Annotated in this window: 53 protein-coding genes and 1 tRNA gene (2 of these 54 cut by a window edge); 24 read left to right on the top strand and 30 right to left on the bottom strand. The window is 51.3% G+C overall.

Going from position 1 to position 57,671, the window contains the following annotated elements:
- A protein-coding gene (gene fabF / locus BUB94_RS10065; protein ID WP_073236675.1) for a beta-ketoacyl-ACP synthase II crosses the window boundary here: on the bottom strand, positions 1-792 show its 5' portion. The gene continues 438 nt to the left of window position 1, outside the view; the window shows 792 of its 1,230 coding nt (coding positions 1-792); the start codon lies at positions 790-792; its stop codon lies off the left edge, out of view.
- A gap of 243 nt (positions 793-1,035) precedes the next feature.
- Here fabF and orn point away from each other — a divergent pair, with 243 nt between their 5' ends.
- From orn to lgt, 3 genes are read left to right on the top strand one after another with little or no spacing between them, the layout of a single operon-like run.
- Positions 1,036-1,581: an oligoribonuclease gene (orn, locus tag BUB94_RS10060; RefSeq protein WP_073160531.1), complete on the top strand. Its 546-nt coding sequence runs from the start codon at positions 1,036-1,038 to the stop codon at positions 1,579-1,581.
- Positions 1,582-2,973, top strand: a complete 1,392-nt coding sequence (locus BUB94_RS10055) for a penicillin-binding transpeptidase domain-containing protein (RefSeq protein ID WP_073236672.1) — start codon at positions 1,582-1,584, stop codon at positions 2,971-2,973. It begins immediately after the preceding gene.
- A gap of 9 nt (positions 2,974-2,982) precedes the next feature.
- The gene (gene lgt / locus BUB94_RS10050) at positions 2,983-3,849 is read left to right on the top strand and encodes a prolipoprotein diacylglyceryl transferase (protein WP_073160499.1); all 867 of its coding nucleotides are present in this window, start codon (positions 2,983-2,985) and stop codon (positions 3,847-3,849) included.
- Positions 3,850-4,042: 193 nt separating this feature from the next.
- Here lgt and BUB94_RS10045 read toward each other — a convergent pair whose 3' ends face one another.
- From BUB94_RS10045 to BUB94_RS10035, 3 genes are all read right to left on the bottom strand, one after another.
- Positions 4,043-5,371: a TldD/PmbA family protein gene (locus tag BUB94_RS10045; protein ID WP_073236669.1), complete on the bottom strand. Its 1,329-nt coding sequence runs from the start codon at positions 5,369-5,371 to the stop codon at positions 4,043-4,045.
- A 173-nt stretch (positions 5,372-5,544) separates the two neighbouring features.
- On the bottom strand, positions 5,545-5,787 hold the full coding sequence (locus tag BUB94_RS10040; RefSeq protein WP_073160495.1) for a helix-turn-helix transcriptional regulator: 243 nt from the start codon (positions 5,785-5,787) through the stop codon (positions 5,545-5,547).
- Between the two features lie 15 nt (positions 5,788-5,802).
- Positions 5,803-7,365 (bottom strand): alginate O-acetyltransferase AlgX-related protein, encoded by a 1,563-nt coding sequence (locus tag BUB94_RS10035; protein WP_073236701.1) that lies wholly within the window; start codon positions 7,363-7,365, stop codon positions 5,803-5,805.
- Positions 7,366-7,460: 95 nt separating this feature from the next.
- Here BUB94_RS10035 and BUB94_RS10030 point away from each other — a divergent pair.
- Both BUB94_RS10030 and BUB94_RS10025 read left to right on the top strand, forming a co-directional pair.
- Positions 7,461-7,533: transfer RNA gene (locus BUB94_RS10030), tRNA-Arg, on the top strand.
- Between the two features lie 192 nt (positions 7,534-7,725).
- Positions 7,726-9,495 (top strand): S8/S53 family peptidase, encoded by a 1,770-nt coding sequence (locus BUB94_RS10025; RefSeq protein ID WP_139260197.1) that lies wholly within the window; start codon positions 7,726-7,728, stop codon positions 9,493-9,495.
- A 13-nt stretch (positions 9,496-9,508) separates the two neighbouring features.
- Here BUB94_RS10025 and BUB94_RS10020 read toward each other — a convergent pair whose 3' ends face one another.
- Positions 9,509-10,306, bottom strand: coding sequence for a mechanosensitive ion channel family protein (locus BUB94_RS10020; RefSeq protein ID WP_139260196.1), 798 nt, complete (start codon positions 10,304-10,306; stop codon positions 9,509-9,511).
- 241 nt (positions 10,307-10,547) lie between these two features.
- Here BUB94_RS10020 and BUB94_RS10015 point away from each other — a divergent pair, with 241 nt between their 5' ends.
- From BUB94_RS10015 to BUB94_RS09990, 6 genes are all read left to right on the top strand, one after another.
- Positions 10,548-11,849, top strand: a complete 1,302-nt coding sequence (locus BUB94_RS10015) for an OmpP1/FadL family transporter (RefSeq protein WP_139260195.1) — start codon at positions 10,548-10,550, stop codon at positions 11,847-11,849.
- Between the two features lie 80 nt (positions 11,850-11,929).
- Complete coding sequence (metG, locus tag BUB94_RS10010; protein ID WP_073236657.1) at positions 11,930-14,023, top strand: methionine--tRNA ligase; 2,094 nt, start codon at positions 11,930-11,932, stop codon at positions 14,021-14,023.
- Between the two features lie 158 nt (positions 14,024-14,181).
- Positions 14,182-15,255 (top strand): GGDEF domain-containing protein, encoded by a 1,074-nt coding sequence (locus BUB94_RS10005; RefSeq protein ID WP_073236654.1) that lies wholly within the window; start codon positions 14,182-14,184, stop codon positions 15,253-15,255.
- Positions 15,255-16,280: a GGDEF domain-containing protein gene (locus tag BUB94_RS10000; protein ID WP_073236651.1), complete on the top strand. Its 1,026-nt coding sequence runs from the start codon at positions 15,255-15,257 to the stop codon at positions 16,278-16,280. The genes BUB94_RS10005 and BUB94_RS10000 overlap by 1 nt, the downstream gene beginning before the upstream one ends.
- Before the next feature lie 121 nt (positions 16,281-16,401).
- A complete protein-coding gene (locus BUB94_RS09995) occupies positions 16,402-18,096 on the top strand; it encodes an HD domain-containing phosphohydrolase (RefSeq protein ID WP_073236648.1) in 1,695 nt (564 codons plus the stop codon).
- 15 nt (positions 18,097-18,111) lie between these two features.
- A complete protein-coding gene (locus BUB94_RS09990; RefSeq protein ID WP_073160479.1) occupies positions 18,112-18,597 on the top strand; it encodes an NUDIX hydrolase in 486 nt (161 codons plus the stop codon).
- A gap of 114 nt (positions 18,598-18,711) precedes the next feature.
- Here BUB94_RS09990 and BUB94_RS09985 read toward each other — a convergent pair whose 3' ends face one another.
- Together BUB94_RS09985 and BUB94_RS09980 are read right to left on the bottom strand one after the other, a co-directional pair.
- A complete protein-coding gene (locus BUB94_RS09985; protein ID WP_073160477.1) occupies positions 18,712-19,218 on the bottom strand; it encodes an LptE family protein in 507 nt (168 codons plus the stop codon).
- 25 nt (positions 19,219-19,243) lie between these two features.
- Positions 19,244-20,701 carry a carbohydrate binding domain-containing protein gene (locus BUB94_RS09980; RefSeq protein ID WP_083538221.1) on the bottom strand — a complete coding sequence of 486 codons (1,458 nt, stop codon included), beginning with the start codon at positions 20,699-20,701 and terminating at the stop codon, positions 19,244-19,246.
- Between the two features lie 143 nt (positions 20,702-20,844).
- On the opposite strand from BUB94_RS09980, the gene BUB94_RS09975 reads away from it, so the two are divergent.
- The 5 genes from BUB94_RS09975 to BUB94_RS09955 all read left to right on the top strand — a co-directional run bounded on the left by BUB94_RS09975 (position 20,845) and on the right by BUB94_RS09955 (position 26,405).
- The gene (locus tag BUB94_RS09975; RefSeq protein WP_175549718.1) at positions 20,845-21,813 is read left to right on the top strand and encodes a GDSL-type esterase/lipase family protein; all 969 of its coding nucleotides are present in this window, start codon (positions 20,845-20,847) and stop codon (positions 21,811-21,813) included.
- Between the two features lie 45 nt (positions 21,814-21,858).
- Positions 21,859-23,145, top strand: a complete 1,287-nt coding sequence (gene serS / locus BUB94_RS09970; RefSeq protein WP_073160471.1) for a serine--tRNA ligase — start codon at positions 21,859-21,861, stop codon at positions 23,143-23,145.
- 197 nt (positions 23,146-23,342) lie between these two features.
- Positions 23,343-24,617 (top strand): hypothetical protein, encoded by a 1,275-nt coding sequence (locus tag BUB94_RS17045; protein WP_073236639.1) that lies wholly within the window; start codon positions 23,343-23,345, stop codon positions 24,615-24,617.
- 12 nt (positions 24,618-24,629) lie between these two features.
- Positions 24,630-25,058, top strand: a complete 429-nt coding sequence (locus tag BUB94_RS09960; protein WP_073236635.1) for a hypothetical protein — start codon at positions 24,630-24,632, stop codon at positions 25,056-25,058.
- Between the two features lie 102 nt (positions 25,059-25,160).
- Complete coding sequence (locus BUB94_RS09955; protein WP_073160463.1) at positions 25,161-26,405, top strand: nucleoside recognition domain-containing protein; 1,245 nt, start codon at positions 25,161-25,163, stop codon at positions 26,403-26,405.
- Between the two features lie 148 nt (positions 26,406-26,553).
- Here the strand turns inward: BUB94_RS09955 and BUB94_RS09950 are convergent, their stop codons facing one another.
- Both BUB94_RS09950 and BUB94_RS09945 read right to left on the bottom strand, forming a co-directional pair.
- Positions 26,554-27,543, bottom strand: coding sequence for a calcium/sodium antiporter (locus BUB94_RS09950; protein ID WP_073236632.1), 990 nt, complete (start codon positions 27,541-27,543; stop codon positions 26,554-26,556).
- 28 nt (positions 27,544-27,571) lie between these two features.
- Positions 27,572-28,705, bottom strand: a complete 1,134-nt coding sequence (locus BUB94_RS09945) for a porin family protein (RefSeq protein ID WP_073236629.1) — start codon at positions 28,703-28,705, stop codon at positions 27,572-27,574.
- A gap of 59 nt (positions 28,706-28,764) precedes the next feature.
- On the opposite strand from BUB94_RS09945, the gene BUB94_RS09940 reads away from it, so the two are divergent.
- Together BUB94_RS09940 and BUB94_RS09935 are read left to right on the top strand one after the other, a co-directional pair.
- Entirely contained in the window at positions 28,765-30,273 is a 1,509-nt protein-coding gene (locus BUB94_RS09940) for a leucyl aminopeptidase family protein (protein ID WP_073236624.1), read from the top strand.
- A 2-nt stretch (positions 30,274-30,275) separates the two neighbouring features.
- Positions 30,276-31,451 (top strand): FprA family A-type flavoprotein, encoded by a 1,176-nt coding sequence (locus BUB94_RS09935; protein WP_217653124.1) that lies wholly within the window; start codon positions 30,276-30,278, stop codon positions 31,449-31,451.
- A 497-nt stretch (positions 31,452-31,948) separates the two neighbouring features.
- Here the strand turns inward: BUB94_RS09935 and BUB94_RS09925 are convergent, their stop codons facing one another.
- From BUB94_RS09925 to BUB94_RS16480, 5 genes are all read right to left on the bottom strand, one after another.
- Positions 31,949-33,304, bottom strand: a complete 1,356-nt coding sequence (locus BUB94_RS09925; RefSeq protein ID WP_139259219.1) for a hypothetical protein — start codon at positions 33,302-33,304, stop codon at positions 31,949-31,951.
- Positions 33,305-33,312: 8 nt separating this feature from the next.
- Positions 33,313-34,611 (bottom strand): fibrobacter succinogenes major paralogous domain-containing protein, encoded by a 1,299-nt coding sequence (locus BUB94_RS09920; protein WP_083538220.1) that lies wholly within the window; start codon positions 34,609-34,611, stop codon positions 33,313-33,315.
- A gap of 29 nt (positions 34,612-34,640) precedes the next feature.
- On the bottom strand, positions 34,641-36,134 hold the full coding sequence (locus BUB94_RS09915; protein WP_083538219.1) for an FISUMP domain-containing protein: 1,494 nt from the start codon (positions 36,132-36,134) through the stop codon (positions 34,641-34,643).
- A 177-nt stretch (positions 36,135-36,311) separates the two neighbouring features.
- Complete coding sequence (gene guaA, locus BUB94_RS09910; protein ID WP_073236608.1) at positions 36,312-38,135, bottom strand: glutamine-hydrolyzing GMP synthase; 1,824 nt, start codon at positions 38,133-38,135, stop codon at positions 36,312-36,314.
- 85 nt (positions 38,136-38,220) lie between these two features.
- Positions 38,221-38,460 (bottom strand): hypothetical protein, encoded by a 240-nt coding sequence (locus BUB94_RS16480; RefSeq protein WP_139260194.1) that lies wholly within the window; start codon positions 38,458-38,460, stop codon positions 38,221-38,223.
- On the opposite strand from BUB94_RS16480, the gene BUB94_RS09905 reads away from it, so the two are divergent.
- Both BUB94_RS09905 and BUB94_RS09900 read left to right on the top strand, forming a co-directional pair.
- Complete coding sequence (locus BUB94_RS09905) at positions 38,449-39,369, top strand: FISUMP domain-containing protein (protein ID WP_083538218.1); 921 nt, start codon at positions 38,449-38,451, stop codon at positions 39,367-39,369. The two genes, BUB94_RS16480 and BUB94_RS09905, sit on opposite strands and share 12 nt — an antisense overlap.
- Before the next feature lie 22 nt (positions 39,370-39,391).
- Positions 39,392-40,072 (top strand): hypothetical protein, encoded by a 681-nt coding sequence (locus BUB94_RS09900; protein WP_073160453.1) that lies wholly within the window; start codon positions 39,392-39,394, stop codon positions 40,070-40,072.
- A 2-nt stretch (positions 40,073-40,074) separates the two neighbouring features.
- Here the strand turns inward: BUB94_RS09900 and lspA are convergent, their stop codons facing one another.
- Genes lspA through BUB94_RS09885 form a run of 3 tightly spaced genes read right to left on the bottom strand, consistent with a single transcriptional unit; the run spans position 40,075 to position 42,348 of the window.
- A complete protein-coding gene (gene lspA, locus BUB94_RS09895) occupies positions 40,075-40,653 on the bottom strand; it encodes a signal peptidase II (protein ID WP_073236605.1) in 579 nt (192 codons plus the stop codon).
- Positions 40,653-41,795 carry a squalene/phytoene synthase family protein gene (locus tag BUB94_RS09890; protein ID WP_073236602.1) on the bottom strand — a complete coding sequence of 381 codons (1,143 nt, stop codon included), beginning with the start codon at positions 41,793-41,795 and terminating at the stop codon, positions 40,653-40,655. Before BUB94_RS09890 ends, lspA begins: the two co-directional genes overlap by 1 nt.
- The gene (locus BUB94_RS09885) at positions 41,788-42,348 is read right to left on the bottom strand and encodes a hypothetical protein (RefSeq protein ID WP_073160447.1); all 561 of its coding nucleotides are present in this window, start codon (positions 42,346-42,348) and stop codon (positions 41,788-41,790) included. Before BUB94_RS09885 ends, BUB94_RS09890 begins: the two co-directional genes overlap by 8 nt.
- 255 nt (positions 42,349-42,603) lie before the next feature.
- Here BUB94_RS09885 and dnaA point away from each other — a divergent pair, with 255 nt between their 5' ends.
- Positions 42,604-43,932, top strand: coding sequence for a chromosomal replication initiator protein DnaA (gene dnaA / locus BUB94_RS09880; protein ID WP_073236598.1), 1,329 nt, complete (start codon positions 42,604-42,606; stop codon positions 43,930-43,932).
- Positions 43,933-44,102: 170 nt separating this feature from the next.
- On the opposite strand, the gene BUB94_RS09875 is transcribed toward dnaA, so the two are convergent.
- The 6 genes from BUB94_RS09875 to BUB94_RS09850 all read right to left on the bottom strand — a co-directional run bounded on the left by BUB94_RS09875 (position 44,103) and on the right by BUB94_RS09850 (position 50,435).
- A complete protein-coding gene (locus tag BUB94_RS09875) occupies positions 44,103-45,827 on the bottom strand; it encodes a toxin-antitoxin system YwqK family antitoxin (RefSeq protein WP_073236594.1) in 1,725 nt (574 codons plus the stop codon).
- Positions 45,828-45,926: 99 nt separating this feature from the next.
- Complete coding sequence (locus tag BUB94_RS09870) at positions 45,927-46,967, bottom strand: DHH family phosphoesterase (protein ID WP_073236591.1); 1,041 nt, start codon at positions 46,965-46,967, stop codon at positions 45,927-45,929.
- Between the two features lie 11 nt (positions 46,968-46,978).
- Positions 46,979-47,578: an ABC-type transport auxiliary lipoprotein family protein gene (locus BUB94_RS09865; protein ID WP_073236587.1), complete on the bottom strand. Its 600-nt coding sequence runs from the start codon at positions 47,576-47,578 to the stop codon at positions 46,979-46,981.
- A 54-nt stretch (positions 47,579-47,632) separates the two neighbouring features.
- Complete coding sequence (locus tag BUB94_RS09860) at positions 47,633-48,580, bottom strand: MlaD family protein (RefSeq protein ID WP_073160437.1); 948 nt, start codon at positions 48,578-48,580, stop codon at positions 47,633-47,635.
- A gap of 13 nt (positions 48,581-48,593) precedes the next feature.
- Positions 48,594-49,376 (bottom strand): ABC transporter ATP-binding protein, encoded by a 783-nt coding sequence (locus BUB94_RS09855; RefSeq protein ID WP_073160435.1) that lies wholly within the window; start codon positions 49,374-49,376, stop codon positions 48,594-48,596.
- A 9-nt stretch (positions 49,377-49,385) separates the two neighbouring features.
- Complete coding sequence (locus tag BUB94_RS09850; protein ID WP_254793715.1) at positions 49,386-50,435, bottom strand: ABC transporter permease; 1,050 nt, start codon at positions 50,433-50,435, stop codon at positions 49,386-49,388.
- A 76-nt stretch (positions 50,436-50,511) separates the two neighbouring features.
- On the opposite strand from BUB94_RS09850, the gene BUB94_RS09845 reads away from it, so the two are divergent.
- The 3 genes from BUB94_RS09845 to BUB94_RS09835 all read left to right on the top strand — a co-directional run bounded on the left by BUB94_RS09845 (position 50,512) and on the right by BUB94_RS09835 (position 53,255).
- On the top strand, positions 50,512-51,576 hold the full coding sequence (locus BUB94_RS09845) for a BamA/TamA family outer membrane protein (RefSeq protein ID WP_073236696.1): 1,065 nt from the start codon (positions 50,512-50,514) through the stop codon (positions 51,574-51,576).
- 30 nt (positions 51,577-51,606) lie between these two features.
- Positions 51,607-52,014: an acyl-CoA thioesterase gene (locus BUB94_RS09840; RefSeq protein WP_073160431.1), complete on the top strand. Its 408-nt coding sequence runs from the start codon at positions 51,607-51,609 to the stop codon at positions 52,012-52,014.
- Between the two features lie 95 nt (positions 52,015-52,109).
- Positions 52,110-53,255 carry a histidine phosphatase family protein gene (locus BUB94_RS09835; protein ID WP_139260192.1) on the top strand — a complete coding sequence of 382 codons (1,146 nt, stop codon included), beginning with the start codon at positions 52,110-52,112 and terminating at the stop codon, positions 53,253-53,255.
- Between the two features lie 163 nt (positions 53,256-53,418).
- On the opposite strand, the gene BUB94_RS09830 is transcribed toward BUB94_RS09835, so the two are convergent.
- The 7 genes from BUB94_RS09830 to BUB94_RS09800 form a co-directional block, all read right to left on the bottom strand.
- A complete protein-coding gene (locus BUB94_RS09830; RefSeq protein WP_073236579.1) occupies positions 53,419-54,402 on the bottom strand; it encodes a diaminopimelate dehydrogenase in 984 nt (327 codons plus the stop codon).
- A 257-nt stretch (positions 54,403-54,659) separates the two neighbouring features.
- Positions 54,660-54,929: a CopG family antitoxin gene (locus BUB94_RS09825; RefSeq protein ID WP_101478955.1), complete on the bottom strand. Its 270-nt coding sequence runs from the start codon at positions 54,927-54,929 to the stop codon at positions 54,660-54,662.
- A 7-nt stretch (positions 54,930-54,936) separates the two neighbouring features.
- Positions 54,937-55,164, bottom strand: a complete 228-nt coding sequence (locus BUB94_RS09820) for a DUF4258 domain-containing protein (protein WP_139260191.1) — start codon at positions 55,162-55,164, stop codon at positions 54,937-54,939.
- 173 nt (positions 55,165-55,337) lie between these two features.
- Positions 55,338-55,961 carry a hypothetical protein gene (locus BUB94_RS09815; RefSeq protein ID WP_139260190.1) on the bottom strand — a complete coding sequence of 208 codons (624 nt, stop codon included), beginning with the start codon at positions 55,959-55,961 and terminating at the stop codon, positions 55,338-55,340.
- A 57-nt stretch (positions 55,962-56,018) separates the two neighbouring features.
- Entirely contained in the window at positions 56,019-56,447 is a 429-nt protein-coding gene (locus BUB94_RS09810) for a dUTP diphosphatase (protein WP_073236692.1), read from the bottom strand.
- 276 nt (positions 56,448-56,723) lie between these two features.
- On the bottom strand, positions 56,724-57,539 hold the full coding sequence (locus BUB94_RS09805; RefSeq protein ID WP_073236572.1) for an RNA methyltransferase: 816 nt from the start codon (positions 57,537-57,539) through the stop codon (positions 56,724-56,726).
- An 87-nt stretch (positions 57,540-57,626) separates the two neighbouring features.
- Positions 57,627-57,671: the end of a nucleotidyltransferase family protein gene (locus BUB94_RS09800; RefSeq protein ID WP_249269339.1), read on the bottom strand. The gene runs 804 nt beyond the window's last position; the window shows 45 of its 849 coding nt (coding positions 805-849); the start codon falls outside the window, past its right edge; it ends in the stop codon at positions 57,627-57,629.

Genomic DNA, 57,671 nt, shown 5'->3' with positions numbered 1-57,671 from the left:
GTCGGCGCTCATGCCAACACCGGCAACGCGGGCGAGGATCTTTGCGCCACGCTTCTGAGCGTGAGAAAGGCTTTCGAGAACGAGCACGCCAGCACCTTCACCGATAACGAAACCGTCGCGGTCAACGTCGAACGGGCGGGAAGCGGTGGTCGGATCGTCGTTACGCTTGGACAGAGCCTTCATGGAGCAGAAACCGGCAACAGCAACTTCGTTCACGGTTTCGTCGGCACCGCCAGCCAGCATGATGTCGGCACGGCCCAGACGGATAGCGTCGTAGGCGGCAGCGATAGCGTGGTTGGAAGTAGCGCAAGCGGAGGTCACTGCGAAGCAGGGGCCCATCCAGCCAATGCGGTTAGAAACTTCACCGGCAGGCATATTGGTGATAGCCATGGGAATGAAGAACGGAGACACACGGCTAGGACCGCGAGTTGCATAGGCAACGCAAGTGTCGGTGTAAATCTTCATGCCACCGATACCGGAACCGATGATCACACCGGCGCGGCTGGGATCTTCTGCAGCAGGATCGACACCTGCATCGGCCAGGGCCTTGTATGCAGAGTAAACGGCATACTGGATGCTACGGGAGTAGCGGGACTGGTCGCGAGAGCTGAAGTATTCGTCAGCAACGAATTCGTTCACGCTAGCGGAGAACTTGGTGGTAAAGTTGGTTGCATCAAAGCGAGTGATCGGGGTGATGCCGGACTTACCTGCGAGGAGGCTGTCCCAAAGAACGTCGGGAGAGTTACCAAGGGCAGAAACGCAGCCCATACCAGTGATTACAACTTCTTCCATATATTCCCAAAGGTTAAGATTTGAGTCAGTTAACTATTACCAAATGTAGAAATTTCATTTTGTTGATTAAAGTCACACCATTGGCGAGACCGCGAAAAAATTATAATAAAAAACTTACAGAAATCTTACATCAGGATTGAAGCAGCCCCATTTTCGGTCACCACGCCAAAACCACGCCACCTTTAAAAACGTTTCCAAAGCATTGACAAACAATAATCTACATTTGCCCCCGCTATGGTAAGAATTAAAAGTGCGCCGAACCTCGTGTGGATGGACCTGGAAATGTCCGGGCTGGACCCAGAAAAGGATGTAATCCTTGAAGTGGCAACCATCGTGACCGACGGAAACCTGAAGATCCTGGCCGAAGGCCCCGTCATCGCAATTCATCAGACCGAAAACATCTTCGAAGGCATGGACGCCTGGAACACCCGCCACCACACCCAGAGTGGCCTGGTGGACCGCTGCCGCAAATCGAAAATCACCGTAGCCGACGCCGAAAAAATGACACTGGACTTCATCAAGCCCTTTACCCAGGAACGGGGCAACGTACTCTGCGGCAACTCCATCACCCAGGACCGCCGATTCCTCTACAAGTACATGCCCAAGCTCTCCGGATGGCTCAACTACCGAAACGTCGACGTCAGCTCCATCAAGGAACTGACCTTCCGCTGGTACCCCAACCTCCCCGAATTCGAGAAGATGGAAAAGCACCAGGCCCTGGACGACATCCGCGAAAGCATCGCCGAACTGGAATACTACCGAAAAACGATATTTGTAAAGAACGTTTAAATGACCATCAAACCTTACGAAGAACCTAACCGACTCCCCTATGCAGTCCGCATGAGGAACCGCGCCATCGCCATCTTCGTTTTCATTGGAATTTGCGCAGGCATCGGTTCGTGTATCTATAAAGACAAGATTTCCGGGGCGGAAGCCGCCGAGTTAAAGGTGGAAACTCAGGCAGAGCCCGCTAACGATTATAACAAGGAAGAAGTTGCCGCAGGCAATCAGGCGCAAGAGATAAAAGCAGCCGGTCCGTCTGAATCCGCAAAGATGTTCGAAGGGCCCACCGCCGAAGACATCGAAAATACACAGATGGCGGTAACTGCAGAAATCGCCCCATCCAACCCGCCTGCCGTAGAAATCATCGACAGCGCCCACATCAAGAGCCAGAAAGACGTGTTCATGGCCGAAAAGATCGACAACCTGCTCCGTCGATTCAAGCCCGAAAACGCCATCATCCTGATCGTAGACGCCAAGAGCAACGAAATCATGGCCTGGGGCGAACGCAAGAACAACGCTGTCCAGAACCAGCCGGACTACCTGCCCCGCAACACCTTCCCCGCCGCCTCCCTGGCAAAGACAATCACCATCGCCGCCGCCATGGAAAGCAACCGCTACGCCCTGAACACCTCGATCCCGCTCATCGGCCGCGCCCACCATCTTTACAAGAACCAGCTCAGGGTTCCCCAGAATTATCATGGCCCCACCGTAGAAATGCAGGACGCCTACGCCCATTCCTACAACCCGCCCCTGGCCCTCATCGGCATGAACGTGGGAGCAAGCAAGCTTAAGGCCGCCGCCCGCAACCTGGGTTACAACATGAACTACGCCGCAGGACTTCCGGGCAGGTCCAGCTTTACGCCGCCGGACACTGGCTACGGGCTAGCCGAAGCCAGCTGTGGCTTCACCGAAGCCACCACGCTGTCGCCCCTACAGGCCGCCGCGCAGGTCCGCGCCATCCTCATGAAGAAGCCACTTGAAATCCCCTGGTCCACCACCCCGGACCTCGACGGCTACGCCCCCAAGACCCGCCTGGCCCTGGACGTGAACAAGTTCAGCGAAAACACCTACTACGGACTCCGTCAGGCCATGATCCGCTCCGTGACCCACGGCACCGCCCGCAAGAACATCTCCACCAGGCACATGGCCCGCAAGAACTATAACGCCCTGAACATCGGCGGCAAGACAGGCTCCCTGGACGGTTCCGACCCCAAGGGCCGCTACGACTGGTTCATGGGATTCGCCGAAAGCAAGGAAGACCCCAGCAAGGCGATCATCATCGTAGTTTTGCAGATTTACGACAACCAGGGCTTGCGCCCCCAGCCCACCACCCAGGTGGCCGGCATGCTAATCAATTATTGGGCCCACCAGTACGTCACTGGCGGAAAGAAGAAATAGGAGAACAACATGGATTTATCTTGGTGGAACTTGATTCCCACTTACTTTGACGGTACCGCCATTGAACTTGGCAACTTCCCGGTGCGCTGGTACGGCATCATGTACATCTTCGCCTTCGTCACAGCCTACCTTACGCTGTGGCACATCAACAAGAAGGACAAGCTGGGCTACACCAAGGACCAGTTCGACAGCCTGTTCACCTGGATTATCGCCGGTATCATCCTGGGCGCACGACTGGGCTATGTGATCTTCTACAAGCCTGGCTACTACCTGGCCAACCCCACCGAAATCCTGCTGCCCATGACCCACGACGCCCTGGGATACCACTTTAGCGGTATCGCCGGCATGAGCTACCACGGCGGACTCATCCTGGGCATCGTCTTTACCATTATCGGTCTCAAGCGAAACAAGATGGATGTCTGGCAGGGCCTGAACCTGTGCTTCCTGGCAGCTCCCCTGGCCTATACCTGGGGCCGTTGGGGCAACTTCATCAACGGGGAACTTTACGGTGAAGTGACGACAAGCGCCATCGGCATGTACTTCCCCCTGGCCCACGACAGCTCACTGGCCAACCCTATCCTCCACCACCCCAGCCAGCTTTATGAAATGTGCTTCGAGGGTGTTATCTTGTTCGTGCTCCTGTACAACCTGAGGCGCATCCCGCTGCTCAAAGACAAGATGCCCTGCCTCTACCTGATGGGCTACGGCCTCTTCCGCTTCTTCATCGAGTTCTTCAGAAAGTCTGACGCACACCTTGGACGTAACGACCTCTTCGGCATGAGCCGAGGCCAGACGCTTTGCAGCGTCATGGTCCTTAGCGGCCTCATCTGGCTGATCGTAATGATCTACCGTCAGAAGAAGCAAGCAAAGGTGTGAGGTACGAGGGATGGGGGCGGAGCCTGCGGCTCCTTTGAGCTAGATAATCGTGCCGGAAGCGCCCTACTCAGCCATCAGTTTTCAGCATTGAGCAAAGAGTCATTATAATAGCGCCGAAGGCGCCTTACTTTAGCTAACTGCACACAGCTCATAACTCATAACTAAAAAAAAACGAGCCCGCAGGCTCGTTTTTTTAAACGCTAACGCTGAGTTCGCTTACGGCTAATGCCGGCACCATGTAGGTTCCGAAGGGGTCCCGGTATTCGCTACCCACATCCACCACGTTCTTCATGATGTCAAAGAAGTTGCCGCTGAGGGTCACGCCATCTACTGGATGCTGGATGACGCCATTTTCGCACCAGAAACCGTGAGCGCCCATAGACAGTTCACCGCTAATGGCGTTACAGCCGGAGCCACCTTCCAGGCGAACAACCAGCAGACACTTGGGGAACAGCTTCAGCAAACCGGCCGTAGTCAGTTCACCTGCGGGAACCAGCAAGTTGTTAAAGGAAGTCCCCATCTTGCTGCCGAAATCGCGGGCGCCGTTGCCGGTGGTCTCGCGGCCAGCCTTGGCCGCCGTCTCAAGATTGTAGAGGGCTTCGTTGAACACGCCGTTCTTTACCACTTCCACACGCTTGGCCACACAGCCTTCGGAGTCGCAGCGGTACTTGTGCTGGAACAATTCGCCCTGAGGGTCGTTAACGATGGAGAACTTTTCGCCAGCCACCATCTGACCTTCCATGCCGGCCAGGCGGGACTGTCCCTTCTGCATGGCTTCGGCTTCGAAAGCGGAGCAATACATTCCCACAATGCGGGCAGAAACTCTTTCCGAGAACACCACGGGAATCTTGCCGCCCTCGATTTTCTTGGCACCAAAAAGTTCCGTGGCATAGTCAGCAGTCTTCGTCGCGATTTCATCGATACTGAACTGCTTCCAGTCGCGACCGGACTTCACGAAGTTTCCAAGTTTCTTGACGCCATCGCGGACAGCTACGGCACCAGCCCCCGCAGAAGCGGAGTTGGACTTACCCTTGTAGAATACGCCTTCGCTATTGGCAATCACAGAAGAGGCGCTGGTCATATCCGCACCCAGGTACGGAATATTTTCAATTTCCTTGGACTTCGCGAAGGTCTCTTTTTCTAGTTCGATACAGAAGTCCTTCATCTGCTGCAAGTTCAGGGATTCCAGGGCCGGGTTGTAGTTGGGATATTCATCCGGCATTTCCACAGGCTTGGGCAGTTGGATATCGATGGACTCCGTCCACTGAGTATGACAGAGAGCATCCTTCAAAGTCTGCGCCACCGCTTCCTTGGTCAGACGTTCCGTATAGGCATAACCCGGATGGCCATCCTTGATCACGCGGACACCGAGACCGACGGAGTCAGAAATTTCTGTATTCTGTACCTGTCCCTGAAAAACGGACAGACCTTCAGAATGGGAAGTAGAAGCAATTACATCAAACTGCTGAGCCTGGCCCTTGGCCAAATCGCACATATAAGAAACAGCATCAACAATATTCATAAGACAGGTACGAGGTTTGAGGTTTGAGGTACGAGGAGTCATCCTGAGCGAAGGCCAGTAAGGCCGTAGTCGAAGGATCCAGTCGTTTAGAAATAAGATATGAGTTATCAGCATCGAGCTTTGAGCTAAATATTCGCGCCGGAGGCGCCTTACTTAAACTCACCGCTCATTACTCATGGCTCACCACTGCTCTTTGATTTTCTTTCCAGCATTTTCCAGTAGGCGGCGGGGCTGCCGGTTACAGATTCCAGTGCAGAAGCCAGGTCCGCAGTAATGGGCTGGGTTCCAGCAATCAGGGCTTCCAACATTTCCATAGACACGCCGATGCGACGGGCGAATTCAGCCTTGTCCATCTTAAGCCATTCGATGCCTTCCAAAATTGCCTGTCCCGGAGTGGGAGTTCCACGTCTTGCCATACACAACTTCCTTGATTAAAAGTCTACCGTCTTCCAGCCTTCTGCGCCAAAGCGCAGATCGCGTTCCACAAATTCCCAGATCAAGAGCTTCTTGCCCTTCAGCACACCAGCTCGACGAGCCAGCTTTTCGCGGACCAAGGTACTTGCACCGCCATCGCTTACAATGCTTGCCACCGGACGCTTCATGTCCTTGGCGAAATGTGCGATCCAGCCGGCATTCACCGGGGAATCCGTCTGGTAAATTCGGCTGAAACTGTCCCCGAGAATCAGGATCTTCGCATTGCGGAAATCATCCTTGAATGGGACAACCACATGGCCCATCACCTTCTGGGACTTAAACACATTGAACTTGTTCAGGCCGCTCATTTCTCCGATGTCACCCATACGGTCTGCGGCACTATCCTGAACATCATACTCTATAGATTCCGGTCCCACATCAACCAGACTATCTTCCACCATCTTCTGAACCTTGGTGTGGATTTCCCAGGCAGCCAGTTCCGCGCCTCGAGGAGTCCAGTGGGTATCGTCATTCAAGTACAGGGCACCCAGTTCACCATCGTTGGCCTTGGCCGCCCACAAGGGAGTGTAAAGGTCTACCGTATTGAAGCCCAGGGCAGTAAGGCTGTCCAGAACGGTCTTGCCATGACCTCTATAGTCGCCGCCACCCATCACAGGCTTAATATCATTATCTCCGGTCAGTCGTTCCGGGTAGATGCTAGGTTTACCAGGAACCACCACCACCAGAAGTTCCACACCCTTGGCCTTCAGTTGGTCCCTAAATTTTTGGATTGCCTTAATGGGATCGTCTAACTTGGCTGCGCGTTCATCAAACGGAGACGGCTGAACCAGAAATTCCACATCCTGGCGGTAATAAAGCCACGGGTCAGAAGAAAGATCTGCTGGATTATTCCCCAGGACCACCTTCTCGCCCGGCTCACTGAACAGTTTCCACACCGTCAGCTGGTACTTGGGACGAATGGCCAGAACCAAGGCATTTTCATTTTCCACAGTTTTTTCGAAAGCCCTGAGATAGCTTCCCTTCCAGACACCATAACGTCTAATACCATCCAAGGCGCGCAATACAGAAAAATCACTAAAGCGTTCCGTAATCACGCGCAAACAGGAATCCAGTTCCGGGAAATGTTCCGGTTCATCTTCCAGAACATACAACAGAGTGTCAGCACGGCGGAGCAATTTGTAGTCATCGTCAGCCGTGTCCAGCTGCGCATAAGTATTTACCGCAAAAGTCGCAGATTCAAGATCCGAAAGGGCATTTACCACAGGTTCCAGATTCTGGGACAGTTCCCCCTCATTGGAGCCGGCAGCAACGTTCTCACGGGCGTCATGCCAGGCAGCCTTCAACTTGCGGGCGTTATCCACCATGGAAGCCTCACGCCTGAAAGGCCCGTAAAAAGTATCCTTGAAAATGTCAAAGGACAAGAGCCGCGGACCGCCAGAAACAGAAGAATCAGCCTCTTCATCGGAGGTACCACAAAAATCAACCACCGTCTGCACAGTAAAGGGTAGCAGGAGCAATACGCCAAAAATCGCGATAAGAACAACAAAGGATTTCTTCACGTTCAAAAAGATAGTATTTTCTCCCGCCCACAAAAAAATTATACTATATTTGGTTGCGCTTATGGCAGTAGGCCTAAGGCCCCGCCGTAGTTGTTGCCTGGATAGTTCAGTTGGATAGAACGGGTCCCTCCTAAGGATCAGACTCGCGTTCGAATCGCGATCCGGGTATTTTCAAAGGTTTCTGGTTCACTCCAGAAGCCTTTTTCTTTTTCCCCCAAAAAATCCTGCGCCCATCCAGAAGTTCTATTTCTTTGTTGTAAACAAAAACAACGTATAGTTTAGTACAAGTTAAGAAACAACTGTATAATTTATTAGTTTTTACACATCTTTTTGTGTAGGGTAACAAACAAAGGAACAAAGATGAAAAAACTTACAACAATGGTAGTCGTAGGTTCGTTGGCCCTGTGCGCCTCCGCCTCCGAAAATACAGTACGGCTCAAAAGGGACGTCCTAGGACGAGCCCTGGGTTCAAACCAGAAGCAGCCCGTCCTCCTGAAAAAGGCAAAAGTCCAGGAAGCTACGCCACTGGCCACCAGATACAGCGGCCTGTACAACAGCATGGCAGACCTTTACAACCCCAATGAACAGGAGCCCAGCCTGGGCAGATATGTCGTCGCCACCTTCATCAACGACAACAGTACCGGTTACGCGGATCGTTTCGATTTCAACGAACGCTCCAACATTCCCCTTAGCGAATTCAAGACCAGGGTCCAGGACTTCGAAGACCACTACACTTCCGTAGTCGGTGACTACGATACGCCCCAGATCAAGGTCCGTTACAGGGGTATATATCCCTACGAGACCACACCCTACTCCGTCATATTCGGTGCCGACATGTACAATTACCAGGGCAGTTTCTACAGGGTCAACAACGAAATGTACATGACCAAGAACGGGCTGAACTCCGTCTACGGCATTCGAAACTACGCCCATGACAACGGCTATGTCGGTGTCGCCACAAAAATGTTCTTCATGAGCCAAGGTACGGCATTCCCCGGTTACGTCAACTTTACGCAAAAGACAGGATGTAACCTCAGCATGAGCCGCGGCTACAACAGGACCGAGGAACTAACCTACAACGTAACTCTGGCCATGGACATCGCCCCCTTTGCCAACGTGTACCTTTTTGACGCCGCATGCGCCAACAGCGTGGACTTCTACACCTATCTTCCCGATAGCCCCAGAAACGAAGACCTTGCCGTCGGCGTCCACGACTATTCCTACTTCGGCTACATCTTCAAGGATAACGAAGCCTACAAGCTGACCTATGACGAAGAAGCCGCCATCCTGGACGACTTCATCTACCATAACAGAACCATCGACTTCGCAACCATGTCCGAAAGGAACAACTTCGCCCTGGCCAACAACGCCATTTCCGTAGCCCCCTACCAATACTACAATGGCGAAATGCTCCCCCACGACGATGTAAACCCGTACTTCAAGAACGGATACAGCTATGTCAAGCCCGAAATCTCCGCCATGACCTACCTGTACCTGAACGGTCATAAGAAGGTGACCCAGATTATGACAGGCCAGTTCGTAGACCACGATGCCGTTACCGCCAACCCCAGCGCCGCCCCCACCCTGGCCGCAGCCATGGTGACCGACCTGATTTCCAAGAATCCGTTCTACAAGTGGCATCCCGAAGTTGTCAAGGCCTTGCTGCTCACATCCGGCCTTAGCGACATCCTCAGGAACCGCTACACCAAGGACAACTATAACGGAGGCGGGTCTGAAGTAGGCATGTTCCGTCCCAATTTCAGCGGTATGATCAAGGGCAACCGTTCCCGCTATTGGATCGGCGACAACAACGACTTCTTCAAAAATGGACCCATCAAGTTCGTCGAGAAGAACCTGGTCAAGGGTAAAAAATACAAGCTCGCCATTTCCTGGCTGAACTCCGGCATTTACCAGATTGCAAACGGTCGAATTCAGCAAGATCTGGACCTGAGTGTTGCTGTCCCCCAGGCAAACGGTTCCAAGAAATATTACCGTTCCATGTCCTACGGCAACACCTTCGAAATGGTGGAATTCGAGACCGTCACAAACGATCCCATCACCATCGAGATTTCCCGATTTGCCAACAACGGCGGCCGAGTCATGCTAGGCTACAACCTCCACGAAATGTAGTCTAGAGTAAAAGTCAATCCTGTTTCAGGTAAACCACTTGCTGGGGGAAGGGAATTTCAATCTTGCCTTCGTCCAGCAATTTCTTTATCTTCTCGAGATATTCCCGTTTAAGGCTCGGGAAATCACTGGCACGAACCCACACGCGTACCGAAACGTTCACGCTGCTGTCGGCCAAATTCTCAACGAAGATCGCGGAGGCAGGATCCTTCAGGAAACGATCTTCTGCGGCGACCATCTTGCGGAAAATATCAAACACCTCGTCCAAGGAAGCGCCGTAGGCGACCCCAACGGACAAATCCAGTCGGCGAACCTTATTGCGGCTGAAATTCACAATGGGAGCGCCCCACAGGGAACTGTTCGGGGCAGAGACATACAGGCCATCCGTCGTCTTGAGGGTCGTATTAAACAACCCGATACCACCGATTTTACCCTTGACGTTTCCGCATTCGATGTAATCCCCAGCCTTGAAAGGGTTAAGGAACAAAAGCAAAATACCCGAAGCCACATTTGACAGGGTATCCTTAAGGGCAAGGCCAATGGCAAGGCTTGCGGCACCGATCATGGCCAAAATTCCATTGGTATTCACGCCAAAAATATTCAGCCCTACAAGAAGGCCTATTACATACAGGGAATACCTGAACAAGTCCGTTATCAGGGGCACCGCCGCCGGGTCCAGCCCACGCTTGGTCATACGACCGATCACCTTATTGAAAGACCAAACCAGAATGATAATGGCCACAATCACCAAGAACAGCGTAACCAGCTGCCCCATCAAAGTATTTTCAGAAATAATATCTCTAATCTTATCCACGAAAGGACAAGTTAGAAAAACAATTAGAGCGAAAAATTTAGCAACTAGATTTTCAAGATACTGATGGGAAATGAACCAAAGCCGGTTAAAAGAACTTTTGGGGCACTTTGTATCGAATTTACACCCTGACGCCAGTTTCTTACTTTTTTCACGGAAACTGTGTTTTGTTTCTTACGTAATATTTATATAAGCATTCTATATTATTAATATCAGCTGTTTCTTCTATCTTTGGCGAGAGTTTTTGACCATCAAAAACGACTTTTCAACCATAGGAAACATCCTTATGAACCGCACCTCCAAGCTATTTGCGGCAGTCCTCGTGGCCATTCCTTGCGCCATTACCCCCAGTTTTGCAGGCGGCCTCACCCATAACACCAACCAGACCGCCCATTTCGTACGTGGTATCGCCCGCGATGCCTCCACCGATGTGGACGCCGTCTACACCAACCCGGCAGGAACCACCGAATTCCAGAAGACCTGGAACATCTCCTTGAACAGCCAGACCGTCTGGCAGAAGCGAATCATCAACACCACCTTCGCCACCGGCGCCGAAAAGGAATATGTAGGCGAAGCCTTCGTGCCCAGCATGCCCAGTTTCCTGGCCGCATGGCACCACAACAACGTGACCGTTTCTGGCGCATTCACCATCGCCGGTGGTGGCGGCACCGTCACTTACGATGACGGACTCCCCATGTTTGACGCATTCACCCTCAGTAATCCCCTTACCAAGGGCATGCTGCTAAGCGACATCGGCGGCAGCGCCGAACTTGAAGGTTCCAGCTACATCTTCGGATGGACCCTGGGTTCCGCCTACCGTTTTAACGACTACATTTCAGGTTACGTAGGCGCCCGCTTCAACTACGCCACCAACAACTACAAGGTCAAGGCAGACCTTTCCAAACTCGGCATGGGCGAAGCCGAAATGGACGTGGACCAGACCGGCTACGGCGTCACCCCGATCCTCAGCATGGACGTACGCTACAAGCGCCTGACTGTCGCCGCCAAGTTCGAATACCGCACCCGCATGGAACTTGAAAACGACACCAAGAAGATGCCCAAGCAGCTGGCCGCCTCCTTCCCCAACTATGCAGACGGCGTAAAGACCGATGCCGACATGCCTAGCTACCTTTCCCTGGGCGCCCAGTTCGAATTCGTGCAGGGCGTTCGCGGCGCACTTGGCTACCACAGGTTCTTTGATGCCGCCGCCAACTACGCAAACGGTGGTGACAAGTACCTGGAAAGCACCAACGAAATGCTGGTGGGCTTCGAATGGGATATCATCTCCCGCTTGACTCTTAGCGCAGGCGCCCAGTTCTCACGCATTGGAGTCAGCGACAAGTACCTGACCGAAATGAACATGAACGTCGATGCCAACAGCTACGGCGGCGGTATCGCCTTCAAGGCCACCGACTGGATGAAGATCAACCTGGGCTACTTCCACAGTTTCTACTACGAATGGAAGGGCGACAAGGAAGCCTACGGCAAGAACAACTACGATCGTGAAAACCAGATGGTGGGTATTGGCGTAGACTTGACTTTCTAATGGGTTAAGCAACTATAAAAAGCTAATTTTATAGTAGGACCGAGGCCACGCCCCCGGTCTTTTTTTAAATTTGGGCGCATATGAAGAACTTTTACGTTACTACCCCGATTTACTATGTGAATGATGCCCCCCATATCGGGCACTCCTACACCACCGTCCTTGCAGACATTCTTACTCGTTTCCACAAGATTCTTGGCTACCAGACCTTCTTCCTGACCGGTACCGATGAACACGGCCAGAAGGTGCAGCGTGCTGCCGCCAAGCGCGAAGTGGACCCCCAGGCCCATGTGGATGAATACTACCATCACTTCGAAGATCTCTGGAAGAAGATGGGCATCTGCAACGACTTCTTTATCCGTACCACCTACCCCGAACATAAGGCTTACGTTCAGGAATGCCTCCAGAAGCTCTGGGACAAGGGCGAAATCTATTCCAAGGAATACGAAGGTTGGTACTCTGTCGGTGAAGAACGTTTCTTCGGCGAAGACGAACTGGACGAAAACAAGTGCGACCCCATTAGCCACCGCCCGGTGGAATGGTTGAAGGAAAAGAACTACTTCTTCAAGATGAGCAAGTACCAGCAGCAGCTCATCGACCACTTGAACCAGAATCCGGACTGGATCGTTCCCGACTACCGTCGTAACGAAATCCTGGGCTTCCTCCGTCAGCCGCTGAACGACCTTTGCATCAGCCGCCCGAAGGCTCGCCTTAGCTGGGGCATTCCTCTGCCTTTCGATGGCGACTACGTGACCTACGTGTGGTTCGACGCTCTCCTGAACTATGTGAGCGCCTCCACCGCCTTCCACAAGACTTTTGCCGATGGCACTCCCATTTGGCCCGCTACCTACCACCTGATCGGTAAGGACATCCTCACCACTCATAGCGTGTACTGGCCCACTATGCTCATGGCTCTGGACATTCCTCTGCCCAAGCATATTCTGGCTCACGGCTGGTGGCTGGTGAACGGCGGCGAAAAGATGAGTAAGTCTGCCGGTAACGTGGTGAAGCCCATGGACTACATGGAAAAGTACGGCGACGACGCCTTCCGCTACTACCTGGCCCGCGAAATGGTGGTGGGTCAGGACGCCAACTTCACCCACGATTCCTTTGTCCGTCGCATTAACGCCGACTTGGCAAACGACCTGGGTAACGTTCTGAACCGCGTCCACAAGCTGGTGCTCACCAACTTCGAAGGCAAGCTCCCCGCAGCCGTGGTCATGGATGACGCCGCCAACGACGTAATGAACTTGGCCAAGAAGGTCATCGAAGACATTAAGCAGGACCTGCCCCAGGCACGTCTTTCCCAGTCTATCGAAAATATCATGAGTCTGGTCCGTAGCATCAACCGCTACTTTGAAATCAAGGCTCCCTGGAAGCTGGCCAAGGACCCGGCCCTCAAGGATGAACTGGCTACCGTTCTCTATGTGGCAGCCGAAGCCGTGCGCCTCAGCCTCTGCATGCTGTGGCCGGTGATCCCCACCAAGGCTGAAGAAGGCCTCAAGATGCTGGGCACCAAGTTCGAAAGCGCTGAAGACCTGGTCTGGGGCCTGATGAAGGGTGGCGAAGCTTTCGGTGAAGGCAAGCCCCTGTTCCCCCGCATCGAAGAAGAAGTGAAGCCCCAGCAGCAGCAACAGCAGCAGAAGCCCAAGCAGAACAAGCCCCTGACCGCAGCCGACGTTCCTGCCGCCATGGACCTCCGCGCCGCAAAGATCGTTGAAGTGGCCGACCATCCGGATGCAACATCCCTCTACGTGCTGAAGGTGGACGCAGGCGAAGGCGAACTCCGCACCGTTTGCTCCGGCCTCAAGGCTAGCTACGAAGCATCCGAACTTAAGGATCGTATGATTCTCTTGTTCGCAAACCTGAAGCCGGCCCCCCTCCGCGGAATCATGAGCGCAGGCATGCTCTTCGCAGGCGACCTGGAAGCAGAATCCCACAAATGCCGCCTGGTAGCCGTACCCGAAGGCGCAAAGCCCGGTGACCGCGCACTGTTCAAGGGTGTTCAGCCCAGCGAACCTCGCGAACTGAAGCTGAAGGATTTCGACAAGATCGCTCTCTCCGTCAAGAACGGCGAAGTGTTCTGCACCGCAGGCGAAGGTGCTGCTCCCATCGCACTGGAAATCGATGGCAAGGCTGTCACCTGCGACGTCCCCGAAGGCAACGGCGTGCATTAACAAAAACGCAGAAAACCATTCGCGTTTGATAAACATCACATATTAACAGTTAGACTGTTAAAAAGACCCGTCTTTGGCGGGTCTTTTTTTTATGCAGGCCCCCAAAAATCTCCATTTTCCGTCATTTTTATTTACTTTTCTTTACAAGAAGAAAGGAGATGCATATCGTGTCCGACACCAACCAGAAAGGGTTGCAAGAAAACCAGACAATCGCCAACCGAATGAACGTCCTCATGATCGCCCTGACGCTAATCATGATGGTCATTTACTACGCCATCGGCGCCCATATCCTGGTCACCTTTTCCATCTTCATCGCCCTGGGATACGCCTTCAACTTCTTGCTGATCCGGAATCGCAGGATGGTGGAATCCACCTGGAGCACCTACGCCCTACTCACCTTGTACATGGTCGTTTGCACCATATGCCTGGGCTACGATTACGGGTTCCAGCTGTACACCATGTCCACCATTCCCCTGATTTTCCAGCTGAAGTACATTTCCAAGAAATTCAACCAGCGGGACCCCAAGGCCGCCGGATTTTCCATCATCATCCTCCTTTCTAGCCTAATTTCTTCGCTGTACACAGTGAAGGTGGGGCCCATCTACCATATCGGCGGCCTACCGCCCCTGATTTTTTTGGGGATGAACATCTGCATTGTGTGCTACTTCCTGATTTTCTTTTCTAGCAACACCATCAACCAGATTATCGATTTTGAGATAATGCTGGGAAGGCAAGCTAACTTTGACGCCCTGACCGGGCTTGCCAACCGTTACAGGATGCAGAACTACCTGAAGGAAATCTTTGAATCCCAGGAACAGTCCGACGGACAGGCTAGCAAATCCACCGACAGTTCCGAGAACATCTGGGTGGCCATGCTGGACATCGACTTCTTCAAGAAAATCAACGACAAGTACGGCCACGCCACCGGCGACCGGGTTCTTGAAAAGTTGGCGGAAACATTGCGCAAGGTTTGCCAGGACTGCGAAGTCAGCCGCTGGGGCGGCGAGGAATTCTTGATTTGCGGCAAGGGAGATCCGCAGACCCTTCTAGAAAATCTGGTAAAAAAAGTCGAGAGCGTTTCTGTACAGAGCCCTCACGGTAACATCCATTTTACCATCTCGGTCGGCGTTACCCATAAGACACCCAACGACACCTTGGATACCTGGGTTACCAGGGCCGACAAGCTTTTGTACAAGGCCAAGGAAAACGGCAAGAACCAGGTGGTCGTCTAATGCTTTCCAATCTAAACGATCTTAAGAAGGCAGCCTTTGTCGTGAACACCGTGCTTACGGTGCTGGTCATCGTGATGATGGCCTTTTACTACTTCATGGGCGCCACGTTCCTCGCCTACTATTCCATCCCGGTAGCCTGCTTCTACTTTTTCCATTATTACTGGATCCACAAAAAACAGTTTACCAAGGTCACATGGACCACCTACACCATGCTTACCTTGTACATGTTCATTTGTACCATATGTCTCGGCTATGATTACGGATTCCAGCTGTACGCCATGTCCACCATCCCCCTGATTTACCACATCCGGTACATGGCCAAGAAGTTTAAGCAGCCCGATCCGAAGCCCAATCTCTTTTCGGTTTTCATCGTCATTTCCTGCATGGTTTCCTCCCTCTATTCCGTTTATGCAGGGCCAATCTACCAGATCGGCGGGGCAGTCAAGCTGGCGTTTCTGTGCATGAATCTGGGAGCGGTGTGTTTCTTTTTGGTCAGCTTCTCACAGGTAACGTCTAAACTGATTATCAAGACCGAAGAAAAGCTGATCAAGCAGGCTGATTTTGACGCCCTGACCGGGCTTGCCAACAGATACTACATGATGTCAAGACTGGATCCGATTTTAGCCGATAAGAATGCGGCATCCAATCAGTGGCTGGCCATGATCGATGTAGACAACTTCAAGAAAATCAACGACACCTACGGTCACGACGTTGGCGACCAGGTTCTGATGATTCTCGCCAACCAGATGAAAAAGATTTGCAAGGATTGCGTTATCAGCCGCTGGGGTGGCGAGGAATTTTTGGTCAGCGGCAATAATTCCAAGGTATCTCCACGAATCATGCAGACCTTGCTTGAAGAAATCAGGAAGCGAGAAGTCCATTCCGACACGGAAAATTTTCACTTTTCCATTTCTGTGGGTGTTTCGATGCACATAGCCAACGAGTCATTGGGACCGTGGATTAGAAGGACTGACCGGTTGCTCTATCAAGCCAAGAAAAACGGCAAGAACCAAGTGGTTTGCTAGTCAATCGTTTGTGCGGCCAAGTGTTGTAAACTTCTCAACACATAATATTAGCAACATATTTCTGTAAGCAGGCGGACTTTCGTTTTTGAATTTTTACATTTGATTTCAGGAAGTTTTGTGTATGATTATTGGGTATTTAATAACAATGTGCGTTCTGGCAGCCATCAACAACGTGCTGCATTTCCGTAACTACGGAAGAAACACGCATCTTTATTCGCTGTTATTCTTCGCTCTATTCATCTGCTGCGCGGGACATTTGCTCCTGGCTTTGTCTCAGACGGCCGACGGCGCCATTATGGCCGTCAAGATGAGCTATGCAGGTTCTGCATTCCTCCCCTTCTTCTTGTTCTGCGCCATCTTGCAGGTGTGCCATGTCCGTTTCCAGCAGGCTTATCAGCTGGTACTGTTCCTGCTCAGCTTTGCCATCTTCGGCATGGTCTGCACCATCGGCTACAGCGACCTCTATTATAAGGATTTTGCCTATGCAGTCGCCAGCGGTGTGGGTAACTATGTAGTACAGAACTACGGCTGGGGTCATGACCTGTTCAACGTCATGCTCCTTGTCTACCTGGTCGCAAACGTAAGCATTATCGTCCACACCTTCTTCAAGAAGAAGAACGTCTCTTACAAGAGCCTGTTCGCCCTGGCCCTGATCGAAACTTCCACTATCGCTTCTTTCCTGTTGGCCCGCTTCATGGAAAACGATATGCTGATCATGCCGGCGGTCTATGTATTCGACCAGTTCCTGTTACTGTATATCTGCGAACGTGTCAAACACTATGACATCAGCGAAAGCGTACTCCGTTCCCTGGAAGCAGGTAACGCCAACGGCTACGCTTCCATTTCTACCAGCGAAAAATTCCTGGGCGGAAACGAGATCGCCTACAACCATTTCCCCGAATTGCTGGAATGCCGTGTAGACCATACCTTGCCTAACAAACCCGGTGTCGTGCAGTTCTTTAAGGAATGGGCAAACGAAATTCGCCAGGGTAACGTCATCCACGAAAAGGAATTCGAGACCGGCGACCGGCACTTCAAGTGCACCGTCAAGAAGTCCGGCAATTCCGACAGGGATTACGCAACTTTATTCAAAATCGAAGAAGATACGGAATACCACCGCTACGTGCAGATGCTGGGTAGCGACAACAACCGTCTGCAGCAGTTGGCCAAGAGCAACGCCTCCCAGATTCACGCCATCCAGGAACAGATGATCGTGAACATGGCCAGCATGGTCGAAAGCCGCGACTCCAATACCGGCGGCCATATCAAGCGTACCAGCAAGGTTGTGGCCATCCTGACCGAAGAGATGCAGCGAGACCCCAGTTTCAACTTGCCCAAGAAATTCTATGAGGCTCTGATCGTTGCCGCCCCTATGCATGACATCGGTAAGATCGCCATCGACGACATGATCTTGCGCAAGCCGGGCAAGTTCACCGACGAAGAATACAACATCATGAAGTCTCATGCCGCCAAGGGCGCCGTCATCGTAGAGAACCTGCTTTCTTCTATCGAAGACCCGTACCTGGTGCAGATTGCCCGTAACGTGGCCCACTACCACCATGAACGTTTCGACGGAAGTGGCTACCCCCATGGACTGGCCGGGGAACTGATTCCCTTCGAAGCCCGCATCATGGCCGTGGCCGACGTTTACGACGCCCTGGTCAGTCGCCGTTGCTACAAGGAACGCATGTCTTTCTCCAATGCAAACGAGATTATCATGGGCTCCATGGGTACGCATTTTGACCCCCGCCTCAAGCAAAGCTTCGTGAACTGCCGCGAAAAGCTGGAAGCTTATTACCGCCAGGTGACCCACTAAGCTAAATTTGGGTCCATGATAAACACCACTCTCTGCTATATCGAACAGGACGACAAGTACCTGCTGCTCCACCGCGTCAAGAAGAAGAACGACATCAATAAGGACAAGTGGATCGGCATCGGCGGGAAGTTCGAGGAGTGGGAATCCCCCGAAGACTGCATCAAGCGCGAAGCCCTGGAAGAAACCGGGCTTACCCTGGTGCGCCCCAAGTATCGCGGTATCGTAACCTTCATTAGCGATGGCATGGACCAGACGGAATTCATGCACCTTTTTACCGCCACCCAATGGACTGGCGAAATCAAGGAATGCGACGAAGGTAATCTGGAATGGGTTCCCAAGGCCGACGTGGCGAAACTCCCCCACTGGGACGGCGACCTGATATTCCTGGCCCTTCTAGAAAGAGGTGAACCCTTCTTCAGCTTAAAGCTGACCTACAAAGGCAGCACCCTGACCGAAGCCCTCCTAAACGAAGCCCCCGTAAAAGTCGAAGACTTTATTTAAAAAATCGTCGCGGAGCGACTACCACTTTGCCAGGGCAGCCCTCATTTAAAAAATCGTCGCGGAGCGACTACCACTTTGCCAGGGCAGCCCTCATTTAAAATCGTCGCGGAGCGACTACCACTTTGCCAGGGCGTTGGTGATGATCAGGTCTTGGAGTTTTTCGATGGCTCTTGTCTGACCGTGGCGGTCTTCGGTTTCGTTGGCCTGAACGTCGTAGGTTCCTTCGGCAGACAGAGACTTGTTTTCGTAGATGATTCGTTCCTTGACGTTGTCGTAGAACTTGACCCCGACGCGGATCGTTACGCGGTAAGATTCCACATCGCTGTTGCTGTTATAGTCCATGGGCTTGTTGGTATAAGACAGCAGGGTCACCTCGAAGTCGGCATTGGCCTCGGACTTGATAACGCGAACGCCACCGGCATTCTTCTTGAACATATCTACGACAGCGGTATAGATGTCGTTTGCCAGCACCGGATCCAGAGTCTTATCGTCAACTTCATGGATGTTCACCGTCTTGATATGACTGGGAAGCGTACTCGCAGTAAAGCTATAACACCCCGACAGAACCGTCAGGGTGCATAGCCACAAAAAAGCTAGAGCGACTTTCAGGCAATACTTCATCGCTCTTAAATTTAGTTAAAACAACCTACTTTACAGAGAATATCCTGTTTAGAGCGCCGTTTTTCACAATGTACAAGCCCTTGTTAAGGTTCATGGAATTCAGTCGAGTCTGAATTTCACCGGGGCGAGAATTGAGCTTACATACAAAAGCCCCTTTCAAGTTGTACACGCGGAACGAGGTTTCGCTAGACAGCATAAGACGGTTCTTGGCCAAGCCCACCTCGTCAGAAGTAACTTCGGTCAGCTTGACATTATCGATGAACACAGATCCTGTGGCAAGACCAGCATTAATGGAAATACGGCCATTTTCATCGGTAGGTTCGTTCATGGTGAACATGATTTCATAAGTCTTGGATGTTGTGCCAAGGTCGAAGGTGGCGGCTTCGCCCAGGTAGCTGGTCCACGGGTCCGTATCCTTTTCCAGGTTCACTTCGAGAGTCCTTGCGACGGAAGCATAGGCATCAAAGGTCAGCTTGTAGCTCTTGCCCTTTTCGTAATGCATGCCGTTCTGAATCACCTGTACGTCGTAGGCGTTGGTACCCACCTTGGTCACATTGATTTCGCCCTTGCCTTCGTTAAACTTGAAAGTACCGGCACCGCTATGAACGGTCAGAGACCAACCAGCCAACTTCAGGGAATCAGAGAAAGTACCGTTGAAAACGGTATCCCTATTGGTGGGAACCACGATCGGTTCAGCCACGCCATCCAGGGAGTATTGCTTCACGAAATTCCAGATGTCGGAAACATCGGCCTTGGACGGGCTATGACCACGGCCCTGAAGTTTCAGGTGCTTGATATAGACGCCATCATCGCAGGGGCCCCAGCTGTAAAGGGTTGCCCGGTTTTCGCTATTGGGATAGTTTTCCGTGACTTCGGCCTGAGCCGGGCAGTTAAACTGGTCACGATAATTCTTCAGGAAACTTTCCAGCGAGCTATACTGCAACACATCGTCATTGGTTCCGTGAGGGTGGAAAATGGGAACCGGGCGCATGGCCTTGGACGCACCATACACATTGGGGCCGGAACAGGGAGCGAAAGCGGCGATCTTGTCGGCAATCTTGCTCATGGCGTGGTAAGTAAACATACCTCCCATAGAGAAACCGGAAAGGTAGACGCGCTTGGTATCGATATCGTAATCCTTGACCATCTGGTTAATAATTTCGGTCACCCACTTGGTATCCTTATCGCCCTGGATATCCCAGGTAGACATTCCCGTACCGCCTCTAGGGTACACCACCACGAAACCAGCCGTATCGGCCACAGTTTCCCAGTGGGTCATATCCTGCTGGTAATTGGGATCCTGGTCCATGCCGTGCAGCGAAAGAAGCAGCGGGCTCTTCGGCGCCAGATTCGACGGGGCGTACACATGGATGTCGCGCCCGGAAACAGACACCTTCTTATAGTCATTCAGGGATTTTCCGCCTCCACCCCACTGGGCGAAAGAAACGGTTGCGGCAATCATTAGCAGGGGAAGAATTCTCATTTTTTGCACTCCTTTTAAATTCCCATTCCAATTTGGAATATATATGTGGGCATTCAAATTATTACTGCTACCTATAAAAAAATGATGTAAACCTCAACAACACCGCAGCCATTTTTTATTTTCTGTTTCGTATGAGGATTTCTATGGATTTAAGACAACTTACCACCATCGCCGCCATCTCGATTTTCACGGCATCAGGAGCCTTCGCCACAAAGGTGGCCTGCGTCGGCAACAGCATCACATTCGGATACGGCTTAAACTGGGACGAAAAAACATATCCGCAAAACCTGCAGATTATGCTAGGCGATGACTTCGAAGTGGGAAACTTCGGGCATTCCGGTATGATGTTCCATAAAAAATCTAACGAATCCTACTGGACGTCCCCCAAATTCAAGGAAGCCTACGAATTCCAGCCCGACATCGTGGTCATTGAACTGGGAACCAACGACAGCAAGTATTTCCACGACGGTGCAGGAAGTTCCACGGGGTACAACTACTACGCCTACGATTCCAAGGGCTATTCCCGGGAAGACCTCCTGGACGAAATGAAGAAGGACTACGAGGCCCTTATCGACACCTTCGCCCACCAGCCCCAGGCCCCCACCATTTACGCCACCCTGCAGCCCTACGCCAACAACTGGGACTGGTTCATTACAGACACCGTTATCGTGAACGTCATCAACCCCCTGATCAAGGAAGTGGCCACCAACAAGGGCGTACAACTCATCGCCCTCCACGAATCCTTCAATAAGCCGGAATGGCTGCTGGATGACAACGTCCACCCCAATGCCAATGGGGCATACGAACTGGCAGCCATTATTGCGAAATCAATCAGACCGGCCAGCGGCAACGAAACACCCGCCAACAGTTCCAATTCGGCAGACATTTCCAGCAGTTCCTCTGCAAATAACGTATCGGACAACGAAGAAACAGGAATTTTGCACGAGACCACGGCCTTAAAAACCTACACCGGAGACGTCTCTATTTTTGATTTAAATGGGAATTACATCAAAAAGGTATACGCAAACGGTTCTTTAGACATAAAGATTGGCCATAAAGGAACGTTTATTGTGAAAGCGGGACGGAATACGCAGAAAATTATCCTAAAATAATTGCTATTATTACATCCGAAAATTTTTATCTAACCGAGGCATAAAATGCTTGACATTAAGAAGATCCGCGAAAATCCGGAATATTATATTGCTGAAACCGAAAAGAAGTATACTACCGTGAGCCTGCGCGATGTTCTCGCCATCGACGAAGAACGCCGCCCCCTCCTCACCGAAGTGGAACGCCTCAAGAGCGAACGCAACGCTCAGTCCAAGCTCATCGGCGAACTGAAGAAGAAGGGCGAAAACGCAGACGCCGCACAGGCCGCCACCCGCGAACTGGGCAACAAGATCGACGAAATGGACAAGAAGCTGAAGGATCTGGAATACAAGCAGACCGAAATGCTCATGCACGTCCCCAACATCGCTCCCCGCTCCATCGAAGGTAAGGACTCCAGCGACAATAAGGTTGAAAAGGACGGCCCGATTCCTTTCGACTACTACACCAAGAACGATGACTTCGCCCGCGTCGACCACAAGACCCTCGGCGAACGCCTTGGCATTTTCGACTTTGAACGTGGCGCAAAGATTTCCGGTTCCGGCTTCCCGGTCTACCGCGGTCTCGGCTCTCGCCTGGAACGCGCCCTCATCCAGTTCTTCCTGGACGAACACCAGAAGGCTGGCTTCGAAGAATTCACTCCTCCGTACCTGGTAACCCGTAACACCATGCGTGGTACCGGTCAGCTCCCCAAGTTCGAAGAAGACATGTACCGCTGCGACAAGGATGACGACCTGTTCCTCATTCCGACCGCAGAAGTTCCTCTGACCAACCTGTACTCCGGCGAAGTGATTCCCGAATCTGAACTCCCCAAGCGTATTTGCGCCTACTCCGCTTGCTTCCGTCGTGAAGCAGGTTCCTACGGTAAGGACACCCGCGGCCTCCTGCGCCTCCACCAGTTCAACAAGGTTGAAATGGTGTACTTCGCTCATCCGGAACACTCCTACGAAGATCACGAAGAACTGACCCGCTTCGGCGAAATGCTTTTGGAAAAGCTGGGCCTCCCCTACCACCGTCTGGCTCTCTGCAAGGGCGACCTGGGTTTCGGCGCTGCAAAGTGCTACGACCTTGAAGTCTACGCCCCTGTAGAAAAGAAGTGGCTTGAAGTTTCTTCCTGCTCCAACTTCGAAGACTACCAGGCCCGCCGCGCAAACATCAAGACCAAGATCAACGGCAAGAACACCTTCATCCACACCTTGAACGGTTCTGGCCTTGCTACTCCTCGCGTGATGGTTGGCATTTGCGACAACTACCAGCAGAAGGACGGCTCCCTGTTGATTCCTGAAGTGCTGCGTCCGTACATGGGCGGCATGGAAAAGATCGAGCCTAAGAAGTAATCACTTCGTTAGACCAATTTACAAAGGCGAAATTCCCTAGGGAGTTCCGCTTTTGTTTTGTAAAAAAAACACAAATAAAATCGTTTTTTGTTGATAAATGCTACAAAAAAGCCCGTAATGTTTTTTTTCTTCTCCGTAACCTCGAAAAAAAGCAAATTATATGCTAAATTGTAGCTCAAACTAATTAAGGAGTATATATGAATTTCAAACTCGTTTCCGTTGCTGCAGCTCTTGCAGTTTCCGCAGCCGTCGCTCAGGACTATGACGACGAATATGAAGAAGCAGCCCCCGCCGCTGCCGAAGAACAGGCTGAAGCCGCTCCGGCACCTGCTCCGGCACCCGCTGCTCCCGCTGTAGAAGATTCCTGGGACAAGACTGCAGAAGCAGCTCCCGCACAGGCAGCCGCAGCTCCTGCAACCGGTTTCAACGTTCTGCATGCCAATGCCTATAACGCTGTAGGCAACGAAGCTGCTGCAGCTACCATCAATGGCGATATGTCTATGCCTCACAAGATGGCAGGCCGTACCCTCTTGTACGTTCAGCCGTCTGCAAGAGAAGGCGTTGTCTCTCTCGCTAGCGGTGGCATGACCTACTTGATGCAGTACACCAACAACGGCGGCCCCGCAATGCTCACCGCCGGTATCGCAACTGGTGGCCTCGGTGTTACCGTTGATTTGGCTCTGAGCAAGACCTTCACCTCCCACGAAGTTTCCACTCAGGCAGGCACCGCTGAATCTGACGCCTCTACCACCGGCGCAGGCGACAACATCGGCGTGAACTTCTCTATGAACCTGGGCGCATTGGAATTCGGCGCACACGCATTCTGGGAAACCTTCCAGGATGAAACCGACACCGAAAACGATCAGACTGAAGTCGACCGCGACTATTGGGATATCGGAATTTCTGCCGTCGTTTCTAACGCACCTTCCGCCAAGAGCCTCGCCTGGTCTGCAGGTCTTTCTCTCATCCGCCATGCAAGCACCGAAGAAACCTCTACCGGAAACCAGTCTACCGAAGTCACCAACCCGGAATCCAAATTCACAATCACCCCCAACTTCAACCTTGCATTCCCCGTTGCAAGCGTAGCTAACGCTCAGCTGTTCCTCGGTACCAACACCTACCTCCCCATCGTGATGTACGATGAAATCAAGGATGATGACTCCAAGAACAACCGTTCTGAATTCGGTCTCTACACTACCCCCAACATGCTGGCAGAAATCGCCCTGAACGACAACTGGATGTTCTTCGGTGGCGCAAGCTTCACTTGGGTCATCTTCGACCGTCTCGGCGAAGAAAACAAGGCTAACCTCCATACCGAAGACAATTCCACCATTCGTCTTGCAACTTCCACTGCATACGCAAACGCTGGTGCTCGTTTCTCCTTCAAGAACTTCGTCCTCGAAGCTTCTGTTAGCCAGACCAGTTCCCTGGATAACTTCGCAGGAAACCTGGGTGCCTTCATCCACTTCTAATTTGAGGTTGTCATGAAAGTTCTCGTAACAATCGCTGTCGCCACCGCCATGGCCGCCTTCGTTGGCTGCTCCGGTGATGGTGATGTGTCCAAGGCCTCCGGCAACTTCCAGGAAACCATTCCTAGCAGTCCTACCGAAGACGTCCCTGCAGCAGGTGACGAAGATTTTGACGGCGGAAGCAACGCAAATTTCGTCAACTGCAGTGCAAACGGTGAAGACTTCTCCATTTGCGTCGAAGCCTCTGAAGAAATCTACAACCAGTACGGTGCCTTCTGCGAAGCATTCGAAGGAAGCAAGGGTTCTGGTAAGTGCACCAGCAAGGGCAGCAAGTCCTGCCAAATCAAAGGTGCCACTGTATACGTAGGTGGTGAAGCTGCCGAATACTCCTGCGCAGAACTCGAATTGATTGTAAACGCAGCAATTTCTGGCCTATACGATTAGAAATAAGTATTTTACTTTAAATCGAATCGTTTAAACGTCAAAAATGGGACTGGTGAAAACCGGTTCCATTTTTTTTGTGCAATCTTTTCTAAAATTAGGCCCATGGTTTTAAATGTTATCTGGCTTGTATTCTTTTTTGGTGCATTCGTCGCCTGTATCGTTCAATGGTTGGCCTTCGGCGACACCGGAATTTTCAACAAAGCCATTTTGGGCGCATTCGACATGTCCAAGACAGCCTTCGAAATAGCCATCGGCCTCACCGGCATTCTCAGCCTCTGGCTTGGCATTCTGAAGATTGGTGAAAAGGCTGGTGCCGTGCAGATTCTCGCCAAGATCGTGCAGCCGCTGTTCAGCCGACTGTTCCCCCAGATTCCCAAGGGCCACCCTGTGGTGGGCACCATGCTCATGAACATCAGCGCCAACATGCTGGGCCTTGACAATGCGGCCACCCCCATGGGCCTTAAGGCCATGAAGGAACTGCAGGAAATCAACCCCAACGAAGACAAGTCCGTGGCAAGCGACTCCCAGATCATGTTCCTGGTGCTGAACGCCAGCGGGTTGACCTTGATCCCTGTCAGCATCATGACGTACCGCGCCCAGATGGGAGCGGCCAACCCCAGTGACGTATTCCTCCCCCTGCTGCTCTCTACATTCTTCAGTACCATCGCGGGCATTGTGGCCTTGAGCTTTTTCCAGAAGGTGAAGCTGAAGGACCCTGTAACGGTGGCATGGCTCGGCGGTCTTTCGGCCTGCGTTATCGCCATCATGGTCTACTTCAGCCACCTGACAGCAGAAGCCATTGGCGCCAGCAGCCTGTTCATTAGCGGTTTCGTACTGTTCGGCGTTATCGTGGCCTTTTTGGGTCTGGCCTGCTACAAGAAAGTGCAGGCTTACGAAGCCTTCGTAGAAGGCGCCAAGGACGGCTTCCACACCGCCGTCATGATCATTCCCAACCTGGTAGCTATCCTTGTAGGCGTTGCGGTGTTCCGTGCCAGCGGCGCCATGGACCTCTTGATGAACGGCATCGCCGCCCTGCTGAACATGATCGGTGTCGGCAGCGATGTGGTTCCGGCCCTGCCCACCGCCATCATGAAACCCCTTAGCGGAAGCGGTGCCCGCGGCATGATGATCGACGCCATGAAGACCTTGGGCCCCGACAGTTTCGCCGGCCGCCTAAGCTGCATGTTCCAGGGAGCCGCCGACACCACCTTCTACATCATCGCAGTCTACTTCGGTTCCGTAGGCGTCAAGAAGACCCGCCACGCCGTGACCTGCGCCCTGATTGCCGATGCCGTGGGCGTTATGGCAGCCATCGCCATCGCCTACATCTTCTTCCCGCCGATGTAGCGGTTCCGTAGGCAGTTCACGTCAGCGTTATAGACGCTCCTATTGCTCCATAAACTTTAAAAGGGTTCCGCAGTTGCGGAGCCCTTTGTTTAAAAGTATGCTTTTCTATTCTGACTCTCACCCCAAAAAAGGCGAAGCCTATTTCAAATTAAATCGCGCCAGAGGCCTGGGCAATAAGCAATCCAAGGTAACCCACATATATGGCTAGCAAGACACCGCCGGCAATGCGGTTAATGCGGCCATCGCCCTTGCGGCGGAAGCCCAGCACCAGCAGCGACAGGGTGAGTACAGCCATCAGGGGAAGGTCGCGGGTCACCATGTCTCGTTCCACGGATTCCATGGGGTCCAGGGTTGCGGCGATGCCCACCACCATCAGGGTGTTGAACAGGTTGGAGCCGATAATGTTTCCTACGGCCAGGTCGTCTTCGCCTTTGCGGGCGGCGGCAATGGAGCTGGCCAGTTCCGGCAAAGAGGTTCCAATAGCCACGATGGTAAGGCCTATGAGCAAGTCGCTCATGCCAAGGCTGCGGGCGATTTCAACGGCGCCCCACACCAGCATCTTGGAACTGACCACCAAAAGCACCAGGCCAAGAAGCAACCAGAAGATGGACTTGCCCAGACTCTTTGAAGAACCGTTGTCGGTATCATCCGCGGCACTTGCAGAAGCGTCTGCATTCAAGGTCTTGGAGCCGCGCATCTCGCTTACGATGTTATAGCCCATGACAGCAAAGAACACAGCCAAAAAGGCAATGCCGTTCATGCGGGTCACGCTTCCGTCGGCCACAAGGATAATGGCCAGGGCCGTCACACCGATAAGGATCGGCAAGTCCTTCTTGAGAACGGAGCGCTTGACTACCAGCGGGGTTATCAGGGCGGTAACGCCCAGAATCAGAGCGATGTTCGCAATGTTGCTGCCATATGCGTTACCCAAGGCCAGCTCAGGATTCCCCTGCAAGGCAGAAAGGGCAGACACCACCATTTCGGGGGCGCTGGTACCAAAGCCAACCACCACCATACCGATCAGGAGCGTAGACATACCACAGAATTCAGCAACGCCAACGGCGCCATCCACAAACTTGTCGGCGCTCCAGACCAGAACGGCAATGCCAGCCACCAGGGCAAGGATAGGCAAGATCATAAAGCGATCGTTCCTTTTTTACGAGTTATTAGAACGGGTAGAGGGTAAGACCAATGCCGAAGGAGGAGCAGCTCAGGTCCAGGCTGGGGAATTCGCTGTAACCTTCGTACAGGTCAGACAGGCCCACATCGGCCTTCACGTCGATGGACAGGCGCTTATGAGCCATGACAGAGAATCCAAAGACCAGGCTCCAGTCCATGTTCGTGCGGTAATCTTCATCCATCAAGTCAGTCGTTTCCTTGATTTTCTCCTGACCGTTCTTGTAAGACACCTTCAGTTCATCCTTCACCGGAATAGAAATCTGGGCACCCAGATCGAAGTAAAGGTTGGAAGATGCACCCTTGAAGGTAAAGAGTACCGGAATGTTCACCTTCATCTGGTCGAAGTTGAAGCTTACCGGAACAGCCTTGTTGTTGTTGTCGTAGTAGTCGTAAGTTTCGCTAGACTTGCTGCGTTCAAAGATTACACCCAGCTTGATACCCATAGTGTAATCATTCAGGGGAATGATGGACATCAAACCTGCGCGCCAGGAAATGCCATAGTAGTCATCATCGTCCCACTTGTCACCGGTCAGGTAATAGGAACCGATAGAACCATGAGCACCGATCTTGAACTGCATGGGAACAAGACCCATCAGCTGATCCATAGAAACGGTATCCTTAGAAGAGGACCTGTGCTGAGCCACATAGACAGTGCGCACGGGGGTACCATCTTCGCGGGTGTAGACGGTTTCGTAGTAAACGGTACGGGGAGCATCATCTTCGCCACGGACAGCCTTGGGGGCGGGGGCCGCAACGGGTTCGGCTACCTGGGGAGCGGGAGCTGCAACGGGTTCAGCGGCAGGGGCAGCGACGGGTTCAGCAACTTCTGCTGCGGGGGCAGCATCTTCGCCACGGACGGCCTTGGGGGCAACAGCCACATCGGCAGGTTCAGCTTCCTGGGGAGCGGGGGCAGCGACCGGTTCAGCTACCTGGGGAGCCGGGGCTGCAACGGGTGCGGCTTCGGCGGGGGCAACAGCCGGTTCTACGGCAGGAGCGGCAACTTCAGCAGGGGCGGCCACTTCGGCAGCGGGAGCGGCTTCAGTTGCAGGAGCAGCAGTTTCCTGGGCAAAGGCTGCAGAAAGAGCCAGTGCAGACACAATTCCAACATACTTAAGATTCATATAAAACCTCCTGTTCTTACATGGAATATAATAGCATTTTTTAACTACATTAATGACATATGAAATTGAATATTGTTAAAACTCCGTCGGGCAAGGCCAATGTGTCCGCCCTTCTTTTTGTCAAGCAGTCCATCCAGTTCTCCAACGTCCTTTCCGAAACCGCCGAAAAGCAGGTAGAATCCGTTCTGGCCGGCATGCAGGAAGGCCCCTTCGAAGACCTGGAACTTCTGGAAATCGATGGCACCTCCACCATTTTCGTCAACGCCGCCAAGGAGCGTGGCATCTCTAATCTGGACCACTTGCGCATGGCCGCCTATCGCCTGGCCAAGAAGGCCATGGCCCGCCAGATTCCCGTAGTAAGCATCATGCTTGCCGATGCCGCCCCCGAACAGTTCAAGGCCATCGCCCACGGCCTCCACTACGCCGATTACAAGTTTGACGCCTACAAGAGCAAGCAGAAAGAAAACTTCCAGGTCACCTTCGAAATCGTCGCCGGCGAACACGTTGCCGAATTCAAGGCCATCGCCGAAGACGTAGCCATCGAACAAAAGGCCATCGCCCTGACCAAGAACTTGATCAACACTTGCGCCAGCGACCTTTACCCCGCCGAGTTCGTCGAACGCGCCAAGACCATCGCCAAGTATACTCCGGGCCTTTCCATCAAGGTCCGCGACATGAAGCAGCTGGAAAAGGAAGGCTTCATGGGCCACGTTACCGTTGGCAAGGGTAGCTCCCACGAACCCCACATGATTACCATGACCTACGACGGCACCAAGGCTGCAGCAGGCAAGCGCGGAGCCCGCAGCTCCGCCGACCACCTGGTCATCGTTGGCAAGGGTCTCACCTTCGATACCGGCGGCCTCTGCCTCAAACCGCCCAAATCCATGCCAGAAATGATCAGCGACATGAGCGGTGCCGCCACCACTCTGGCAGCCATCCAGGCCATCGCCACCTTGAAATTGCCCATGAAGGTCAGCGCCATCTGCTGCCTGGCCGAAAACGCCATCGGCAACAAGTCTGTGCTCCCCGGCGATATCTTTACCGCCAAGAACGGTAAGACAGTCATGGTAGACAACACCGACGCCGAAGGCCGCCTTGTACTTTCTGACGGTCTGGCCGAAGCAGGCCTCATCGGAGCCACCCACATTATCGATCTGGCCACCCTCACAGGCGCCATGGTCCGCGCATTGGGTTATGCCGTTACCGGATTCTTCAGCAACGACGATGCCCTGGCCCTGAACGTCATCAACGCCGGCGAAGCCTGCTGCGAAAAGTTCTGGAGCATGCCTCTGGAAGAAGAATACGCCGATGCCCTGAAGGACAAGTTTGCAGACCTCAAGAACACCGGAAGCGACGCCGGTGCCATCAGCGCCGCCCTCTTCCTGCAGGAATTCGTACCCGAAAACACCGCCTGGTCTCACTGGGATATTGCAGGCACCGCCTTCGTTACCAAGAAGTGGAAGTACACCGAATACGGAGCCACCGGCTTTGGCGTGCAGACCCTTATCGAACTTGCCCGCCGCATGTCTACAGCACCTGAAACAACCGAAGAATACAAGGAGGTTTAACCATGTTCTCTTACGAAATGAAAGTGACCGACTCTATTAAGTACGTTGGTGTCAACGACCACGAAATCGACCTTTTCGAAGGCCAGTTCGAAGTGCCCCTGGGCATGGCCTACAACTCCTACGTCATCATGGATGAACAGATCGCCGTGATGGATTCGGTAGACCAGAATTTTGGAGAACAATGGCTTAAGAATATCGCCGAGACCATTGGCGACAAGCAGCCCGCTTACCTGGTGGTCCACCACATGGAAATGGACCATTCCGCAAACATCAAACTGTTTATGGAAAAGTATCCCGCCGCAAAGATCGTCTCTTCCAAGATGGCCTTCACCATGATGAAGAACTTCTTTGGAACCGACTTTGCCGATCGTCAGGTTGTAGCCGGCGAAGGCACCAAGCTGGAACTGGGCGCACACACCCTGAACTTCGTTACTGCCGCCAACGTCCACTGGCCCGAAGTCATCATGAGCTATGAATCCAGCGAAAAGGTCCTGTTCTCAGCAGACGCTTTCGGCAAGTTCGGCGCTAACGACGTTGAAGACCCGGAAGGCTGGGCCTGCGAAGCCCGCCGCTACTACTTCGGCATCGTAGGAAAGTTCGGCGCCAACGCCCAGGCTGTGCTTGCAAAGCTTTCTGACATTCCCGTAGAAAAGATTTGCGCCCTCCACGGTCCCACCATCGTGGGCAACGTAGAAGAGTACCTGAACTACTACAAGATCTGGACCAACTACGACGTGGAATCTGAAGGCGTCATGATCGCCTACACCTCTGTCTATGGCAACACCAAGCAGGCTGTAGAAAAGCTGGCAGAAATCCTGAAGGCCAAGGGCTGCAAGAAGGTAGTCGTCTCTGACCTTGCCCGCGAAGACACCTACGAATGCATCGAGAACGCCTTCCGTTACGGCAAGCTGGTTCTGGCCACCACCACCTACAACACCGGCGTGTTCCCCAAGATGCGCGAATTCATCGACCACCTGCTGGAACGCAACTACCAGAAGCGCACCATCGCCTTCATGGAAAACGGTTCCTGGGCCCCCGCCGCCGCCAAGAACATGGCCACTATGTTCGAAGCCGCCAAGGACATCACCATCGCCCAGAACAAGGTCAGCATCAAGATCGCCATGAAGGACGAAAACATCGCCCAGATGGAAAAGCTGGCCGACGAACTGTTGGCATAAATTCGAGAATTTGAACTCGCAAAAAAAGCCGCGGATCAATCAGATCCAGCGGCTTTCTCTTTAAGGGGAAAAATTATTCCCATTGCGCTTTCGCTTTGCTCAAGCGCTGGTCGCGCGGCTCGGTCGAGCCTATGCTGAATAATGTATTGATGGCTGTGATGCCGTGTGACGTCAATAGCACATACGCATCTTTGTATCAAATGGTTGCTAGCCAATTTGATTGGTGGCGGCATTTGGATGCGTCCGCTGCTCGAAATTGGCAATGCATACCCGCGATTTTGGATCGCGGCAGTCCGTACAAGTACGACGTACATGAGACAGACAAGTGTATTGACCTTGGGTGCGGAAACTTATCTGCTGAGTATTTGCGTCTTGCTCAGGCTGAGGCTGCCGACAAAGAACACCAGTAGCCCGCAGCCTAGAACCACGGGCAGTAACAGGAGGCCGAGAATGCAAACAAGAATGATGATTACAGGTGTAAAGGCTGACATGTCTTGCTACTGATAATCCTTTATGTCGTATCCGGGAATACGTCTGGCGTCCATAAAGTAGAACTTGTCCTTGATGTTGCCGGCTTCGTCGGTTACCACGTTCATGACAGAATCCAGGGTTGTGGCAAAAACGGAGGAATCTTCTTCCGAGCGGATATACCTAAGTATAGTAAAGAGTTCATCTTCTTCTTTTGTGGTGGCGCCTGTGGGCCAGGCGACTGCAAGGACTTGCACCGAGTCTTCGGAGGTGCTTTCGTCGATGAGTCCGTCATAGACATCTTTCCAACGCATTTGATGCATGACTCCAAGAGATGTTGTATGGTACAGTCCATAGGATTCGGAAGCGAAAATCTTTTCCCCCTTTACGGTGGTTCGTGTGAATAGGAAACTCACCAAATTGGAGGGCTCGACTGTACTTATATTATAATCATTAACGACTAGGTCTAATAGACGAAGTTTTTCCGCTTTCTTGAAATGGATGGAATGATTGTAGTATTTGAATTCCTTATTAACCTGTGCGGGTACAAGCCAGTCCTGGAAAATGAGCGCGCAGGACAACGTTGCGCTGGTATCGCCATTCAGGAAGTTGACCAAGGTGGCGCTGTCAAGAGATACTTCACCTCTCTGATAGCGACTGGAATTCATGATGTCGTAATCTTTTTCAAAATCAATCTTCAGTTCCATGGATTCCGATTCGGTTTTTAGGAAACATCTGGATTGGAGTGTATCTACGTAGGTGGAATAAAAACCTCCGTAGTAGCATGGAATGACCCTGGAGTAGAAATATCCCTCTACGTAAGTGCTAAAATAGTCATCGTAGTTGTAGCAGACTTCTGTAAAGTGAGCTTCACCTGGATTTTTTGATGGAACCAACGTGTAGGTTTCCTTCAGGTTTCCACAGTTGGCGGAATCCAACTGAATTTCCAGACGATGTGTTTCATCCTGCTTTTCGAAAATGTCGCTGAAAAGGAGTCCTCCGTAAGAGTCTGAAGATTGTTCACCTTTGATCTCTTTGCCGTTTAATAAAAACTTTGTGTTTTTGTAATTGCAGACCGTAGGATCGCTAAAGCGAATTTCTACGATCATATCCTTGACGAACTTATTGATTTCGATAGTGGTATCGGTATTGCGGGAGGGGCGGAATCCATCGGAAATATGTGTTCCGTTGCCTCCGCTGGAATGGTTTAATCGAATGACGGAACTCATCCCTCCAACGATGCTGTCGAGTAGATCTCGCTCAGCACGATAGGCTTCCAGTTCCTTTTCTCTTTCCTTTTCTTCGGGGGTCATGCCGCTGTCTGTGCAGGCCGTAAATGTGCAGAACAAAAAGGAAACAAGTGTAAACCACCTTATGTTTTTCATAGAATTTGCTAGTCCTTTATGCAACGAATAGAAAGAAATGAATCTGAGCCTACTCCGCTATTGCTAACGTTCGGGGTCCAATTTTCGAATGTTATGATTTCGGCCACGAAATCATTTCTGCGATCGGATGTCCAGAAAAAGGCTACGCCACCTTGATCATAGGGATTGATTTCTCCTATGTCATCGGCGCGGCCGGCCGGTAGCACGCAGAATCCGTAGTCGTCATAACCGTTTGCGTCGCGATTGTTGTATTCACTCCAGCCATCAAGGGACTTCAGTGATTTTTCAACATTGGTCCAATCAGGATATCCCGGTATTTTATGTCCTCCGATGGCGGTAAATAGGACCTGATATTCATTGACGTTGGGCAGATGCCAGCCTTCGGGACAGATTCCACGGACTGTGCCCTTGTTATCTTCGTTAGCGCATTTCCTGTAATCGTAGCCGCAGCCTTTACCGCTTTCTGAAAATACGGCTGCGGAATCCATGGCAGCAGACCATAGGTAAAGACGGCCGTATTTTTCGCAATTTCCTTCAGCTTCACTGTTGCAGAAACTGGAGGAGTCCTGTGTCTTTGTGGGTTCCGTATAGGCGTATGCAAGATTTTCGGCCATCCAGGTTTGACTGCCGATGGTCACGGTTTTGTATTCGCGATTGTCCCGCTTATCGACCATGGTTCCAGCGACAGCTTCTGAGGGCGGCACGTAGGCGATGCTGCTGGAAGATTCCCTGGGGTATTCCATGCTTGAGGAAGATTCCTCTTCGGCCATGGAACTGGAACTTTCCGCTAAGATTTTCGGTGCGCTGTTGCGATAATAGGCCTCGCCCTTTTCTTCCTTGCAGAGGCATTCGTCCAGTTTCCATTCAGGGGCCTTTGCGATCAAGGTGTTGAAGTCGCCGTCGCTTCCTAACTTGTATTTACAACCGTCAAGGGTAACCCAGACTTTCCTATAGCCATATTCAGACGAAAGGAATATTTCCAGGCGGTTATATTCGGAATTGTATGTTAATTCGTGACAAACAGTCTGAACGCCACCCTTTTGGTCGATGAATTCCGTAGCCTTGGAACAGGCAACGTCCTTGATCAAGGATGAGTCGGTGATCGTTTTCGACCAGGAGTTACTTCCGGAAATGCCATAACGATCTTCGCATTGAGCTATAGACAGACTGTTGGAAGAATTAGCCTGGTTTTCCTCCGGCGAATTTGGACTTCCTGAGTCGCTATCGCCGCAGGCTGTAAGGAAGACCGATGCAAGGATCGATGCAAGCAGGCAGGTGCAAAAAGACTTTTTCGTATAGTTTAGCATATAAACAACCTTCTCTCCCAAAAATCAAATTAGTTGTGGACGCAGCGAACGTTCATTCCCATGATTCGTTCTTCGAGGTCGACTCTTGCGGGTTCCTTGGCGTAATCGAACATTAATAGATAGGAAGAGAATTCATCGTCAGGGAGAAAAGACTTTTGGCGGCTCCAAATATTTACCAGTTCTCCGTAACCAAAGAAATATTCTTCTATCACGTCGCAAGCATCGCCACAATAGCTCGCCTCGTCAACGAATATTCCAAGGGGCAATGCGGAAAATCCGCTTTCGTTTGTTGCTGGGCTTTCTTGCCAAGTCCATTCCGCAGACTTAAGGGAGGCGTCGCTTACTGTTTCCAGAAGGGTGTAGATTTCATCACTGAACGGAAGATGCCAACCTTCGGGGCATGCCTTCATGGCCGCCACCTGGGTGTAAAAACGTCCAAAGATTTCACAGCTGTCGGGGTCGTTGCCTAGACAATGGGTTTTCCCTGCAAAGAAGGGGTGGGCGATGGAGTCGACATAGTTTAGGTTTTCTGCCATCCAGACCTGGTCTCCGATTTTGACACTCTTGTAACAATGGCCGTCTCGGTCATCCTGGAAAACATCATACTTTACTTTGGAGCTCAGATACTTCCAGCTCTCTTTTTGTACACTGGCGCAGACTTCTTCACTGGATGAGGAAACTTTTTCTGATGAACTGGACAACTCAATAGAGGAACTGGAGGCGACGGAGGAACTGGAGGGAATGATCATTTCCATGAGCAAGGTATCCTTGACGCAACGTAAAGAAAACCCGTGGGATTTGGAGGATTCGTTGATGGAGTTGTCTTTTGGGTCGACGCCGAAGCTGTTCACTCTTGTTTGAGGTGCCGTTTCGTCGAAGAAAGTATCCTGATTGTAGTCTACATAATAGTCCATTTCGTCACTTTCGGTAGAAGTGATGAATCTGTCTGCGTCAGGCCAGTACGAGAAAAAATAGTTGTTGTAAAAACCGCCATGGAGAACCTTGAAACCGTAAGGGTCTTCTTTCATGATGTCGGTATAGCTCATCAGGTATTTCCATTCCAGAGTGTCGGGGACATGCCAACCCGGCATACAGATTCCCTGATGGTAGGGCTTTTTGATGGAATCCTCGGCTGTGTTGCGCAGGAAATAGGGTTTAAAATCCATGGCCTGCGTCCAATTGTACAGACGGCCGAACTTGACGCAGTTTGAATCATTGTCTTCGAAACAGCGGCTGCCCTCGACCTTGTAACGAAGGTTCTCGGATGTCCAGATCAGTGCGCCAATTTCCGTGGTGTGGTAAATCTTGAAATCGCGAGGGTCGCAAATTTCATTTTCACCAAGATTCTCGGGGCAGGATATTGGAATATCAGCTTCAATGAGGCTAGAAGAACCTTGCTCGGTTGTTGAATTTCCGTTAATGTCGTCGGGCTCGGATGAGTTACTGCATGCGGAGAACTCGACTAGAATCATCAAAAGAGTCGCGATGAAAAGAGGGAATGTTTTTCTTTTAAACGAATGCATTTCACAAATATAGTATAGATACGTATAAATCAAAAAAGCCGAGGAAGAAGTTCTTCCTGCGGCTTTTATGTTTAATGAAGAGTAAAAATTACTCCCATTGCGCTTTCGCTTTGCTCAAGCGCGTGTTCGCGCGGCTCGGTCATAAAAATGAGCAAGCTCATTTTTGCGACACTCGCCTTACTCCCACTCAATGGTTCCCGGCGGCTTGTGAGTTACGTCGTACCAGAGGGAGCCGGCGCCTTCTGCTTCGAACTTGCGCCAGAGGCCTGCAAGCATGCCCTGGTCAATTTCTGCGAAGTTGGCGGTCATGGCTTCGGTGGAGTTCACAGGACGCATCACGATGCAAGGCTTGCCTGCAGTGCGCAGCGGAACGGATACCACAGGCATCTGCCAGATTTCTTCGTACAGCTTGTTTTCCTGCAGGAAGGTGGTGCAGATGTCGTCGAACTTGCGGAGGGTATCGAAGTTTTCGCGAGTAGCGTACTGTTCCACAAGCTTCGGGTCTTCATCAGCCACGGTACCGATCTGGTAGATCACGCGGTTGATGGCCTTGAAGCGGTTAGCAAGTTCGGTGGAGAACTTTTCGCAGTCCTTCCAGCTGAGGCCGGCGGTAGTCAGAAGGAACGGCTGTGCGTAAGTACGGCCATCGCCCTGAACGCCAACGCTCTTGATGGGGAGCATGCGGCCAGAAATGTTGTTAGCCTTCAGGTAGTCGGCGAGGCTGCCGCCCTGAGTGTCCTTCACGTCGTTGAATGCGACCATGTCGTCCTTCAGGACGCCATCGCTGCAAAGCAGACGGACACCCAGACCCGGACCCGGGAAGGGGTGACGCCAGACGAGATTGTGGGGGATGCCCAGTTCTTCACCGAGGGCACGGACTTCATCCTTGTAGAGGTCGGCCAGCGGTTCAAGCACAAGGCCCTTTTCCATCAGGTCCAGAACTTCCTGGACGCGGTTGTGGTGGGTCTTGATCTTGTCTGCATTCTTGGTGCCACCGGATTCGATGGTATCGGGGTAAATGGTGCCCTGAGCCATCATCCACTGGTTGGGGTCAAGGTTCAGCTTGGCCATTTCCTCGTCCTTCACCACCAGGAATTCCTTACCGATGATGCCGCGCTTGGTTTCCGGCGCAGTCACGCCAGCCAATTTTGCCAGGAAGTGCTCGCTGGCGTCGCGGATCTGAAGGTTGTTCATGCCTTCGGCCTTGAGGAAGTCCATGATCTTCTGGGATTCGCCCAGACGCATCATGCCGTTATCCACATGGAGGCCAAGAACCTTTTCGGGGCCAAGGACACGGTTCAAGAGAACGAATGCCACGGTAGAGTCCACACCGCCAGACACCAGGAGGAACACCTTGCGGTCCTTCACCTGTTCCTGGATACGTGCGGTAATCAGGGGCAAATAGCTGTGCATGTTCCAGGTCTTCTGTGCGCCGGTAATGTCGATGAAGTTTTCGAGAAGCTTCATGCCGAACTTACTATGGGTCACTTCGGGGTGGAACTGGATGCCGTAGATCTTGCGTTCGTCAAAAGCGACAGCTGCGATTTCGCAGTCCTTGGTGCTAGCCACGATGCGGTAGCCTTCGGGCAGCTTGGTCACCTGGTCGCCATGGCTCATCCACATGGGAGAAGCCTTGGGTAGGTCCTTCAAAATCGGGCACTTTTCGTCGCCAACGATCAAGTCGGCAATGCCATATTCCTTTACCTTGCCCGGTTCAACGTGACCACCCAGCTGCTGAGCGATAAGCTGATGACCGTAGCAGATGCCCAGCTTGGGTACCGGCAGGTTCAAGATTTCGGGATTGTATTCCGGAGCGTCGGCAGCATAAACGCTGGAGGGGCCACCGGAATAGATGATTCCCTTGACGCCTTCCAGTTCGGAAACGTCGCAGTTGGGGGAATGAATTTCGGTGAAAACGCCGAGGCGGCGGACACGGTTTGCGATCAGGTGGGCATACTGGCCACCAAAATCAAGAACGGCAATAGTATCTACATTCTTCATACGGGGGTAAAGATAGAAAAAATATTTATCAAACAAATCTCTTCTCTAGGCGATCAGCGATCCGATTATCCACTTCATATTCAAATCAGCAAGGTTCGTTTTCTACGGTCGCATCAATCATCTCCAGATCGTTCATCGTGCGTTCAAGCTGATCGGCATCGGCATTCTCGATATACTGATTTCTGTGACAGAGGAAATTGTCTCCTGCAAATTCGGCGCCGGATTCGTACTCGACCTTGAAAACTTCCAGCATCCGTCTTTTCAATTGCCTGCGGAGAATTTTCGTTTTTGATTCGCTCAGGAGCAGGTCTCGATGGGGTGCCATTTTGGGTGTGATCGGCTCAAAAAGTCAATTATATGGTTTATTTATTTTAGTCCGTTAGATTTTTTTTGGGGAAAACATATTATTTTCCTTTCTATAGACGCTTTTAAGAAGAGCGCACAAGAACTGGAGAAAATCATGATTTTATGCCCCAACTGTTATGCCGAGATTACTGACGCCACAACTCATTTCTGTATGAATTGTAAAAAGGCGCTCCCCTTGATCAAGGGCTGCAAGAAATGCCATAAGGATATTTCCTTCAATTTCAACTACTGCCCCCATTGTGGAGCCAACAACCAGGATATTCTCCCGCCCGAAAAGTTGGAAGAGCTCAACCGTATCGCCAGCGAAGCCAACAAGGTTTCCAGTGAATTTACCGACCCCCGTGACGGCCGCACCTACAAGACGGTCATCATCGGCAACCAGGAATGGATGGCAGAGAATCTCGCATTCGTGGTAGAAGGCGCCAACCCGTACAACAACAGTTCCGAAAAGGCGACCACCTACGGCCTGCTGTACACCTGGGAACAGGCAAAGCTTGCCGTACCCGAAGGCTTCCGCCTCCCCACCCGCGAAGATTTTGTCGAACTGGAAAACTTCTGTCAGAAGAGCACGGGCCTGCAGGCAGGTACAGCCCTAAAGTCCAACACAGAGCACTGGTGCGAAACCGGCATGCTTGGGACACGTATTCCCGGCCAGGACTCATTCGGATTCAAGGCATTGCCCGCAGGATCCCAGAGCAGCCTTAAGGTCTTCAACTATCTGAACAATTACGCCTACTTCTGGACCGACGAAGAAAAGGACCAGGAAAAGGCATACTTTAGACATTTGAGTTACTACAACGAAACCTTCGCCGAACTATCGTCAAACAAGAATTGCAAGTTCAGCGTCCGCGCCATCAAAATCAAGTAACAGTCTCACAAAGGGAATCGTCATGAACAGCAAGTATCTAAGTCTACTGGCAGCATTCCTTATTGCTTGCAGCGGCGAAAGTTCCACATCGGCCAACGGAAACTCCGTCGACATTCCCTCCCAGGGTGAACCCACAAACAACTTCGTTAGCGAAGATGTGTCTTCTGTCGATTTCGCTTTCGACAGTTCCCCTAACTTCGAAATGGAAAGCGGAGTGATACACGTTACCAGCGGCGACGGCAAGGCAAACAAAAGTATCAGGAACTGGATCCTCAGTGCCAACTACACACGCTTTGTGGCCTGCGGTTTTGTGGCTCAAATCAAGATAGGCGACAACATGAACTATGCGGGCATTCAGCTGTTCAAGAAAAACAGTTATGATGACTACCGCTTTGACGTCCACGCCGACGGAAAGTTCACCATCAACGACCCCGGCAAGAACATTTTGAAATTGTCGGCCGATTCCTCGTTCATCAAGATCGGGGAATTCAACCAGGTCAAGGTACAGACAACCGATTCCGGCAACTTACAGGCCTTCGTAAACGGTCACCTGGTCAAGACCATAGACAAGAACGACCTGGCCTTTGACTTGACCAACACCGACAAGATCGCCGTCGACTACAACGTGCTGTCTACAGCAACAGAAAAGACCCCGGCCGAAGCCTGGGTCAAATTCGAGTCCATGCAAAATGTAAAGGACTAGGCTTATTCCGCCTTGGTAGCCTTAGCTTCCTTGGCGGCCTTTTCTTCTTCCTTAATTTGTTTATGCAGTTTGCGTAAAATTACCGGAGAAAGAATCACTAGAGCGACGCCCACAGTCACAAAGGAATCCGCCACGTTAAAGGTGGGAAATCTTGTCATGATGAAGTCGGGGAAATCGCAGTCGATAAAGTCTACCACCATCTGCAGGCGCATACGGTCAATAAAGTTCCCGATGGCGCCACCGATGATCATCACCACACCAAGGCGGCTCAGATAGTCGCGTTTGTCGATGCTTCTGTAGAACCAGAACAGCACCACCGCAGCCACAACAGAAATCAGCAAGAAGAACAGCCAGGGCGGCAAGAAGGGCATCAGGTCCTGGGGGCGGCTACTGAAGGCGGCACCCTTATTGAACACCAGCTGGAATCGGGCCAGTTCGCCAATCACGTTAATGATTTCATGATTGGGAGCGCCGGTTTCGTTGGTGAATCGGGCCAAGGCCCACAGCTTGGTAAGCTGGTCAGAAACGATACTAAAAATGATAACCGCAATATGGAACGGCAACTTGTTATAGAACTTCATTAGGTTCGAACCTCTTTAAACTTTCGGTCGATCCACTTATCGCTGTAGAAATGCTTCATGGTGGACTTCACAATCTGCTTGACGGTATCGCGGGAAATCTTCACCTTCTTGTCGCTTGCGAAGATGGCGGAGCCGTCGCCGATCAACTTCATGTTTTCGGCGGCCATGAACAGGGGCCACAGGCAGAACAGGCGGGTACGCATCTTGATGTTGGGAATCAGCTTGGTATAGGCGATGGCATCATCCAGATGACTCCAGGCCTTCTGCACCAGCTCACCCATGACGGCAGCACGACGCTTTTCGAAGTCGGCAGATCCTGCGGATCCTGCAGCGGGAGCGGATCCTGCAGCGGGAGCGGAACCGGCCTCGCCCACGAACATGTCGTAGCTATGGGCAAAACCGTGCCTGCGGCAGATTTCTTCGGGAACAAAGCACACGCGGCGTTCAGAATCTTCGCGGCAGTCCTTTACGATATTTGCAACCTGCAGGGCCAGGCCGAAGCTAACATCCAGCTTCTGCATTTCGGCCTTGCGGGCGTCGCTAATCAGGCAGGTGTCTGCGGCAAAAAGGTGAGTCAGCAACTTGCCGACGATACCTGCAACATAGTAGCAGTATTCATCCAGATCGCCAACGGATTCCAGAGTGAACCAGCCGGAGCTGAGGGCGGCTTCCTGACGCTTGGCAAACTTGGCCATACCACCGCACATTTCAACAGTCACATCACGGACCGGAGCGGCATAGACTTCGGGCAGTTCCTTGAGCAGGGGAACCACCACATGGGTATGCAGGCACAGATCAAAATAAGGTTCCGTAGCGCGGGCACGCCAGCTGGCCGGCAAAGAATCCTCGAATTCAGAAACGGCCTCTTCACGCAGTTCAGCGGATCTAAAAATCTTGGCGAACTTTTCCAGTATGACTTCCTTTTCCGAGGCAACCATATCAGGATCGTCTTCTACCGTATCGGCAATTCGCAGATACAGGTAGGCAAGCAAGATGCTCTTGTGCAGCTTACCCTTCAAGACATTAATGTTCAGGGCGAACGTCCTGGATACCTTCAGCAGGATGTCTTCGGAATAGGCCCATGCCTCCTTACCGGTCAGCACAGCCTCGCCCATACCAGCCTGGTCGAGAATGTTAGACATACATGGTCTCCGCGTAAATGTCGGGGGGAATCTTCTTAGTCTTGGCCATGGCGTTCACATACTTCCACAGACGACCATGGGCCTCGGCATTCTTCAATTTCTTGGTGTAGCTCCAGACAGTCTGATTCTGTACGTCAGCCTCGTTCCTGAAGTTTCCCTTGACTTCGTACTTGTAACGCACCTTGCGGTACTCAAGGAAGTAAGCACTCTGGTAAAGCTTGGCCGTTTTGTTCTTGGCGGCCCTGCAAAGAACAAAGCCAACCGCCAAAAACAGGGGCGAAGAAGCAAAACCCATGTACCATGGGGAATCAGTCCACCTATTTACGATCCAAATGGCGGGAAGCGCCGACAACAGGGCCGCAGCCAGGGTAAAAACCTTGTCGCACAGAGCCCAATAGCCCTTCCAGGCCGGGATGTAGGCCCATTTTTGACCCTTGCGCATCTGACTTTTAAAATAAGTGGGGTAAGAAATTCGATTAAACCAACGATAGAGGCCTACCCAGGCAAAAATCGGGGTCCAGAACCAGTAATCCAAACTAGAAAGAATGTCCATAACACGGCAAATTTAAAAAATTCCGCATAGGGGCACCCCTTGAAGCCGGCGCCAAGCGCCCCAAAAAGCCGGCTCCCCCACCGGCCCGATAGCCTAACTTATTGAATATCAAACAGTTATAGCCCAATTTTTTATAAAAATTTTCCCATTTTTTAGCAAACTTATCAACAGTCCATCCAATTTTTACTACATTTATAAGCCAATTGTTGATAGATTTGTATTAAGCGTTGCTGCTTATCGAGGAAGAGGAAGATCATGACAGTCGAATGGGAAAGATGTTTGAGCTATCTCCATGGGATGCTTTCGGACACAGTCTTCAAGACATATTTTGCTCAGACCAAGTTGGTCAACCAGACCATCGGTCACGCTGTCATTTCGGTTCCCCACGGTCTTGATGTTGCAGTCTATGCCGCCTACAAGGCACTGATCGGCGTCGCCTGGAAGGAAGTCAGCCACGACGAAACTCCCATGGAATTTGAATTCCAGAATCAGGAAGCGGCTCCCCAGCCTACCGTAACCGCCGTCCGTGACGAAAGCAACAGCATTTTCAAGTCTAGCATCCCCCTATCTAGCAGTTTCCGTTTTGAAAACTTCGTGCCTGGCGACAAGGCCCAGCTGGCATTCAACGCCGCCCTGTCTGTAGCCCGCAACCCCGACGGCACCCAGTACAATCCGCTTTTCATTTACGGCCCCTCCGGCCTGGGCAAGACCCATCTGCTCCAGTCTATCGGTAACTACATCCTGGAAGAAGACCCCACAAAGCGAGTCCGCTACCTGACTTCCGAAGACTTCTCCCAGCAGTACATGAAGTGCCTCCGCGACCAGCGCATCACCGAAATGAGCGACTTCTACCGCAACGAAGTGGATATCCTCCTGATCGACGATATCCAGAACTGGTCCGGCAAATACGAACTTCAGAACGAATTTTTCTCCATTTTCAATGCCCTGCATCAGGGCGGCAAGCAGATTGTTCTTTCTTCTGACGCTCCCGCAACCGAAGTCAAGAACCTGTCCGACCGTCTGGTCAGCCGTTTCGCCTGGGGCCTTACCGTGGACATCCAGCCCCCTGACGTCGACACTCGCGAAGCCATTCTCCACAAGAAGGCCGAAGAACGCCACCTGGAAATCAGCGACGAAGTTCTGCATTACCTGGCAGAACATATCGCCAGCAACGTCCGTGCATTGGAAAGTGCCATTATCAAGCTGACTTTGCAGTCTAGCCTCATGAGCCACGACATCGATATGAATATCGCTCAGAAGGTGGCTACCGAATTCGCACCTAACCCCCGCCGTCGCGTCAGCCTGGACGCCGTTCTCCGTGCCGTTTCTAACCAGTACGAAGTTCCCGAATCCAAGCTTATCGAATCCGGCCGCGGAACCAAGGAAATTTCCAAGGCTCGTCAGGTCGCCATGTTCCTGATGCGCGAATGCTCCCCCATCAGCCTCCAGAGCATCGGTTCCCGCTTCGGCGGCAAGGACCACTCTACCGTGGTTCATGCCATCAAGAGCATCAAGAAGGAAATGGAAACAGATCCCAGCTTTGCAAGAATGATCGAGAATCTGAAAAATTCCATTCACGACTAGGTCTTTTCAAGACTTGTAAAACGCGAGGAAAAAATCCTCGCATTTTTTTGCAGACGAATTTTGCAGACGAATTTTGCAGACGAAAAAAGCGAGGCTGAACCTCGCTTTTTAAACTTTTAGCAGGCATGGCACCGGCGCGCAGGCACGTCGTCGTCCAAGACAGAGAGAGATTACTTCTTGGATTTCTTGCCCTTGGCGGCCTTGGGTGCAGCCTTAGATTCCTTAGCGGCCTTGCCCTTCTTGCCCTTGACATTCTTGGCAGCCTTCGGATCTTCAGCAGCAGGAGCAGCAGCTTCGGCGGCGGCATTCACACCGGCAGCCTTTGCAGAATCAGCCTCGGCCTTGGCCTTTTCTTCGGCGGCCTTCTTGGCGGCAGCTTCAGAAATCTTTGCCAGACTATCGGCCACAACAGCGGCACGTTCTGCCTTGATTACATTGGAATCGGCGATGGCAGCATCCTGCTTGCGGATAGCCACGGCTTCTTCGGCAATGGCCAGAGCATCGTGAGCCTTCTTGGCTTCCTTCTTGGCCTTTTCAACCTGTTCCAGAGCGCGGATAGCGATCTGACGCGGGTCGCGGCTCAGAGAATCCTGGATCGGGTCGGGGCAGTCCATATCAACCTTGCCCTTCTTGCCATTCCAGCATTCCATGGTGCCCTTGGGCATACCCATGTTGTAGGCGCCCCACTGCTTTTTCTTGAGACGTTCTGTATAGCACACAGAGGAACCGGGAAGCCATTCATAGCAGGTATCCTTCACAGACCAGAAAGTAATCATGCCGTTGGGCAAACCATCCTTGAAGACACCGCCGAAGTCACCAAAGTCCACAAAGCCATCCAGGTTGTTGGCATTGTAGGTAATGGCCAGGTTCTTCTTCTTGAAGGGGTTGAACACGGTTGTACGGCCGTGGAGACCGCCACGCTTGGTGGAGACTTCAGCCATGACAAAGCCCTTGTCGCTGAGCATACGGACAGTACCGTCAACATAGCCCTGCTTGTAGGGGACTTCAAGGTGCTTGAAGTAGTAAGGCTTTTCGGCCTTGTCCATGACGCTGGACTTATAGAAGACAGCCGTACCTTCCTTCATACCATTTTTATAGTTAGCGGTCCATGCCACCTGTCCCCATTCATCACCTTGCTTAGAAGGATAGTTGGGATCGTTCATGTAACCGATTTCTTCACCCTGCAGAATGCCCTTGTCGTCTACGTGGCGAACATTTTCCTTATAGCCGTTGTAGGCAAAGCCGGTCAGTTCGTTTCCATCGAGGCAGCGGGCATCACTAAAGTCGTTAAAGCGAGCGATAGTTTCGGGAAGCAACTTCTTGGGCAGGCCCTTCATGTGGAAGATGCCGGAGTTGTTCCAGTCGGCGCTATTAGGGAGATCGGGGCGACCATGCACGTTCAGGAAGCAGGTAATTTCGCGGGCACGTTCCTTGCGCTGGTTGAAGTATTCGCCAAAGGGAGTCATATCCCAGCCTTCATCAAAGACCAGAGGCACGGCACCGGCCAGAGGATGACCATCGACGAATTCAGACAGGGCAAAAGCGGTCTGACGCACGTTATCCATGCACTGTTCAAGAGCCTTGCCCTTGAGGCAGGATCCGTCGTCGCACTTCATGACGTGCGGCTTGGGAAGGTCGTAGACCTTGAGAATCTGTTTGGGATCATCGTTACCGCGCCAGCCAAAGCCGCCATTTTCGCGAACTTTGAAGCAACCACAGATGCCGGAATCGTCTGTAGCCTTCAAACGGGCCTTTTCAGCGGGAACAAGGGCGCTACCCTTTTCCATCCAGCAGTCAAAATATTCAATATGGGTGGCATCGGGAGCAGCGAAGGCCTGAGAAAGACCAAAAACAGCACCGAAAACTAACAAGGAACGATAAAATCCGAATTTCATGCCCCGAATTTAGATTTATATAGCGAATTTGTACTGTAAAATTTGTTTACAAGGGGGTAAAACAGCTAATTTTTTGCAAGCGAAGGGGATTCTCTGCCTTTAGGACAGGGCCTTGGCAAGCATCGGCACAACATCAAGCTTGCGACTCAGGCGACGTTCGCAATAAACAATGCCTTCCCGCTTAGATTTTCCGAAGGCACGTTCTGCAATGGCCTTGGCAAACCGGGCAGACGAACTATCTACACCGCCATAAAGCATGTAGGTCTTTTCTTCAAAACCCACACGGCAGAAAACCATATTGCATCCCGAAGCCTTGGCTACGTTAGGCATTACCGCCAACAGCCGATCCGCAAATTCATCGATGGTTGAAACGTCACGCCAATCCAGGCTACCCAGGCGGAACTTGGCGGTTCCCATCACGTAATCCTTGACATCGGAATTAAAGATGTCCTCGTCGGTCATGGAACTAAAGTCGTGGGCAGCCTCCACCATTCCGTCAAAAATTTCAGACGCCTTCTGGCGGGCACAAACCTTATCCAGATTCCAGTCGCGGGCCAGCATTTCCAGCAGGTCTTCGTAGATGGCACGGTCTACATCAGTCACGGTCACCTTCTTCAGGTTTAACGTATCCGACAGAAGTCCCGCAAAAAGAATCTTCGCCACCTCAGACGTAATTTCGACATCAAGTTCCCTGTAGCTTGTATACACGATACTGCAGGTAGAACCCACAGGCATATACTTGGCATAAAGCAGTTTGGATTCCGAAATGTTTCCGATACCGTGATGATCCAGCACCTGGAGGATTCTTGCATCGCGGGCCCCGTCTACGGCCTGGACGTAATCGCTGTGATCCACGAGAATTAGACGAGCGGGTCCGCAGTTTCTATCCGCTAACGAACAAGACGAAACGCTAGGCAAATTTTCGGGCAGTTCAATTCCCAGAACCTTAGCCACAAACAAAGTTTCGTTGTTCGGCTTTCCGGCCATCTTGGCCTCGGCCTTATATCCCAGAGACTGCATCAGCTTGGCATAAGCCAAGGCTGACATCACAGAGTCACCATCGGGAGACTTGTGTCCAATGACAACCGCTCCCTCGCCCCAGTCCAGCGCCTTTAAGGCATCGCGGTACAGGTTCCCCATTTTGCGCCCGCTTATTCGCCCATGTTCTGGGAAACGTTCTTCAAGAAGTCTTCCATGAACTGGCCATAAAGTTTAGAAATGGACTGGGCCACATGCTGGGGCTCGGAACCGTCCATGGTCAGTCGTTCGTTGTATTCCTTTTCAAAGAGCGGAGCGCCTTCGGTCTTGCGGAAGGTCAAGGTCATATCCAAATGGGCGTAACGGCTGGAGCCTTCATCCACTTCTTCGATAGCATCGATGTTGCCCAGAATTTCGTAGTCGGGCTTGGCGGTTTTTGAACCCTTGGCAAAGAGGCCGCTCTGGTCGATGTACTTTACAGCAGTCTTGTTCAGCATCTGGTCGGGGCGAGAGGCCCACAGGTCCAAATCATAGAACATGAAGGTGTAGGCGGATTCGCGGTATACGATGTTGCTGCGCTGGTATGCCGGGTCAATGGTAAACTTGCGGACCTGAACGGTCTTGGAAGCATTGCCAGCACCTACAGTGCCAATGTTTTCTACATCCACCATGTAATAGCGGGTCGGTTCGCTGGAACCACCGCCAATGCAAGCGGTCATCATGCCGGCCACGAGGCTTACCAATACGGCGGTCAGGACTTTAACAAACTTCATTTTCAAACCTTCCTTTTACAGTCTGCAGGCCTTACCCACAGTCATCATAAAAATTTATTGTCTACGGCTCTTGTTTTCGGAACGGATAAGGGCAGAGGGATTATTCTTGATCTTCTGGCTAAATTCATCCAGATTTTCAAGCACGGTGTTCAGTTCCGTCAGCACGTCGCCCACCTGATCCTGGTTGTTGTAGACCATCGCATCCAGACGCTGGGCCAGCTTGTTGATGGACTCCATGGCCTGGGCAAGATTGTCGTTCATGCTCTTGGTATCGATGGCATCAAGCTTTTCCTTGAGCAGATCCAAGTTCTCGCCAGCCTTGGCCGCGATCTTTGCTTCTTCGACGCTGGCCATGACAGACTTCATGGACTCGGCGGCAGCCTGCATGGATTCAGCAGTCTTGGTCACGCTTTCGATGGGCTTTGCCATTTCGCGAGTGGTGCGGTTCAAGTTCGCAGACATGTTGGCCATGTTCTTCAGAGTGATGCGGATGTTCTCGGCATTCTCTGCAGTAAAGACGCTGCTAAAGTTGGAGAGCAAGGTGTCGACCTTTTCAACCATGCCGCCAGCCTGGTCCGCAAACTTATCGAAAGAAGAAGCTTCAGCAGGAACAAAACCGCCTTCCTGCAAATTAGGTTCGCTAAAGTGACCACCCGAAAGAACGATGTGCTTTTCGCCAGTGAGGGAAAGACCGTTGGTCATGCCGGCACGGGTTCCCGGCTTAATGGGAGTTCCATGCTTCACCTTGAAGCTCACCACCACCTGATCCAGGCTAGAGGAATCAATCTGGATTCCGGTGACGTTACCCACGTCGATACCGTTCAGTTTGACCTTGGCTTCGTTATAAAGACCGATGACCGATCCCTTGAACACGGTGTAGTAGTTGTCGTATTCGGCGCTAATGAAGCGATTCAGCACATAACCCAAAAAGGCGATAATCAGCGCCAGGCATATGAACATGAATACGCCAAGTTTGATTCTTTCAGAACGAGTGGTTTCCATCTAATGCTCCGACTCAGTCAATAAAATTAAAGTGGTAAGTGTCATCGGATTTCGGTTCCTTTGAACTCTTACGGCTAAAGAATGTCTTAAGAATTGGATCTTCGGAATCCAGGCCCTGCTGCAAGGTGCCGTCAAAATGGACGTAGCCTTCCTTCAAATACACAAAACGGTCACATACGATCTTGATGCTTTCCAGTTCGTGGCTCACGATTACCATGGATACGCCCAAGGTGTCCCGCAGTTCCAGCAGAAGTTCATCGAGAGAGTGTGCGGTTACCGGATCGAGACCCGTAGACGGTTCATCGCAGAACAGAAGTTCCGGCTTAAGAGCAATGGCGCGGGCCAGGGCAGCACGCTTCTTCATACCGCCAGAAAGTTCCGAGGGATACCTATGGAAGGCATGCAGCAAATGAACCTTTTCCAGACGGTCGGCAACGATGGCTTCCATCTGGCTCTTGGGCATATAGGGCATGCTGCGTTTCAGGGGAAGCATGGCGTTTTCGGCTACAGTCAAGTCCGAAAGCAGAGCGCCACTCTGGAACAGCACGCCGGTACGCATACGGGTTTCGGCATCCAGCCCATCCTGGGCCCCGAAGGTCTTACCGAAATAGGTAATGGTTCCGCTCTGGGCCTTGTACAGCTTAAGGATGTTATTTAACAAGGTAGACTTACCGCATCCCGAACTACCGAGAATCATACGGATTTCGCCCTTGCGCACACCGAAGGTAATGTCGTGGAGGATAGTACGTCCACCGTACCCCGCCTTCAGATGATCCACTTTGAGAATTTCGTCCATAACTGCTCCCTAGTAGAAAATGAAGGCAAAAAGTGTATCTGCAATAACAATGCTGGCAATGGAAGTCACCACGCTAGAGGTTGTCGCTAGGCCGACGGCTTCGGCGCCGCCCTTGGCATTCAAACCTTTATTACAGGAAATAAGAGTAACAAGCCAACCAAAAGCAAGAGCCTTAATGGAGCTCTTCGCAAACACCATGGGGTCGATCCCTTCACGGATACCCTGGAGGTAGTTGGTAAAGGTAATGTCGCAGCAGAAATAGCCAATCAGGAAGCCGGCGAAACATCCGAAAATGGAAGCGCAGAAATTCAAGATAGGAGTGCAAACGCTCATGGCCAAAAATCTCGGAACCACCAGATACTGCACCGGTGAAATAGCCATGGTCTTGATAGCCTTCACTTCTTCGCAAACAGACATGTTGGCAATTTCAGCCGCAATCGAGGAACCAGAACGGCCTGCAAGAATGATGGTGGTCAACAGCGGACCAATTTCAGCAAAAATCAGGAATCCAAGACCCGAGGCCAAATAAGAACCGGCACCGATGGTATTGAGCATCACGGAACTCTGCAAGGCCATGGTCAAGCAGACCAGCGCCACCATCAAGAAGCAGATTCCGGTAGCCTCGCTACCCAGGCGGAACATCTGCTTGGCCACGCCGCCAAAACGAAGCTTGCCCTTGTCGAAAGGTCCCAGGAAGGTCCAGTAAATGCACATGTTCAACAAGATGAACACCTGCACCACTTCCTTGATGAAGTCAAAACCCACTCCACCCAAGGCCTCGAAAATATTCGTAGTTTCGCGACGGTCTTTTTGGGGAATGGTAAACTTACGCAGGTCAGACAGATGCTGCTTAATGTCATCGCTAAAATGGAGCAGCTCCAGACGGTTTCCAGTCTTGGCAGAAACCTCGGCCAGCAGGGCAAAAAAAGCATCACCGCTATAGTCCATGAAGGTCATTTCAGAACCATCAAGACGAAGAGCTCCCTGTCGGAGCGCCCTTCTACACGAGCGCAGCAATTCCTTGCTGTTTGCCGCCGTCAAATTTTGCGGTAATTTCATTTCTGTCTGCATCAACGGAGGTCAAATGTAGAAAAAAATTTTCAACATCTTGGCATACATTCTATATTTGGGCACAATGAAATTTGTCACAAAGATTTTCGCCATATTCTGTATATTCTCCCTGGCCCACGCCCAGGATGTGCAAGACGACTTCCAGCGATTTTCATTGGTACCGGTACTGGGCTACACCGAAGAAACGAAACTACAGTATGGTGCCATGTTCCTTCTGTTTCTAAGACCCAATGAAGGGGGCGACAAGGTTCACGAAATCGGACTTACGATGTTCCGCACCACCCGCGACCAGATCCAGGTCAACATCGAGCCCATCTTCTACCTGTTCCACGACAAAATCAGCGTCTGGACCATCTTACGTTATCAGGACTGGTTCGCCAGCTATTTCGGCGCAGGGAACAACCCCGACATTGACATATTCACCAACTACGACCGAGAACTATTTTATCTAGAATCCACCTGGGAATCTTCCATCGGCATGCCCAGGGGAATCAAGTACGGCGTTGTATTCCATTTTGAAGACTCTCAAATTGACTTCAACGAAAACCAAGGCGGTCTAGAATTACCAGACACCCATTCTGGATGGCGCAACGGCATAGGCTACACCATCAGCTACGACTCCCGATACAACATCAACTGGACAAAGCACGGATTCCTGGCCCAATGGAAGCAGCAATTCTACAGCGACAAGCTGGGAGACTACACCTTTGATGTTGAATCCATTGATTTGCGCGGTTACACCAAGTTACTCTGGGGAGCCACCTTCGCCCAGGGATTACTCTGGCAGCGCACCAACGGAGACGTTCCCTTCGACATGCTGGCCGGCCCCGACGGGGTCAAGCGATTCCGCGGAGTAGAAAGCCGTTACTTCAACGGCAACCAGGCCATTATTTTCCAGTCCGAAATTCGCAAGTACTTCGCCTACCGCGTGGGAGCCCACCTATTTTTTGAAAGCGGTAAGGCAGGCGATTACTTCAGCGACCTTTGGCGGAACAAATGGCACAAGTCCCTGGGCGCAGGCGCACTGCTGGGGCTGAACCTAAGCGAAGGATTATTCGCCCGAGCCGACTTTTCATGGGTAGACTTCGACCACCTGGGAATTTCTTTTAACGTACGCCAGGCCTTTTAAACGCAGGCAATCTGACAGGTAAAAAAGATTATGGAACTTTGCAGTCACAAACACACTAGCCACATAGAAGTCCGCTATTCCGAAACCGATCAGATGGGCATCGTACACCACGCCGTTTACCCAATCTGGTTTGAACAGGCCCGACTGGAATTTTTCAAGTCCCTAGGTTCCAGCTATGTTGAAATTGAAGCACAAGGGTACGCCTGCCCGGTTTTGGAACTGACAGTCAGGTACCGCAATTCCACCCACTTCGGCGAGACCGTGGATATCGACACCACCCTGGAACGCAAGGGCAAATACCACTTCAAGTTCACCTACAAGCTGAGCGTAGAGGGCAAGCTGTGCGCCACAGGAACTTCGGAACATTGCTTCCTGAAAAACGGCAAACCCACCCCCGATTTGCCGGAACAGGTGAAACTTTTATTCCCGAACGGCTAAACGCCCCCATTTTATCTATAAATTTTCAGGAAAACTAAAACTTTTTCCAAGAACTCATACTAATTTTATGAACGGTGTTAGCAAAGGGTTCTTGAATGAAAAAAAATGCTTGTTATATAGCATCGGTTTTTGCCGTATGCCTTTTACTCGCCGCCTGCGACGACGAACTTTCGTATTACAATCCGAATATCGTCTCAGACGATTCCTTCACCGAGGATTCCCTAGAAGTCAACCAGACAGACTCGTCACAAAAGCCTTTTTTCAAAGACTTCCTGCAAAGTTTACCTTCCAGTGCGCAGGTATCCAGTTCTTCCCAATATAGCGAGCCTTATCAGCCCGAACAAGAACCATCCTCTTCCAGCTATTTCCTATTCGACGAACCTGCCCCAGAAAGTTCCTCTAGTTCATACCAGTTTAACGAACCTATCGAGGTAATCCCATCTAGTTCAAGCAAACAGATGAGCACGGAATGCGAAAACATCCGCGCCACAAGGGACCAATTCCACCAGTTGACCGATGTGGTAAACTGCGTCATGGAAAACGAGAAGGTGGCCTACGTCATAAGGCATGCCGAGCGCAATAAGAGCAGCACGGGTACGGAGGGACGTCTAAACGATAACGGCCGTGAACAATCCGTTACACTGGGCAAAAGACTGGCACCCCTTGGCCCCATTTACTTTATGCATACCAAGGTCTACCGGACCATGGAAACCGTGCTGAAAATCGCAGAAGGAAAAGGCCAGGAATTTTCAGAAAGTTCCATCCCCTTTACCGCCACCTCCGCAGACGATCACGAACAGAGAACCGACCTGCTGGACAGCTATTTCATCAAGGATGAATCCCAGGCTAACGCCTGCAAGAATCAGCATAGCTGGAGCTGGTCCGCCTATTCCTACTTCGCTTACGAGGAGGACGTCTCAAGAGAATGTCAGGCCGGATTCTACGACGTAGACGACCGCATCCAGGAATTCATCAAGGACAACTTCACCTACAGCAAGATGCATGACATCACCATCGCCATTTCCCATGACCAGTTCCTGATTCCGTTCATCATTTCGGTTAGCGAACGAAATACCATCGACCTGCGATTCCACAAACACGAAAATGAAGAAAGCCGTTACGACTACTGGATCAACTACCTTACCGGCGTTGCCATTATCGTAGACGAAAACGACCAGGCAATCACCATCCCGGTTACCGCCATGGAAGACCCCTACCTAAGAGTCTTCCCGGAAAAATAAAAGCGAACACCATATGCAAATGCATAAGCAAAAAGACCCGGGCTAAAACCCAGGTCTTTTTCGCAAAATCAGATGCCGACCTCCGTCAGCATGACCTATTGGGGGCGCTAGACCCGCGCGGTCATTAAAGGAGGTGCCGAGCGTAAAAAATGCGTTTTTCGAACTACAGCAAGTGAGCGCGGAGTTCTTCGCCGCTCTGTTCGCTCAAGTATGCAGGAGGAACATCGAGAACAGTGAAGCAACCGGTCTTGCCTTCAGCCTTCATGCGGAGAGCTGCGCGAGCAAATGCGATAACAGCTGCAGTGGTGAATTCCGGATTGGAGTCCAGTTTCAGGCTGTATTCGATCACGTGGGTGTGTTCGTTGTTCATGCCGGTCTTGCCAGTACGGATCACGAAACCACCGTGAGCAAGACCGCTGTGGTTTGCATTGAATTCTTCTTCGCTGATGAAGTTTACGGTAGTGTCGTATTCATCGAAGTAGTTCTTCATGGTCTTGATTTCGTTTTCGACGTAGGCTGCATCTGCGCCTTCTTCAAGAACCACGTAGCAGAGGCGGGTGTGCTTCTGACGAGTGGTCAGTTCAGGCATGGAACCGCTGCGGACAGCATCCAGAGCTTCGGGAACCGGGCAGGTGTACTGCTTGGCGTTCTTCACGCCCTTGATGCGGCGGACAGCGTCGGAGTGACCCTGAGAAACGCCCTTGCCCCAGAAGGTGTAGTCCTTGCCATCCGGGAGGATTGCGTTTGCATAGACGCGGTTCAGGGAGAACATACCCGGATCCCAACCGACGGAGATCATAGCGATCTTGCCAGCAGCCTTAGCAGCGGCGTCAACGTTGGCGAAGTGAGTGGGGATGTTTGCATGGGTGTCGAAAGTATCGATCACGTTGAACTTTGCAGCCATTTCCGGAGTCATCTTGGGAAGATCGGTAGCGCTACCGCCGCAGATCACCAGCATGTCGATCTTGTCGGCCCACTTTTCGATTTCAGAAACGTTGAGAACGGGAATGTTCGGGGTCTGAATCTTGACAGTAGCCGGATCACGACGGGTGAACACTGCAACCAGTTCCATGTCCTTGGTCTTCTTGACTGCGCATTCAATGCCGCGGCCCAAGTTACCATAACCGAGAATAGCGATTTTTGCCATAATAAGTCCTTATAGAGAGGCTTTTTTATCGTTTATTTTAATTTTTGCGCTTGAAAAATAACAAAGAGTGAAAAACAAAACCACAAGTTTTTTGTCAATTTTTGGATAGAAAACACCATTTTTGACCACTTTCTTTACATTTTACGTAAAAATAGACATTTTTACACTTTTTGTTTTACGTTTTTCGTAAAGCAGTATTTTAGTCATTTTTGGGGTTATTTCCAGTTTTCACCGAGATCCCGCCACACCTGCAGTCATCAAGCGGGTTCGATATCCAAATTACCTTCCGCGTAGCGTTTCAGGACACTTGCCGCCAGGGTCTGATATGGGATCCCTACCCTATTGGCCTTCACCTTCAATTTTTCAATGACGACCGTTTCCACCCGCATGGAAATCATGCGTTTCTTGATTTCGGCACAAGCTTCTGCAACAGAACCGCAGTCCAGTTTCGTTCCCGCATTATCCCCAAAAGTTTCGTATTCCTTCTCAAAATCCAAAGCACTTTTTTTCGATTTACTTTTCTTCATAAAACCTCTACTTCAACGGGAATACCGTTACAAGAATATCCTCTACTGCATTATAAACTAGGCGATACATCTTTCCGTCAATCAAGGCATCCGCCAAAAGATTCGATTCATCTTTGTCACTCAATTTCAATCCTAGCAGGCCTTCATTCGTCACAAAGAAATGAATCATCTGTTCTTCGGTTATGCCTCGTTCATGCATTCGTTGTTTTGCATGTTCACTGAATTTTATATTCATGTATAATATACCTTTACGTATTGCTTTTGTCAATACACCTATATTTTGTTTAGGACCTCCTTTATACACGAATTTTTCAGGAACTTTGCACCAAAATTTTCGTTAAACATTTGTAAAAAGAAAAAAGCCTGCAAATGATTTTGCAGACCTATCACATCGTTTTACGAAAAATTTTAATTCAAAACTTTATAGTGCGTCATGAGGTAAATTCGATTCATTGCACCCGTAAAGTCACGCCCATACTTTACTTCAAGTGAAAAATCACCATAAGCTAAATAAGTTCCTGCGCCAACCTCAGCAAAATAACCTGTTGCAGGAGAACCCAACCCACCCCCATTTAAATCTACAGCATAGCCATTCCTTGAGAGGTGTTCGCTGAAACCAACTCTAAACTTATCTGTCACATGGATTTCTTCAACCAGCATCATGCCCCCAGAAATCGGAGTTTCAATCTCTTCCGGAAGATTAAAATCAAACCAGCCTAGCAATCCAAAATTTTTCCAACGATAGCCAACAAAACTCTGAATCGTCACGTTTTCTGAAGAGAGTCCGAATACAAAATTTTTCGCAGTAAAATAAAGGGATAAATCTAGGAAACCCCTTCCTTCATCAGCTCTATAATCATCCTCGTTTACATAATGTCCACTATAAACGTCTCCAACTTGAAACGTCCCTCCAACGACAACATTGCCACCATCCTTTACGTTCATAAACTGAGCTGCAGATGGCGCATGACTCGCACACCCCCAAAAAGATAACGCCACTACAAACGTCATAAGAATCAGTAGTGTTTTCATTATTTCCTCAACCAAGTTTGCCCCGTACCAAAGCAAATTCACGACAACGCAGCGAATTTATTTCACGCCAGTGCTGCCGAAGCCCCCGCGGTCCTTGTCCGCCAGCACGCCTTCTTCGAATTCCAGCTTAGGCTGAATTTCCATGATGCGGAACTGGGCAATGCGGGAACCTTTTTCGATGGTCGTATCTTCGGTGGCGTAGACCGGCATTTTCCACCAGTCGCCCTTGCCGCAGTAGCTGGAATCCACTACGCCTACGGAATTGGTCTGCAGAATCTTGAAGTTCTTGAAGGTGGAGCTGCGGGGGGCCAGATGGGCTTCATACCCCTCGGGCAATTTCATGGCCACCCCCAAATGAATCAGGCGAAACTCCCCCTTCTTCAGGGTAACGGTTTCCGCGGCGCTCAAGTCGATCCAGTCGGACTTACCGCCCACATATTCCAGACGAGGAATGGAATCATCAAGATATTGAATGGTGATTTTCATTGCCATAAGATGCCTTTTTGCGTTATGGGGTTACTATTTCCAAGTCAACAACCCATTTAGTAACCCATTTATTACTTTATTTTCAAAAAGATCGTGCTTTTTTCAAATTCTTTTTCTTGACAAGGTTACTAAACGTATTATTTACAGCAATTTAGTAACCTCTAGAACAGATTTTTAGCCCCCAAAACAACACTTTGTTCAAAATTAAGGTTACTAAAAGGGCTCAAAACCTCCGTTTAGTAACCTATTTTTCAAATTTCTTAATGTTCGGCGTTATTACCCGGTCTTTCCTTCTTCGGCAGCAGCCTTAGTTTCTTCAGCTTCGGCGGCGGCCTTTGCGGCAGCGGCTTTTGCAGCGCGGTCTTCGGCCTGTTCCAGGCGAGCGGGCTTACCGGCTACATTACGGAGCAAACCGAACAGGGCCGAAAGTTCGTTGCGGGTGGGGTGCAGTCTCTGGAGCAGAGTGTTCAGGAAGTTATCTCTCCAGGCCTGATCATGATACTGACCGGTGAGATAGCGGTCCAGGAACTTCTTGAATCCGTTAATCTGGTCGATGGTTGCGGGCTGAGTTTCGCAGGCTCCCTTGGAACCACGCTTGGCACGGCCTTCACCGTTTGCCAAGGCACCAGAACGGCACAGTTCATACAAAGAAATAGAAACAGCCTGACCCAAGTTCAAGCTCATCAAGCCCGGTACGGGAATTTCGCACTGGTAGGTGCAAGCGTTCACTTCTTCAAGAGCCAGGCCGCAGGATTCACGACCGAACACCAGAGCGATGGTTCCATCATCAGGAAGCATGCCCGACAGATCGGGAACCATGCAATGCTTAATAGCACTACCGAAAATGCGACGGCTGAAAGCGACTGCACAGGAGCAATCCCCAATAGCTTCGCGGAAGGTATGAACGATGGTTGCCTTGTCCAGAATGTCATGGCTGTTGGCTGCCGTGTGGTAGGAATTTTCAATCACCTTGTTACGCTTGGGGTAAACGATGTACAGTTCATCCAGGGCGTAGCAATGCATGGCGCGGGCTACGAAGCCAACGTTGTGAGGATGTTCCGGTTCAACAAGCACTACTCTAAACTTTCTCATTTCAATCCTTCATCATTCAAATTCTTCTATGGATTCTTCGCTACGCTCAGAATGACGCGCAGCCAATTCAACCATTCCAACACAAATCTAAATCTTCCAGCTAAATCCCTTACCGCGGATTTCATTTTCTAC

Source organism: Fibrobacter sp. UWH9 (assembly GCF_900129715.1).
Lineage (GTDB): Bacteria > Fibrobacterota > Fibrobacteria > Fibrobacterales > Fibrobacteraceae > Fibrobacter.
The sequence above is the reverse complement of the archived record's forward strand: the minus strand, read 5'-3'. Positions and strand labels throughout refer to the sequence as shown.

Excerpts from the sequence above, each read along its gene's own strand:
- BUB94_RS10055 (WP_073236672.1), top strand. The coding sequence starts at position 1,582 with ATGACCATCAAACCTTACGAAGAACCTAACCGACTCCCCTATGCAGTC.
- lgt (WP_073160499.1), top strand. The coding sequence starts at position 2,983 with ATGGATTTATCTTGGTGGAACTTGATTCCCACTTACTTTGACGGTACC.
- BUB94_RS10045 (WP_073236669.1), bottom strand. The coding sequence starts at position 5,371 with ATGAATATTGTTGATGCTGTTTCTTATATGTGCGATTTGGCCAAGGGC.
- BUB94_RS10040 (WP_073160495.1), bottom strand. The coding sequence starts at position 5,787 with ATGGCAAGACGTGGAACTCCCACTCCGGGACAGGCAATTTTGGAAGGC.
- BUB94_RS10025 (WP_139260197.1), top strand. The coding sequence starts at position 7,726 with ATGAAAAAACTTACAACAATGGTAGTCGTAGGTTCGTTGGCCCTGTGC.
- metG (WP_073236657.1), top strand. The coding sequence starts at position 11,930 with ATGAAGAACTTTTACGTTACTACCCCGATTTACTATGTGAATGATGCC.
- BUB94_RS10005 (WP_073236654.1), top strand. The coding sequence starts at position 14,182 with ATGCATATCGTGTCCGACACCAACCAGAAAGGGTTGCAAGAAAACCAG.
- BUB94_RS10000 (WP_073236651.1), top strand. The coding sequence starts at position 15,255 with ATGCTTTCCAATCTAAACGATCTTAAGAAGGCAGCCTTTGTCGTGAAC.
- BUB94_RS09995 (WP_073236648.1), top strand. The coding sequence starts at position 16,402 with ATGATTATTGGGTATTTAATAACAATGTGCGTTCTGGCAGCCATCAAC.
- BUB94_RS09990 (WP_073160479.1), top strand. The coding sequence starts at position 18,112 with ATGATAAACACCACTCTCTGCTATATCGAACAGGACGACAAGTACCTG.
- BUB94_RS09985 (WP_073160477.1), bottom strand. The coding sequence starts at position 19,218 with ATGAAGTATTGCCTGAAAGTCGCTCTAGCTTTTTTGTGGCTATGCACC.
- BUB94_RS09980 (WP_083538221.1), bottom strand. The coding sequence starts at position 20,701 with ATGAGAATTCTTCCCCTGCTAATGATTGCCGCAACCGTTTCTTTCGCC.
- BUB94_RS09975 (WP_175549718.1), top strand. The coding sequence starts at position 20,845 with ATGGATTTAAGACAACTTACCACCATCGCCGCCATCTCGATTTTCACG.
- serS (WP_073160471.1), top strand. The coding sequence starts at position 21,859 with ATGCTTGACATTAAGAAGATCCGCGAAAATCCGGAATATTATATTGCT.
- BUB94_RS17045 (WP_073236639.1), top strand. The coding sequence starts at position 23,343 with ATGAATTTCAAACTCGTTTCCGTTGCTGCAGCTCTTGCAGTTTCCGCA.
- BUB94_RS09960 (WP_073236635.1), top strand. The coding sequence starts at position 24,630 with ATGAAAGTTCTCGTAACAATCGCTGTCGCCACCGCCATGGCCGCCTTC.
- BUB94_RS09955 (WP_073160463.1), top strand. The coding sequence starts at position 25,161 with ATGGTTTTAAATGTTATCTGGCTTGTATTCTTTTTTGGTGCATTCGTC.
- BUB94_RS09950 (WP_073236632.1), bottom strand. The coding sequence starts at position 27,543 with ATGATCTTGCCTATCCTTGCCCTGGTGGCTGGCATTGCCGTTCTGGTC.
- BUB94_RS09945 (WP_073236629.1), bottom strand. The coding sequence starts at position 28,705 with ATGAATCTTAAGTATGTTGGAATTGTGTCTGCACTGGCTCTTTCTGCA.
- BUB94_RS09940 (WP_073236624.1), top strand. The coding sequence starts at position 28,765 with ATGAAATTGAATATTGTTAAAACTCCGTCGGGCAAGGCCAATGTGTCC.
- BUB94_RS09935 (WP_217653124.1), top strand. The coding sequence starts at position 30,276 with ATGTTCTCTTACGAAATGAAAGTGACCGACTCTATTAAGTACGTTGGT.
- BUB94_RS09925 (WP_139259219.1), bottom strand. The coding sequence starts at position 33,304 with ATGAAAAACATAAGGTGGTTTACACTTGTTTCCTTTTTGTTCTGCACA.
- BUB94_RS09920 (WP_083538220.1), bottom strand. The coding sequence starts at position 34,611 with ATGCTAAACTATACGAAAAAGTCTTTTTGCACCTGCCTGCTTGCATCG.
- BUB94_RS09915 (WP_083538219.1), bottom strand. The coding sequence starts at position 36,134 with ATGCATTCGTTTAAAAGAAAAACATTCCCTCTTTTCATCGCGACTCTT.
- guaA (WP_073236608.1), bottom strand. The coding sequence starts at position 38,135 with ATGAAGAATGTAGATACTATTGCCGTTCTTGATTTTGGTGGCCAGTAT.
- BUB94_RS09905 (WP_083538218.1), top strand. The coding sequence starts at position 38,449 with ATGGGGTGCCATTTTGGGTGTGATCGGCTCAAAAAGTCAATTATATGG.
- BUB94_RS16480 (WP_139260194.1), bottom strand. The coding sequence starts at position 38,460 with ATGGCACCCCATCGAGACCTGCTCCTGAGCGAATCAAAAACGAAAATT.
- BUB94_RS09900 (WP_073160453.1), top strand. The coding sequence starts at position 39,392 with ATGAACAGCAAGTATCTAAGTCTACTGGCAGCATTCCTTATTGCTTGC.
- lspA (WP_073236605.1), bottom strand. The coding sequence starts at position 40,653 with ATGAAGTTCTATAACAAGTTGCCGTTCCATATTGCGGTTATCATTTTT.
- BUB94_RS09890 (WP_073236602.1), bottom strand. The coding sequence starts at position 41,795 with ATGTCTAACATTCTCGACCAGGCTGGTATGGGCGAGGCTGTGCTGACC.
- BUB94_RS09885 (WP_073160447.1), bottom strand. The coding sequence starts at position 42,348 with ATGGACATTCTTTCTAGTTTGGATTACTGGTTCTGGACCCCGATTTTT.
- dnaA (WP_073236598.1), top strand. The coding sequence starts at position 42,604 with ATGACAGTCGAATGGGAAAGATGTTTGAGCTATCTCCATGGGATGCTT.
- BUB94_RS09875 (WP_073236594.1), bottom strand. The coding sequence starts at position 45,827 with ATGAAATTCGGATTTTATCGTTCCTTGTTAGTTTTCGGTGCTGTTTTT.
- BUB94_RS09870 (WP_073236591.1), bottom strand. The coding sequence starts at position 46,967 with ATGGGGAACCTGTACCGCGATGCCTTAAAGGCGCTGGACTGGGGCGAG.
- BUB94_RS09865 (WP_073236587.1), bottom strand. The coding sequence starts at position 47,578 with ATGAAGTTTGTTAAAGTCCTGACCGCCGTATTGGTAAGCCTCGTGGCC.
- BUB94_RS09860 (WP_073160437.1), bottom strand. The coding sequence starts at position 48,580 with ATGGAAACCACTCGTTCTGAAAGAATCAAACTTGGCGTATTCATGTTC.
- BUB94_RS09855 (WP_073160435.1), bottom strand. The coding sequence starts at position 49,376 with ATGGACGAAATTCTCAAAGTGGATCATCTGAAGGCGGGGTACGGTGGA.
- BUB94_RS09850 (WP_254793715.1), bottom strand. The coding sequence starts at position 50,435 with ATGAAATTACCGCAAAATTTGACGGCGGCAAACAGCAAGGAATTGCTG.
- BUB94_RS09845 (WP_073236696.1), top strand. The coding sequence starts at position 50,512 with ATGAAATTTGTCACAAAGATTTTCGCCATATTCTGTATATTCTCCCTG.
- BUB94_RS09840 (WP_073160431.1), top strand. The coding sequence starts at position 51,607 with ATGGAACTTTGCAGTCACAAACACACTAGCCACATAGAAGTCCGCTAT.
- BUB94_RS09835 (WP_139260192.1), top strand. The coding sequence starts at position 52,110 with ATGAAAAAAAATGCTTGTTATATAGCATCGGTTTTTGCCGTATGCCTT.
- BUB94_RS09830 (WP_073236579.1), bottom strand. The coding sequence starts at position 54,402 with ATGGCAAAAATCGCTATTCTCGGTTATGGTAACTTGGGCCGCGGCATT.
- BUB94_RS09825 (WP_101478955.1), bottom strand. The coding sequence starts at position 54,929 with ATGAAGAAAAGTAAATCGAAAAAAAGTGCTTTGGATTTTGAGAAGGAA.
- BUB94_RS09820 (WP_139260191.1), bottom strand. The coding sequence starts at position 55,164 with ATGAATATAAAATTCAGTGAACATGCAAAACAACGAATGCATGAACGA.
- BUB94_RS09815 (WP_139260190.1), bottom strand. The coding sequence starts at position 55,961 with ATGAAAACACTACTGATTCTTATGACGTTTGTAGTGGCGTTATCTTTT.
- BUB94_RS09810 (WP_073236692.1), bottom strand. The coding sequence starts at position 56,447 with ATGAAAATCACCATTCAATATCTTGATGATTCCATTCCTCGTCTGGAA.
- BUB94_RS09805 (WP_073236572.1), bottom strand. The coding sequence starts at position 57,539 with ATGAGAAAGTTTAGAGTAGTGCTTGTTGAACCGGAACATCCTCACAAC.